The following is a 55,877-nucleotide window of genomic DNA, read 5'->3' on the forward strand; positions in this document are numbered from 1 at the left end:
GTACCTCACGCGCACGCGCGTAGCGTGCGGCTGTTGCACGGGCGCTCACACGTGCGCACACCCGCGCCTGCTAGCGGTTTTCTCCGGACAACCGCGAAAGATTTAGGCCGTCCCTTCGCATATCGCCTGCCAATGAGCAAGGGGCCGGAACTGATAATCACCGAAAAGGACAACGCCGCGAGGCGTATCGCGGACATCCTCAGCGGCGAGTCCGCCGACGCCGAGCGGATGAACGGCGTGAACGTCTACAAGTGGGGCGGCAAGCGCTGTATTGGCCTGTCGGGCCACGTCGTCGGCGTCGACTTCCCGCCGGAGTACAACGACTGGCGCGACGTCGAACCCGTCGAACTCATCGACGCACCTATCGACAAACATCCGACGCAGGAGAACATCGTCGCCGCACTGCGACGACTCGCCCGCCACGCCTCCAGAGTGACTATCGCCACCGACTACGACCGCGAGGGCGAACTCATCGGGAAGGAAGCGTACGAACTCGTCCGCGACGTGAACGAGGACGCGCCCATCGACCGCGTGCGCTTTTCGTCCATCACGCAAAACGAGGTGACCGAGGCGTTCGACAACCCCGAGGACCTCGATTTCGACCTTGCCGCCGCCGGCGAGGCCCGACAGATTATCGACCTCGTGTGGGGCGCGGCGTTGACGCGGTTTCTCTCGCTGTCGGCGCGACAACTCGGCAACGACTTCATCTCCGTCGGTCGGGTGCAGGGACCGACCCTGAAACTCATCGTCGACCGCGAACGCGAAATCGACGCGTTCGACCCCGAGGACTACTGGGAACTGTTCGCTGACCTCGAAAAAGACGACTCGGGAGAGAACTTCGAAGCGCAGTACTTCTACCCCGACGAGGACGGCAACGAGGCCGAACGCGTCTGGGACGAGGAGACGGCCAACGAGGTGTACGACACGCTTCAGACCGCGTCGTCGGCGACGGTGCAGTCGGTCCGGCGTCGCACGCGGACGGACAAGCCGCCCGCGCCGTTCAACACGACCCAGTTCATCCGCGCCGCAGGCAGCATCGGCTACTCCGCACAGCGCGCGATGAGCATCGCCGAGGACCTCTACACGGCGGGTTACATCACCTACCCGCGAACCGACAACACGGTCTACCCTGACGACTTGGACCCCGAGGAACTCGTCTCGGAGTTCGTCGGTACGAATCGTTTCGGCGACGACGCCGAATCACTGCTGGACCTCGACGAACTCGACCCGACGGAAGGTGACGAGGAGACGACCGACCACCCGCCGATTCACCCGACCGGCGAACTTCCCTCCTCCGCGGACATCTCCGAGGACGAGTACGAAGTGTACGAACTCGTCGTCCGGCGCTTTTTCGCCACCGTCGCCGAGGCGGCGAAGTGGGAACACCTCCGCGTCGTCGCCGACGTCGACCCCGACGGCGAACCACTCTCGCTGAAAGCCAACGGGAAGCGACTCGTCAAAGAGGGCTATCACGCCGTCTACCCGTACTTCAACAACACCGAGAGCTTCGTCCCCGACGTCGAGGAGGGCGAGGCACTCGACGTGACGGAGACGCGCTTCGAGGCTAAACAGACCCAACCGCCGCGACGGTACGGCCAGTCTCGGCTCATCGAGACGATGGAGCAGATGGGCATCGGGACGAAGGCGACCCGCCACGACGTGATTCAGAAGCTCTACGACAGAAACTACATCGAGAGCGACCCGCCGCGGCCGACCCGTCTCGCCCGCGCCGTCGTCAGCGCCTCGGAGGAGTTCGCCGACCGAATCGTGAGCGAGGAGATGACCGCGCAACTCGAATCGGACATGCTCGCCATCGCCGACGGCGAGAAGAACTTCGAGGACGTGACCGAGGAGTCCCGCGAGATGCTCGAAACCGTCTTCGAGGGGCTGATGGAGTCCGGCGACGAGTTGGGCAAACAGCTCCAAAAATCGTTGAAAGCCGACAAGACGCTCGGGCCGTGTCCGGAGTGCGGCGAGGACCTGCTCGTCAGAAAGAGTCGATACGGGTCGTACTTCGTCGGCTGTGACGGCTACCCCGACTGCGAGCACACCCTCCCGCTGCCGTCGACCGGCAAACCGCTCATCCTCGAAGACGAGTGCGAGGAACATGGCCTCCACCACGTGAAGATGCTGGCCGGGCGCAAGACGTTCGTCCACGGCTGTCCGCAGTGTAAAGCCGACGAAGCCGACGAACAGGACGACGAAGTAATCGGGGAGTGTCCCGAATGCGGTGAGGAACACGGTGGCGAGTTGGCAATCAAGCAACTCCGCTCGGGTTCCCGCCTCGTCGGTTGTACGCGCTATCCGGAGTGTGACTACTCACTGCCGCTGCCGCGCCGCGGCGAAATCGAAGTCACCGACGAGGAGTGTGAGGAGCACGGGCTTCCACACCTCGTGGTTCACAACGGCGACGAACCGTGGGAACTCGGCTGTCCCATCTGCAACTACCGCGAGTACCAAGCCCAGCAGGTCGGCGGCGACGAACTGCAGAGTATCTCCGGTATCGGCGAGAAAACCGCTGAAAAGCTGAAAGATGCCGGTATCGCGGACGTGCCGGGACTGAAAGACGCCGACCCCGACGATATCGCCGCGAGCGTCGAGGGCGTCGGTGCGGATACGGTTCGGGACTGGCAGGCGAAAGCTGATTAGGGTCTGACATTCCTTTAGAAAGAGTGATCAGATAGCAATATTTCTCTAAAGATATGTCCGCTGTCGGTAATGTCTTTCTAGCCCCTTGTAGTAATCAAAACGCCGCAAATCATCTTCAAGAGACCGTTGTCGGTGGTGTTCCCGCAGCGGTCTACAGACAATACACGAGCAAGGACTTCGGGGACTGCGTCTCTGTCTGGGGTGTTTCGCCCGGTGGTAAAAAGTACACAGATCAAATGGCCAGAGGAGATATTCTACTGTTCTACACCGGCGCAAAGCGATACACGTTGGCAGCACGCGTTATCGGAACCGAAGAAAATCGAGAGTTGGCGGCCGAACTTTGGACAGATTACCAAATTGGGCTTCGGGATGACGACGAACTCTGGCCGCACGTTATTTATCTCTCAGATATTGTGGCCGTCCAGATTGATAGCACTGAGGTACACCACGAGCATGCCGGACACAGTAGAGGACATCCTCAGAATTTCATGCGGCTCAACGATCGTGGTCTGAGAAACATCAGAGAGAAGTACGGGAGCGTCCGTTCGTTCCTCGGTTACGGAGTCAAAGACGTTCGTCCAGATACGTTCGAGAAAGCAGATAACGAACTGCACGAAAAAGTCAAACGAACCCCCGAACTCACCGAACCGGAACGGAAAGAGGAGACTACGACTCGGAAGGCACGATCTGCAGCCTTTCGCAGTGGTATAAAAGAGTTATACGAATACAAATGTGCAGTTTGTGGGGCTAACCGGATGACTCCAAGTGGTCGCCCTGAAGTGGAGGCCGCCCACATCTACCCTCGAAGCGAGAACGGGCAAGACGACTTCAGGAATGGGCTTGCCCTCTGCAAACTTCACCACTGGGCCTTTGACAATGGCTGGTTGGGTATTCGGGATGATCTTACGTTGTTAGTCAGACATCGACCTCAGGTAGCTGGATTTGCAGAATTCTCTTCGCTTGAGGGAACCAGACTCATACTCCCTCCCGATGACAGATACCACCCTGCTAAGATCTATCTCCGAGAACATCGTGCACTTCACGGCTTCAGCGCCGAACTATAGCCATTCGTTCCGCACGCTTTTTAACACATGCCGGGAGTAGACAGTCCAATGACTCTGCCGTGGGAATCGTGGGACCACATCCTCAAAATCGACCCCGACAAGGACCTCGTCGACGGTGAGACGTTCGCCGACGCCTGCGCGACCGGCACCGACGCCATCGAAATCGGCGGGACGCTCGACATCACGACCGAGAAGATGCAACGCGTCGTCGACGCCTGTGCGGAACACGACGTACCGCTGTATCAGGAACCGTCGAACCCCGGCGTCGTCGTCGACGACGACGCCCTCGACGGCTACCTCATCCCGACGGTGTTCAACGCCAGCGACTCCTTCTGGGTCACCGGCGCGCACAAAGAGTGGGTCCGCATCGAGAACGGCCTCGACTGGAGTCGCACGCACACCGAGGCGTACATCGTGCTCAACCCCGAGGCCTCCGTCGCACAGTTGACCGACGCCGACTGTGACCAGAGCGCCGACGACGTGTCGGCGTGGGCCGCCGTCGCCGAGAAGATGTTCGGACAGGACATCGTCTACATCGAGTACTCCGGAATGTACGGCGACACCGAGAAAGTCAAAGCCGCACAGGACGCCCTCGACGAGTCGACGCTGTTCTACGGCGGCGGCATCCGAAGCTACGACGCCGCCTACGAGATGGGCCAGTGCGCCGACGTCATCGTCGTTGGCGACTTGCTGCACGACGAGGGTGTCGACGCGGTCAGAGAGACCGTCGAAGGCGTCAAGGACGCCCACGCCGAGTAGTTTCGTTCTCTCCTCGCACTCTCCTCGTTTCTCCGTTCGCTGCACGGCGAGCAGTCGCGCTACAGGAGACGGGGTCGCACAGGACCCTGCGGCTACTCCTCGGTGACTTCGCTAAAGGGTGTGTACGGGCAGGTGTACTCGTTGCGGATGAGTTCCTCCTCGACGATTTCGAAGCCGAGCGAACTCAGGTCGCGGCCGATTCGGCTCAGGTCGTCGCTGTCTTCGCCGACGACGGTGATGTGGACGTTCTCGTCGCCGGTCATAATCTCGCGGACCGAGACGACGCCGTCGACGTCGCAGGCCTCCCGTGCGAGTTGTTCGCGCTTGGGAATCGGCGCAGTACAGAGGATGAGCGTGTACAACTGGTAGCCGGCGGCCTCGAAGTCGATGTCGAGGTGCGTTCCACGGACGATGTCACTGTCTTCGAGTCTGTGGATTCGGTTACGAACGGTGCTCGGAGAAACGCCCTTCATCTCGGCGATTTCGCGGGCGGACGTTCCGCGAGCGTCGCCCTGAAGCGCGTAGATAATGTAACGGTCGAGGTCGTCGAGTTCCCGCGACATACGCTGAAACGTGACCGACAGGTGCAAATGTGTTTTGTTCCGCCCACCGTCTCGAAGCGGCGGTGGTCGAAGTCGTGGTAGACCCCGCGGACCCCGTGCGGACCCCGCGGACCCAACGGATTCAGGGAGCCAAACTGGTCCGAACGTCTCTCGACTACATCGGTCGCCGACGGTCGTGAAACGGTCCCTCACCGTCGAACCGACCGTCACCATCGAACGTTCTACTGGCCTCACTTCGATTTCGGGGGTCCAAGAGCGACCGGCCGTCGTCCGACCCCGCCGCCGTCTCCGTCGACCATTCCGGCGGTACTCGGGCAACGACCTCGTCGACGCGGCGTCCGAGTGCGTCGGCTAACACCGACGATGCGCAGACCGTCTCGATTCCCGATGTCTCGAACACCTCGTGGTTTCGGGGGTCGTTGACGAGAACGACGACGGTTCTCACGCCGACCTGCGTTCGCAGCAGTTGTGCTACGAGGAGGTTGACGCTGTCTCGCGGTGACGCGGCGACGGCGAGCGTCACGTCTTCGCCGGCCGCCTCCCGAAGTGAGCGTGCGTCGGTCAGCGTCGCTTCGGTGGCACGAGTACCGCCGCTCCGTACGCGGATTACCGTCTCGGCGTCGTCGTCGACGTACCGAACGTCAACGCCGCGGTTCCGCAACTGCTGTGCGAGTAGGGTGCCGACGTGGCCGCCGCCGACGACGAGTGCTGTTGACATCTGTGTTCTCCCGGGGCCGTCTGTACCGTGCCCGACGACCGCGTACGTCCCTATAGTTCTCGTACTCGCATAAGCTGGCGGGTCTAATTCTCGAAACCGGAATAGTAGGAGATTTTTTACCCGAATCACGATATTGTGGTGCGGGGCCTCGCTGCCGAGACACATCACTTCTACCGGGTCGTACGGAGGCCGGAATCGTTCGTTTTTAACCTCCCGACGCGGAACGCGTAGACATGCAAAACCGAACGTACGCAGCAGACGCCGAACCCGGCGACACGGTGACGCTCGCCGGTTGGGTTCACGAAGTTCGTGACCTCGGCGGTATCGCATTCCTCATCCTGCGGGACACGACCGGCAAGATTCAGGTCAAGTTCGAGAAAGACGAGATGGACGAGGACCTCGTCGAGGCCGGACTGGGCGTCCACCGCGAGAGCGTCATCTCGGTGACCGGCGACGTCGGCGAGGAACCGCGTGCGCCCACGGGCGTCGAAGTCGTCCCCGAGAGCCTCGACGTCGTCGCCGAGGCGGACCCACAACTGCCGCTGGACCCCTCCGGCAAGGTCGACGCGGAACTCCCGACGCGTCTCGACAACCGGACGCTCGACCTCCGCAAAGACGAAGTAAAGGCTATCTTCGAGATACGTGCAGCGGTCCAGCGCGCCGTCCGCGAGAAGTTCCGTGACCTGCACGCGACCGAAATCAACACGCCGAAAATCGTCGCCACGGGAACCGAGGGCGGCACCGAACTGTTCCCCATCACGTACTTCGGTCAGGAAGCGTTCATGAACCAGTCGCCGCAGCTGTTCAAACAGCTCATGGTCGGCTCGGGTCTCGAGCGCGTCTTCGAGGTCGGTCCCATCTTCCGCGCCGAAGAACACAACACGCCGCGACACCTCAACGAGGCAACTTCCATCGACTTCGAGTCGGCGTTCGTCGACCACACGGAAGCGATGGATGTCTGTGAGGCCGTCGTCAAGGCCGCCTACGAGGCCGTTGAGGAGGACTGCCAGCAGCAACTCGAAGCGCTCGGACTCGAAGACGAGTTCGAGGCCCCCTCGGGCGAGTTCCCGCGTCTCACCTACGAGGAAGCCATCGAACGCATCAACGCGTCGGGCGAACTCGACGAGCATCTCGTCTGGGGCGACGACCTGCCGACCGAAGGCGAGAAAGCGCTCGGCGAGGACGTCGGCGAACATTACTTCATCACCGACTGGCCCAGCGAAATCAAGCCGTTCTACATCAAGGACCACGACGACGACGAGTCGCTGTCGACCGGGTTCGACATGATGCACCCGAACATGGAACTCGTCTCGGGCGGTCAGCGTGAACACCGCTACGAGCATCTCGTCGCCGGCTTCGAACAGCAGGGTCTCGACCCCGAGTCGTTCGACTACTACACGAAGATGTTCAAGTACGGCATGCCCCCGCACGCCGGCTTCGGCCTCGGCGGCGAGCGTCTCATCATGACGATGCTCGGCCTCGAAAACATCCGCGAAGCGGTGCTGTTCCCGCGAGATCGCCAGCGTCTGAGCCCCTAAGGCGAAGATCTGGGATTCAGCGAGACGAGCAGAGCGAGTCTCGCCGGACCGACAACGCCTGAGCCCGTAACACGAAGGCGTTTCGGAGGGCGGGAGCTCGTCACGAACGAACTGTACCCTCGATTTTTCCGCCGTTGGTAGCCGAGAACAGCTACCGAGGAGTCGCGTCGATATCGGTACCGGCGGACGAGTGGGACGGCCAAGCGACTTATTCGCGTCCACTCCTAAGCCCGAATCGATGCCGGAACTGAACGAGCACGTACTTCGAGAGGCCGGTGACCGCGGACGAACGCTGTTGGTTTCGGACCTCGTGCGACTTATCGAGCGCCACGAGTCGACGAATCGGCCCGGTGTCGACCCCGAACGCGTCGTGACGTACGCCGAGTCACTGGAGGCGGACGGGGCCCGTATCGACGCGGGGAGCGTTCGGGGAGCCATCGAGGAACGACAGACGGACTCGTCGTCGTGGATAGGCGAGGACGCGCTCTACGCCGTCGGCGACGGGCGAGTGAGCACGTACCCGAAACAGTGGCACGAGGCACTCGAAGGCGACGAAGACGTGCGACGCTACCTCGAAGTCATCCTCGACGACGTCGGCGACAGTGAGAACGCCTTCGACAGAGGTGGGCCGGGAACCGGCGTTCCGCGGAGCCTCCTGCTCGACGTCACTAGCGTTCTCGGCGACCTCACGCCCGAGGAGACGAAGGCGCAGATTCAGGCGCTACGGGGCGATGGCGTACTCGCCGAAGACGCCGACCAACATCCGGACGCCCGCGTCTCGTTCGTCTAAACGCGCTCTCTCTCTCTCGTCTCCGAAACGTCGAATCGACACGACGCGCTCGCCGAAGAACGGAACTGAACTCGAGAAACCGACGGACTGGACGCAAAACGTCGGTGCGTCCGGGAGTGATGCATGTCTGACTAGTCGACCGTCCGGCGAGTTAGGTTGCGGACGGCGTGGCAGACGCGCCGAACGTCACACGTCCTAACGAAGTTTGACTTCGTCGTCGGTGACCGCTTCGACGGCTTCCTCCTGGAGCGGGTACGTGTCCTCGTCCCTCTCACCCCAACCGAGCTTCGATTTGAGTTTCTCGGTGAGTCCGGGGTCCGGTTCGACGTACGCAGTCCCGTGTTCAACATCGGCAACGATGCCTACGGTCTCGCCGTCGTCGGCGACGACCTTCTTTCCCTCATCGTCTTCGGTGATGTTAGTTGCCATCGGTGGGTCCTCCGTCAGTCGTCTGCGACCCGTTGGTCGCGTCACCGACAACAACGTGGTTACGTAAAAAGCGGAGCGACCGTTTCTCGGCGTTCAAACCGCGCCGCCGGCGTGAAAGGGTGTGAGGAGCTGGTATACGGTGGTTTCACATTGCCTCAACGTAGCACACTACCAGACGGAAATACACCATTTACCGGCGTGAACGGGGTGAACGACGGCTGAGCGACAGTCGAATGAACACTACACGACGGTCGGCCGGGATTGTAACTGTTAAACCTGCGGCGTGGAGATGAGCGAGTATGGCTGGCGAGGCAGCAGCGTTCGTCCCCGGTCACGTCACCGGGTTCTTCAGCGCCCATCCCGACGACGACCCTCGGGTTGCGGGTTCGCGGGGAGCAGGGGTGACGCTCTCACACGGCGTCACCGTCCGCGTCCGACCGGCGGAGTCGACGACGGTGACACTCGAGGGTGAGACGATTCGAGTCGACCCGGTCGAACGAGTACTCGACGCACTCTCCGTGACCGCGACCGTCGACGCCGAAACGTCGTTGCCGCTGGGTGCGGGGTTCGGCGTCTCGGGCGCGATGGCGCTCGGAACTGCGCTCGCCGCGAACGACGCTTTCGAGCGTGCGCTCTCGGAAAACGAACTCGTCACCCTCGCCCACGGGGCGGAGGTACAGTCGGGGACGGGCCTCGGCGACGTGGTCGCGCAGGCCCACGGCGGTGTCCCAATTCGTCTCGAACCCGGTGCGCCCGGCGAAGGATTGCTCGACGGCATCCCCGCCCAAACCCGCGTCGAGTACGTCACGTTCGGCGAACTCTCGACCGAAGACGTGCTCTCGGGCGACACCGCACGGCTCTCGGAGGCCGGCACTCGTGCGCTGTCGAGTCTCGTCGAACGCCCGACGCTCGACCGGTTCATGCTCGCCTCCCGGCGGTTCGCCCGCGAGGCCGGACTGCTCACCGACCGCGTCGAAGAGGCGATACGCGAGGTGAACGCCGTCGACGGCGAGGCGTCGATGGCGATGCTCGGCGACTCGGTGTTCGCGCTCGGAACCGGTCTCTCGGAGGCAGGCTACGACCCGACAGTCTGTCAGAGCCACCCGGCAGGCGCACGACTGCTCGGCGACCAGACGCTGCCGCTGGAGTCCTGCGAACCGTCGCCGCCGGCGCCCGGCCGCGAGTAGCATCGATTTTTACCGCCCCCCGCCAATCGCCGGTATGACCGAGATTCCCGAGGACCACCCCCGATACGAGTCGCTGTTGACGCGACATCGAATCGAGGCGGGTGTCGACGCGGGCATCACCAGCAGACAGGGACTCATCGCACAGGGCCGCGGCGAGGCGTTCGACTACCTTCTCGGCGAGCGAACCATAGAGAGCGCCGACGCCGCCGAACGCGCCGCGGCGGCACAACTGCTGTTGGCCGAGCGCCCGGTACTCTCCGTCAACGGCAACGTTGCCGCGCTCTGTCCGGGCGAACTGGTCGAACTCGCCGACGTCGTCGACGCGGCGCTCGAAGTGAACCTGTTCAACCGGACCGACGAGCGGATGGAAGCCATCGCCGCCCACCTCCGCGAACACGGTGCGACCGAAGTGAAAGGACTCACCGCCGACGGCCGTATCCCAGGCCTCTCCCACGAGCGTGCGAAAGTCGACGCCGACGGTATCGGCGCCGCAGACGTGGTGCTCGTCCCGCTGGAAGACGGCGACAGGGCGGAGGCGCTGGCGGCGATGGGGAAAATCGAACTCGTCGTCGACCTCAACCCGATGTCGCGGTCGGCGCAGGCCGCGGACATCCCTATCATCGACAACATCATCCGGGCCGTGCCGAACGTCACCCGACACGCCCGGAAACTGCGAGGCGCTCCGCGCGAAGAACTCGACGCAATCGTCGCCGAGTTCGACGCGTCGGCGGCGTTGGACGACGCCGAGCGGGCGATTCGCAACGGTACGACGCAGGAGTAGCCACGGCGGCCCGTCTCTACCTTCGACGTGTGATAGAGGCAAACTGCTCGCTGGGTAGTTGCGCTTATCTACCCCCATCGCATACCGCGGTGCATGAATCGTCGAGTCATCGTCGCAGACGCGACTGGACGGCTCGGAATGGCAGTCGTCGACCGACTCTGTTCGGCGAAATCCGACGAGTTCGATGTCTCCGTATTTGGAGGACTGCTCGACGACGATGCGACCGACCTACGACGGAACGGCGCGACGCTCCTCAAGACGACGCTCTCGGATGCTGACGCGGTGAGCGACGCCGTATCCGATGCTGATGCTATCGTTTTCGCCGTCGAGACGGCAGACCCCGACGACGAGACGACGAAAGAACTCGCCGAGACGCTCCTGCAGGCCGCCGAGGAGAACGACTGCTCGCAGTTCGTGCTCGTGAGCGCTGCCGGTGTCGACGCCGGCGCGGGCGACGAGGTTCCGGAGTTCGCGGCCGTCCGGGCTATCGAAGAGGCAGTCCGCGAGGCGTCGCTTCCGTGGACCGTCGTCCATCCCGCCTACACGGTGCAGCGGTTCGAGGCGTTCCGTGAGGGTATCGAATCGGGGATGCTCACGCTTCCGCTCGAAGAGGATGGTTCGCTCCACGTCGTCGACGGCAACGACGTTGCACGAGTCGTCGCCGCCGTATTGGCGGACCCCGAGTCGTTCGAGCGAGAGACCGTCGAGTTCGCCGCAGGGGTGTACACGCTCGATGAACTCGCCGACGCGTTCGCCGACGTTCTGGGTCACGATATCACCGGGGTCCACGCACCGATGGACGTCGCCCGCGACGAGTTACCCGAAAGAGAAGTCGCCCGGGTCGAGTTCGCAAACGCCGGCGGCTACGCGGTGCAAGCGGACCTCGACGACCTCGAAACCCGATTCGGCTTCGAGTTCACCACACTGGAGTCGTATCTCCGCGCCGAGTGGGCAACGGAGACGGCGCAGTCGTCGCAGTCGATGGCCGACTGAACGAAACAGGCGTGGCTGAGCCGGCTGAGCGGATTGAGCGAGACTACGTGAGAATCGAAACCGAACTCGACGGTTAGTCGAAGCCACTGATGAGCGTCACGAGCCACTGCGCCGGGTCGCCGCGGCGACGAACTTCCACTCCTTCGACCCATTTCACCCACTGGAAACCGCGCCGGCCCGGCGCGACGAGTCGCAGCGGCGCACCGTGGCCGTGCGAGAGGGAATTGTCGCCGACGTGTGTCGCCAGCAACGCATCTCGGGCCTCCTCGACTGGAAGGCTCCAGCGGTAGCCGGTGACGGAGACGAACCGGACGTAGCGAGCGTCGTCGTCGACACCGGCGGCATCGAGCAGGTCGCCGACACGAACGCCGCGCCAGTTCTGGACCGTGTACCAACCGCTCGTGCAGTCCAACAGGGCTTCGAGTTCGGCGTCCGTCGTCAACTCGTCGTAGTCGAGTTCGAGCGGTGAGTTCACTCGGCCGCCGAGAGACAACGACCACGCCGCGGTGTCTATCGGGTCGGGGTCGTCGGCGACCCAACTCGTCACCGGAAACGACGACCCCTCGACGGGTTTCGACCCGGTGAACCGACGTTCGACGCCTGCGGTGTCCAAGACTCGATTCGTCGTCTCTTGGGCGCGAAACAGCACCGCGCCGCCGACGAGCAGCCCCGCGTACTGAAGCGCCGCCCGGCGCTCTTCGAAGTCGGCTCGTCGCGGGGGCCGAAAGTGCGTCCGGAGGTGGAGCAGCGTGAGCGGGACCAAGAGGAGGCCGAAGAAGACGTGCACGCTCAACAGGTTCCACAGCCATACGTCGGCGTCAGCGCCGAACACCCACGCGATGCCGGTTCCGAGCGCCGACAGCGTGACGACAGTCAACAGTATCGACACGCCTGTCGCGCGGTTCCAGAGATGTCGGTTCGTCACTCGGTGGCGGACACGATACAGCTTGAAGCCGACGAGGGCGACGAGCGTTAGTCCGGCGACGGCGTGCAGCCAGAACAGCCACGCGCCATCCGGCGTTCCCACAGTGAAACTCAGCAGACCGGAGGCCACCTCGAAACTGACGAGTACGAAGATAGACCAATCGACGAGCCGTGGCCGCGGCTCGATTCGGGAAACGAACCGCCGGACCGACTCACCGACTGTCACGGTCGTTCTAAGGAACGGGGCCTCAAGAGCGCGTCGTCGACGATACTCACCGGTGTCGGCGACTGCCGGCCGCTACCGGTTACTGGTTCGGTGATTCGCTCGTCGCCTCGTCGGCGTCGTCGTCGGCTTCGAGCGGCGACTCGCCTTCGGTGGCGTCCGACTCGGAGTCTGCCTCGGTATCGCTGTCTCCGGCGCTGTCGTCGCTTTCGGCCTCTACACTCTCCTTTTCGAGTGCTGCCTCGCCGGGTGTTCCGTCTTCGGAGTGTTCCGATTCGCCGTTCTCGGTCGCTGCCTCGACGACGTCGTCCTCGACGACTGTCTCTCCGGGTTCGGGTGGACGGTCACCTTCGTCGTCTTCGACGGCGTCGACCATCTCGTCGACATCCGACTCGTCGGCGCTCTCGGTTCCCATCACGTTCTCCTCGGCGACACCCGTGTCGGCGATATCCCGCTCGGTTTCGTCGTCTACGAGTTCGTCACCGCCGGTTCCACGCCGGGTCTTGATGACGTACGCGACGAGGGCGACGGCGACGGCGAACACGACCAGACGGAGCAGCGTCCCGGTGACGGACCGTCCGGACGACTCGTCCTCGGTACGCTTCGGTTCCGCCTCGGTCCCGTTCGCTCTCGAACGCAACTGTCCGACGCGTTCGTCTTCGGACAGTCGCCGGAGTACGCCGAGGACGACCAGCGACGCCGCGATTAGCTGTTTGCCGGTCCGTCGTTCACGACTCTGTTCGGTGTCTTGGCCCGCGAGCGTCCGGAGGAACCGTTCGACGTCGAACGACTCCGTGTCCTCGTTCGACGACACCGTCTCTCCGTCGCCGTCACCGAGCAGTGCCCGGGCCACGCGCTTTGCCTCGCGTATCGTCCCTTCTGTTTCGTCTGTCACGTGTGTTCTCCCCGTGTGGAGTCAACACGGAGCGTCGAAAAGTTTCGGGCGAACGTCAATTTGAAAAGAAAGTCACTGGAAGGCGACTGTTCGTGAGCTACTCGAACAGTGCTTTCGGTGGGCCGCCGCCGAGTCGCTCTCTGTCGTGCGATTCCGAGAAGTCGATATCGGGTCCAGTCGGGACCAGACGCTTGGGGTTGACGTCGCCGTGGCTTCGGTAGTAATGTTCGGAGATGTGTTCGAGGTTCACCGTGTCGGCGATTCCCGGCAACTGGTACAGTTCCTTCGTGTAGTTCCAGAGGTTCGGGTACTCGTGAATCGCTCGGCGGTTACATTTGAAGTGCGTGTGGTAGACGTGGTCGAAGCGGACGAGCGTCGCGAACATCGCCAAATCCGCCTCGGTGAGCACGTCGCCGGCGAGATAGCGCTGGTCGCCGAGGACGTTCTCGTAGTGGTCGAGTGCGTCGAACAGTTCGCCGACGGCCTCGTCGTACGCCGCCTGAGTGTCAGCGAACCCGGCGCGGTAGACGCCGTTGTTGATGGGTTCGTAGATGTCGTCGATGAGGCGGTCCACATCGTCCTGATACCCCTTCGGATAGAGGTCCACGTCGTGTTCGGCAAGACGGCCGAACTCCGTGTCGAGCATCCGCATAATCTCCTCGGACTCGTTGTTGACGATGGTTTCTTTCTTTTTGTCCCAGAGCACAGGGACCGTCACGCGACCGGTGTAGTCGTCGGCGGCGCGGACGTAGATATCGCGGAGGTACGGTTCGTCGTACAGTGGGTCCGGCAGGCGTTCGGAGAACTCCCAGCCGTCGTCGATGCGAACGGGTTCGGTCAGCGAAAGCGAGATAGCGTGTTCGAGACCCAGAAGCGAGCGGGTCATCGCCGCGCGGTGCGCCCACGGGCAAGCCCGGCAGATGTAGAGGTGGTATCGGCCGGCCTCGACGGGGAACGTCGCGTCTTCGTCGTCCTCGATTCGGTCGCGGAACGACGTCTCCTGTCGGTCGAACTCTCCATCGTCGTTTGTCGCTTCGTACGCATCGGTTGTCCACTCGCCGTCGACGAGCATGTTCATCGACTGTCGCCTCCGGCCGTCGCTGGTCGAATCATTCGTACCGTCGCTAAGGCTGGACCGAGCAAAAGCGTTCGCCGCACACGTTCTGCGGCGCTCGCGAGTGGGCCGTCCGCAGTGAACAGTACGCTCGGATTACAGACTGGTATGCCGAGCCATAACATCGAACAGTGCCCACGGCTGCACATAACAAAGGCGGTAGTCCGCTTTGCCGGACGCAATGCCCGACCCTGGTTCGCAGCGAAAGTACGTGCCACTGCTGGTACTGTTAGTCGTCGCGCTGGGCGCGATTGCTATCGGTTCCGGGTTCGCATCCCAGTTCGACGCGGGGTCGCTCGCTCCCGCGAACGACTCGGCGGACGAATCCAGCAGTGACTTCGCCGAAACCGGCGTCGTGACCACAGCACAGAACGAGACGACACCGAACGCCACGAATTCGTCAAATTCGACGGCGTCGTCGACGACACCGACGGGGACGACGACCGAAACGTCAACCGACGGGGCCGATAACGAAAGCACCGAGACCGACGAACAGAGTAGCGATACGTCGGACAACAGCGCCGGTGGGTCCAACGAGAACAACGCCGGAAGTAGCTCGAACAGTAACTCGAACTCCAACTCGAACTCCAATTCAAACTCCAACTCGAACGGGAACAACGGCGGCGGTGGCGGTGGCGGTGGCGCGGGCGACGCGACTACCACGACGAGTTCCCCGACTACGACCGACGCGCCGTCTACGACCGAATCGCCGACTACGACGGAGACCACGTCGACAGCGACAACGACGGCGACGAGTACGCCGACCGAGACGAGTTCGCCCGTCGAAACCGCGACACAGACGCCGACGTCGACCAGCACGCCGACGGAGGTCCTCCCGATAGAGGATATGTCTCCGGACTGTGGTGCACTCGTCGTCACGAACCCCAACGAGTTCGCGGTCGTGTACAGCTATGACATTCCGTCGGCGGGTATCGAGGGGAACATCGAGCTTGGTCCCGGCACATCCGAGACGCTCGTCTTCGACTTGCCTGATGACGGTGTCTACTACGTCGTCACCTCGGCATCGAGAGCCGACACCGGCGAATCGGTGCCAGTCGAAGACGAGTCTACGTCCTCGATTTCCGAGAGCGTCACTGGGTGTGAGTCGCCGACGACGACTGAAGCACCGACGACAACCGAGGCACCACCGACGACCACCTCTGCTCCAACCACCACGTCGGCCCCGACCACCACGGAAGCACCAACCACGACATCGGCTCCAACGACGACGGAAGCGCCGACTACTACGTCAGCGCCAACGACGACGGAAGCTCCGACCACCACATCGGCACCGACAACGACCACAGAGCCGACGACGACCGAGGCACCGACGACCGAGGCACCGACGACCACCTCGGCCCCAACAGAGACTTCCGCGCCGATAGTAACGTCGACACAGACGCCGACCGAGACGACGACGGCGGTCGAAACGACGGCAACGCCGGCTGAGACGACGACCGATGCACCTGTGACGACGAGTGCGCCGACCACGACATCGGCATCGACCGAGACGAGCACGACCGAAGCCGTCACCGAGACTGAGACGACGACCGAAACCCCGGCGACCACCGCGGTGACGTCGACCGAACCGACCACCGTCGAAGACGACAGTACACAAACGGCTGTTGCCGAAACGACGTCGGATACCGCGACGGAGACGGTCGCTTCTACCGAGACGAGCGACCCCACAGAAACCGCCGACCCCATAGAGACGACTGTCGCCGAGACGACCACTGCGAGCGAGGAGACGCCGCTGAGCACGATTTCGGCGACGACATTCCCGAACAATGGGTTCGGGGCCGCGCTGGCTTGTCTGCTCGCGCTGGCCGGATTCTCGGTGCGTCGTCGCCAGCAGTGACGCCTGACGACTGATACTTTCTTTGTCCCCCGGTCGGTGGTGAGCGCATGGACACTCGTCGCGCGCTCTTGGTCGACGCATTCACCACCGAACCGCTCACGGGCAACGCTGCCGGCGTCGTGCCCGACGCGTCCGGTCTCTCGGACGAACAGATGCAGGCGGTCGCCCGCGAACTCTCCGTGAGCGAAACCGCATTTCTCCACCCTTCGGAGAGTGCCGACCGTCGCATTCGGTACTTCACGCCGACACAGGAGGTCGACCTCTGCGGACACGCGACGATTGCGGCGCACGCACACCTCTTCGAAGATGACGTCCTCGACGCCGGGTCGCACACGCTCGAAACGAACGTGGGCGACCTCGACATCGAACTGACCGACGACGGCGTCGTCTGGATGACGCAGGCCGAACCGACGGTCCACCCGGTCGACGTCGACTACGACCGGGCGAGTAACGCACTTGGCGTCCCCGTCGATTCCCTCCGTGCCGTTGCAGACGACCTCCCAGCGGCCGTCGCTTCCACCGGCCTCCCGTTTCTCGTGCTTGGTGTCGACTTCCTCGACGCCGTCGGCGGCGCGACACCCGATATGAGCGCCGTCGCCGAATTGGCCGAGGAGCACGACGCCGCTGGCGTCTACCTGTTCACCTTCGACACCCTCACCGCCGAGGCGACGCTACACGCGCGGATGTTCGCACCCGGTGCGGGCGTTCCTGAAGACCCCGTCACCGGAACGGCGAGCGGCGCGTGTGGGGCGTATCTGCGACACGTCGGCGCGTTCGACACGCTTCCCGACGAGATGCAGTTCGAGCAGGGTGAGTTCCTCGACAGACCGGGTCGCGTCCGCGTCCGCGTCGGCGACTCGGTTCGCGTCGGCGGGCGCGCAGTCACAGCGCTGGATGGCTCTCTGGTCGTTCCGGAACTCGACAGCGACGAGATACTCGAAGTGTAAGAAGGATTCAGCGGTCCGATTCGGCGCCGACTTCGGGCTCGGACCACACGATAGCCGACGAACACCAGTGACAGAACTCCAGTTCCGTGTCCAACGGGTAGCCACAGACCGGACAGGCGTGGTCCGCGCTGGCGGACGCCGCCGGTTTGAGTGCGATTCGGCAGGCGTCGTAGACGCTGAGACCGAGCAGGAACAGAAGCGGCGGATACACGTTCGAGGGGTCGATGCTCATCGAACCGAGCGTCGTCATCGGGTCCGTCGTCATCGCGGACGCCGACAGCGTCGCCGGGTTCAGTGCCAGCAGGAGGGCGATGCCGCTCCCGAGAACGAACAGAAACCAACTGACGCCGCGTCGCCATCGACGGAGATACAGGTGGGCGACACCGGCAATCCCGACGGTGGCGAACATCGTCCCGAGAACGGCGGCGACGAGTGCACGCCGGGGTGTGTCGGTCATGTCCCCAACGTCCAGAGCCACACGACATAAGTTAGTGGGTTTTTGTTGAATTTCTTCTCAAGAGTAAATATAGTATATATGATATTTGGGTGGCCATAGCGACCACTCCCAACGGTCGGGGTACAGGGTTTACAGGAGTTCGACGAGTTCTGCGAGCGTCCGCAAGTCGTACTGACCGGGGGCCGTCGCGTCCTCGGATTTCGGCGGTGCGTAGCCGATTTTCGACCCGTACACCGGCGCGACGGCACGGGTGTGCCGCCCCGGTTCGCCCATCGCCATCGTCGCTACCCGGTGACCGGCCGTCGTCGCCTCGTGAGTCACGGAGAGCAAATCGAGGCTGTCGGAGTGGTCCGTCGCCGTCACGGCCAACTTACCGACGTCACCGGCCTCACAGGCCGCCGACAGCAGACTCCGGAGGTTTCCCATCGTCGGCGTCTTTCGGAAGTTGTGGACCGACGCGACGACGGTGAGGCCGCGTTCTCTGGCCGCAGTCCGGAGCGAGACGGCGCTCGGAACCTTCGGTCCGTGCGGACTCAGTGCGGCGAGTTCCACGTCGACGGCGACGACGGCGTCGTGGTCGAACGTCGCTTCGAGCGTCGTCAGTCGCCCGTCGTCTTCGGCTTCGCCGCCCTCCCAGTCGGCGCGGTTCGTCACCAGCACCGGGAGGTCACCGTCGTAGTCGTCGAGCGATTCGAGCGGGTCTTCGGCGAGGTCCAACCGAAACTCGACGATGTCGGCGTGGTCCCGAACCACGGGCATCGTCGTCACCTCCAAGTCGCCCGTACTGGCCGCCAACGCGAACGAGTCGAACTCCATGCGCTCACACGGGTCGCCGAGAAGCAAAAATGGACCCGTTGCTCGGACAGTCGGGCACGCGCAATCTCCGAACTCAGTTCTCGTAGGGAACGTGCGACGCGCGGTAGCGACGGACGTCGTCGGCGTCGGCCTGCTCGACGGAGCAGACGGTGTAGAACTGGATACGGCGCTCCTGTTTCGTGACGACCGAGAACTCGTAGTTCGTGGCTTGGTGGGCCACTTCGGCGTCGGTTTCGGCGACGAACGTCTCGTGGCGGCCGATTCGCGCTCGGACTCGTCGTCCGGACTGCTCATCGATTCCGTCCACGCGAGCGTCGAACGCGTCGAGTACCGTCTCGTCGAGTTCGTAGCCAACCGAGTCACGGCCGGCGAGCATCGCCGCTACCGTCGTCGTCCCCGTCCCCAAAAACGGGTCCAAGACGGTGTCGCCGTACACTGAGTACATCCGAATCAGTCGCAACGGGAGTTCGAGCGGGAACGCCGCCGAACGCTCCCGTCTGTCGCTGGGTGCGGCGAGCGTCTGGTCGGTGCCGGTGAGCGTCCAGAGGTCCGAGAACCACTCGTTTCGCTCCTCCCAGAAGAACGCGCTCTCGTATCGTCGGTCGTCACCCGCCTCGAACTGGCGTGGGCCGCCCTTGCGGAACACGAGGATGTACTCGTGTTCGAGCGTCACGTACGCGTTCGGCGGCAGCGTGCCCGACCCCATGAACTTCGTCAGTCGGTTCGTCGGCTTCCGCCACAGCACGTCCGGCAGCGGCCTGAGTCCGCGCTCTCGGAACGCCGACACGATTCGGGCGTGATTCGGAAACTGCTGGAACTCGTCACCGACAGAGCGCGTCGCGTCACCGACGTTGATACAGACGACGCCGCCCGGCGCGAGAACGCGAGCGACTTCGTCCCAGACCGCGTCGAGTTGTGCGTGCATACGCTCGAAAGCCGTGTCGCCGTCGCCGGTGTCGAGTGCGTCGGCAACCTTCGGGTCGCGCGACGAGAAGAGGTCGTCCCACAGCGAAATCATCGGATACGGGGGCGAGGTGACGACGAGTTCGACGGACTCCGACTCGACGTCGTCCATCGCGGCGGCATCGGCGAGTCGATGGACGTGTTCTGTCTGCACAGCTTACTTGTGATTTGGTTGTTATGTAGACCTTTGGGTCGCTCGCAGGCGGTGAACCTCTTCGCGCATCTGAGCGCGGTGACGCAATCGGGTTGAACGAACGCACGAGGCGAACCCGACCGGTGAACTCATAGGAATTCGCTACGCTTTCGGACTCGTGTCTCGCTCGATGCGCTCGACGTTCGACCTCTCGACGCTCCGCGTCGACGTCAGAGGAAGCCTCGCGCTCATCGGGAAGATAACCAAGTATCTCTCGGTGCCACTTGCGATTCCGTTGGTGTTCGCGCTATACGAGGGCGTCGACGTGCTTCCGTTCGCCGTCACGCTGGTGCTCGTCGTCGTCGTGGGTGCGCCGCTGGAGCGAATCAGCCCCGACACCGACCCGGGTCCACGAGAAGGCTATCTCATCGTCGCGCTGACGTGGCTCATCCTCCCTGTCGTCGGCGCGATTCCGTTCGTCCTCGCGGGTAACGGCGTCATCGCCGACCCGGTGAACGCGCTGTTCGAGAGCATGAGCGGGACGACGACGACGGGCGCGACGGTCATCGTCGACTTCGACGTCCACTCGCGGCCCATCATGCTGTGGCGGTCGCTCATCCAGTGGATTGGTGGTCTCTCCATCCTCGTCATCGCCGTCGCCGTGCTCTCGGAACTGTCGGTCGGCGGTGCACAACTGATGGAGACGGAGACGGCGACGACGAGTATTCGGAAACTGACGCCCCGAATCGAGGGAACCGCGCGCCTGCTCGGAACGCTGTACCTCGGACTGACCGCGACGGTCGTCGTCGGCCTGTTCGCGCTCAATGTTGTCGGCCTCGCGCCCGAGATGACGCTGTTCGATGCGGTGAACCACGCCTTCACCGGTATCTCTACCAGCGGGTTCTCACCGCGCGCCGACAGCATCGCGGCGTTCTCACCGGTCGCTCAGTGGGCCGTTATCCCGGTGATGTTCGTCGGCGCGACGAACTTCGTCATCATCTACCGCGTCATCCGTGGCCGATACGACGCACCGCTCAGAAGCGAGGAGTTCCGCGTCTACGTCGGCCTCGTCGCCTTCCTCTCGCTACTTCTCGCGGCTCTGCTCGCCGTCGACCCCCAACAACAGTACTCGATAGAGGAGATGCTTCGGCACGCCACGTTCCAAGTGGTCTCCATTCTGACGACGACAGGCTACGCGAGCGCGAACTTCGACCTCTGGTCACCGTCGGCGAAGAACGTGCTCTTTCTCTGTATGTTCTTCGGCGGGATGGTCGGCAGCACGACCTGCTCTATCAAAGTCCTCCGATGGCTCATCATCGTGAAATCCCTCCGTCGGGATATTTTCACGGCCGTTCACCCGAGTGCGGTCCGACCGGTTCGTCTCGACGGCGGTATCGTCAGCGAGGACAGCATCCGGCAGATGTACGCGTACACGATGTTGAACCTCGTCATCTTCGCCTGTGCGACGGTGTTTATCATCGCCGACGCCGCCCGCGTCGGCCTGGCACTCACCGAACTGGAAGCCCTTGGTGCGAGTGCGGCGACGTTTCTCAACATCGGTCCCGGATTCGGCCTCGCGGGGCCGTTCGGCAGCTACGTCGAGTTTCCGGCGACGACGAAGATGGTCATGGTCGTGTTGATGTGGGTCGGCCGTATCGAAGTGATTCCCGTCCTCGTCCTCCTGACGCGGACGTACTGGCGCGACTAAGAGAGAAAACCCGTCTTACGCGACGCCGATGCCGTCTTCGGCTTCGAGCAGTTCGTGGTAGCGGTTGCGGATGGTGACTTCGCTGATGTCGGCCACCTCGGAGACCGCGGCCTGCGTCGTCTTCTCGTTCGTGAGCAGTGCCGCGGCGTAGACGGCGGCGGCCGCGAGGCCCACCGGCGACTTACCCGAGTGGACGCCTTTCTCCTTGGCGTTCTTGAGCAGCTGTCGGGCGCGGTGTTCGGCTTCCTCGGAGAGTCCGAGCGACGAGGCGAACCGGGGGACGTACTGCTCGGGGTCGGCGGGTTTCACTTCGAGTTTGAGTTCACGGACGACGTAGCGGTACGTTCGGGCGACCTCGCTCTTTTCGATACGCGAGACGTCGGCGATTTCGTCGAGGCTGCGGGGAACGCCGGCCATCCGCGCGGCGGCGTAAACGCAGGCGGTGGCGACACCCTCGATGGAGCGACCGGGGAGCAGGTCCTCGCTCAGCGCGCGGCGGTAGATGACCGACGCCGTCTCGCGGACGTTTTTCGGGAGACCGAGTGCGGAGGCCATGCGGTCGATTTCGCCGAGCGCCTGCTTCAGGTTGCGCTCCTTGGAGTCGCGGGTGCGGAAGCGCTCGTTCCACTTGCGGAGACGCTGCATCTTCTGGCGCTGACGCGACCCGAGCGAGTTGCCGTAGGCGTCCTTGTTTCGCCAGTCGATGTTCGTCGACAGTCCCTTGTCGTGCATCGTGTTCGTCGTTGGTGCGCCGACGCGGGATTTCTGGTCTTTCTCGCGGGCGTCGAACGCGCGCCACTCGGGGCCGCGGTCGACGGAGTCCTCGCTGACGACGAGGCCGCAGTCTTCACACAGCGTCTCGCCGTGTTCGGTGTCGGTGACGACGTGCCCGCCGCACTCGGGGCACGCGACCGACTCGTCGCTCTCGGGTTTCTCTTTCTCCTGTTCGTCCGTTCGTCGGGTGTACATCCGTTCGCTCATGGTGTGAGACGGCTACTGCTCCGGGGGTCGAGACGGGCCAAAGAACGTGGGCCGAGCGTCCAGAGCGGTCCTTACCCGTTGCAGGATAGTGTCTTATATAAGTGGTTTGGTGTTGGGCGCGATTCGTGCCGACTCGCCGCTCAGACAGCCATTTGTAAATGAATATCACAACATTAAAATACTACAGATTGCGCCACAGATTTCAGTTCGCAGCACTCACTGCAAGCGATGACCCGACCCGACGCCGACGGCAAGCGCGTGGTGTCGCTCGCTCCAAGTGCGACGGCGACGCTCGACGCGATGGGTGCAAGCGACGGCCTCGTTGGGGCGACGCTGCACTGCGACACCGATGTTCCCGCCGTCGGCGGTTGGCTCAATCCCGACTACGACCACCTCGCGGAACTGGACCCCGAGTTGGTCTGTACGAGCGACGCGCTTCAGCGAGAGGTTCGAGACGAACTTCGAAGTCGCGGCTACCGCGTTCACCACGTCGAACCCGCGACGCTTTCGGACGTACTCGACTCGTTCGCCGAAATCGGCGAGGCTGTCGGCCGTCCGGATGCCGGCGAGGCGCTTCGCGCTGGTGCCGAGGCCCGCCTCGACGCTGTTGCCGACTGTGTCGCTGACCGCGCCGCCGACGAACTCCGACCCGTCGTCTACTGTGAGGAGTGGTCCGACCCGCCGATGGCCGCCGGCAACTGGGTGCCTGACGCCGTCGTCGCCGCCGGAGGGCGATATCCGTTCGTCGAATCGGGCGAACGCTCCCACGAGGTCGACAGGGAAACCGTCGTGTCGGCGGACCCCGACCACGCGATACTCCACGTCTGCGGGCGTGGTGACCGTGTTGACCCCAGCGTTGTCACCGACCGTGATTGGGCAATCGACCCCGAAGTCCACGTCGTCGACGACTCGCTTTTGAACCAACCGAGTCCGCGACTCGTCGACGGCATCGAGACGCTGGCCGACCTGTTACACTGACTCCGAAGGCGACCCGGTGAGAGTGTCGTCGATTCCGATACATCGATAACGGTTCGTCGGGAGTCGGTGGTATGCGAATCGTTGTCGGGAGCGCAAACCCGGTGAAGAAAGCCGCAGTCGAGGCCGTCGTCGGGGACGCGACAGTCGACGCAATCGCCGTCCCCTCTGGCGTCCCCGAGCAACCGCGAGGGCACGCTGAAACCATCGCCGGCGCGCAGACGCGAGCGTGGGAGGCGTTCGACACTGGCGGAGACGAGTCGGCAGTGTACGACTACGGCGTTGGGTTGGAGGGTGGCGTCGCGTCGTTCGACGGCGCAGACGACCTGTATCTGGTGATGTGGGCAGCGGTCACTGACGGTGTCCGTGTCGGACGCGGAGCAGGACCGAGCGTTCGCCTCCCGTCGAGAGTCGCCGTGCGAATCCGCAACGGCGAGGAACTCGGGCCGGTGATGGACGACGTGCTCGGAACGGACGACATCGCCAAGAAAGAGGGTGCGGCGGGTGCGTTGACCGGCGGCCGAATCGACCGTGAGACGGCGCTTTCGACGGCCGTCGCGGGGGCGTTCGGTCCGTTCGTCTCCGAGTTGTACTGACTGGGTCTTTTTCAGTCGGATTCGACCGGTTCGGCTTGTTCGCGTGCGTTGGCGCTCTCCTCGACCGCTTTCGTGAGCGAGACGTTCAGTGACAGCATCGACGCGACGCCGCCGAGGACGGTGACGATGTTCTTCACCGCGTGGTCGAGAATCGCCGCACCGACGGCGACGGGCGCCGAGATGGGACTGAGCGCGACGACGAGGATGGTGAACGCCCCTTCGTAGAGGCCGATACCACCCGGCGACAGCGGAAGCACTTTGGCGAGGTTGCCGACGCTGACCGCGAAGAAACTCACGGCCACGAGCGTCACGAGTGACATCTCGCCGCTCGCACCGAGGGCGACGAGGACGAGAATCGCGGTGACGACGTCGAGCACCCAGATTGCGAGGCTGCTGACACCCACACGGGCGAACGCGTCGCGGCGACCCGCCGTCCGCTGCAGGTCGACGACGAACTGCTCGACGATGCCGGCGACGTGGTCGGCGTACGAGTCCGAGGAGAACCGACCGAGCGCACTCCGGATGAAGTTACGGTCCGAACGTGCGCTGGCGACGATTGCTACCACGGCGAGTATCGCTGCGACGCCGACCCCGGCGGCGACGAACGCTGCTGTACGACCCGCTTGGCGCTCGCTTGCACCGACCTGCCCGGCACCGCTGCCGAGCAGTCCGTCGACGAGTGCGCTCGTGTTGCCGGTGGCGACCAGTCCCAACAGTACCGTTCCGGCGAGAACGGTAATCGTGAGTAAGTCGAACACCCGCTCGGCTGCGAGCGACGCGAATCCGGACGGATACGGGATGTTCCGTCGGGCTTTCACCACGTACGCGCGGACGGCGTCACCGGCGCGTGCGGGAAAGACCAGGTTCCCCGTCTGACTGATGAAGATAGCACCGGTCAGGAATCCGGTCTTCTCGCGGAAGCCGAGTTCCGCGAGGATGTCGCGGTAGCGGAGACCGCGAATCGGCCACGAAACGAGATACACGACGGCCGCCAGTAGTACGAGCGCCGGGTCCGCCGCACCCATGACGTCGAGTACCTCCTGCGGGTCGAGATACACCGTCATGAGCATCAGCGCAACGAGCGTCAGTGCGACACCCGCCGCCATCGTCACCCGACGGTCGATTCGCGGACGAACCGAAAGCTCCCACCAAGTGCGGCCGATTTGGCTACCCATCCCGAAGATGTCGCGGACGAGGTCGACTTTCGTGTCGCCTTTCGGCTCCCAGTCGACGGAGAACTCCGCGACTCGAAGGCCCTTGCGCTGGGCGCGAACCAGCAGTTCGGTGTCCCAGAACCAGTGGTTGTCCTTGATTTCGTCTTTGAGTTGGTAGAACGCCTCGCGGCTCATCGCCTTGAAGCCGCACTGGTGGTCACGGAGTTTCGACCGAAGGAACAGTCGAACCATTCCGTTGTATCCGCGGCTCGGAATACCCCGTTTGAACGGGCGGTCCGCGACGTTCTCGGGCATCCACCGCGACCCGGTCGCGACGTCGTACTCCTCGCTACGAACGCGCTTGACGAGTTCTTCGAGGTGGCGCATGTCGGTGGCGAGGTCGGTGTCGAAGTAGACGAGGGTCTCACCGTTGGCGGCCTCGAAAGCTCGTTCCAACGCGCCCCCACGCCCGAGTCGCTCGTCGGAGTGGAAGTGACGGACTCGGCTGTCTTCGGCGGCCAACTGGTCGGCAATCTCTGGTGTGCGGTCGTCGCACCCGTCCTCCGCGACGATGACCTCGACGGCATCGCTGGGGAGAAACGCTGCAAGTGTCTCAAGCGTGGTCCGCACCGTCCCCTCTATCGTATGTTCCTCGTTGTACGCAGGAAGGACGACGCTGACCTCGACCGGGCGGTCCATTGTCCATCTATGCAGCGAGAGTGGCTAAGAAGCTTCTGACTCTCAGGATACGTGGAATTGTAAACCGAGAGTTCATTCACGATACCCTACTCGCTGTATCGGCCGAAATCGACCGATTTCGGGGCCGTAATGGGAGATTACCGCGGATTTTTGGCCGTAAATACAGCCTTACGTGACCATAGTTTGGGGCATACAGTCACGAAATATTTACTATTAGGCCATCGTACCAGGCCACGCTCAGACCCACCAGTTACGCTCCCTTTACGACTGTAAATCGCAAGACTGCAGCGTGTTAACCTCACGTACCAAATGCCATATTAGTGCCAGTCACCACGCCTGAGATATGAGCGTTACCACGGCCACCGAGCTCAGTGACAAGCAGCAACGGATACTCCGGTACCTCCGGACGAACGCCACCACGCAGACGTACTTCAAATCGCGGCTCATCGCCGACGAACTGGGTCTGAGCGCCAAAGAAGTCGGTGCGAACATGACGGCCATCCTCAACGGTGATTTCGACGTGACGGTCGAAAAGTGGGGCTACTCGTCGGGCACGACGTGGAAAGTCAGCACGTAACGAGTTCACTCCGCTGACATCGGTCCTCCTCCCTCCGGGCACTCGCACGCGACACTCCGGGCAGAGTGTTTTCCTGCGGATATCCTACACGACCACGAGCAGCGATGACTCTGAAAGCAGGCGTTACGCACAGTGGCAAACGAGTGCCACATCCAACAGGGGTCGTTACGCGTCGTAGCCGACGAGTTCGTCCGCGTTGCTCGCAAACGCGATGGTTTCGGCCCCGAAGGAGTCCGCGTAGCGGACCAGTAACATGATGAGCGTCTCGGGCCGTTCGACGGCGAGACTCTGCTCGGTTGCGAGGAGTCCTGCCTCTTCTAACTGCTTTCTGTACGAACTCACCGTCGCCGTCGAGACGTCTGCGGCCTCGGCGAGTTGGACACCGGTCGCGTCGGGGTCGCAAAGCAGTTCGAGCAGCATCTTCCGCGGGGTGTCGCGGCGGAGATACCCGAGTGCGACCTGTTCGAACTCCGAGAACCGTTGTGCCGGGAAGAAACGTCGGTAGTCGCCGTCTCGACGCGAGAGGACGACACCTTCCGAGAGCAGTTTGTCGAGATGGTGCTGCGTCTCGCCGGTGCCGAGACGGAGGTCGTCGCGGACTTTCGAGAAGTGTGCACCGGGGGTCGTCGAGAGGTAGCCGACGATGGCGTCGCGGACGTCGCTGCGCGACTCGCCGTCAGTGTCGTCGAGACGAGCGAACGGAACCGCCGCACCGAGGGCGGCGAACCGGCGGAGCGTCGCTCGTTTCTCTTCGTCTACCCGGTCGGACATCTACCCCAGTTCGGGGAGTGGAGGACAAAAACGCTTCGTTTACTGGAGTTCTCGGTCGAACTCCATCTCTTCTTCGTCCGTTTCGGCCGCGTTCTCGGCGTCGGCGTCTCCGTCTCCATCGGTGGCGGCGCGGCCGTCGTTCGAGGAGCGGTCGCTCTCTTCGATAACCTCGTCGGGGTCTTTGATGTCGGCCTCGTCTTCGGCGTTGGCCTCCTGAATCACTTCGTCGGCGCTCTTGATGTCGCCGGCGTCACCGGCTTTCACGGCTTGTGCCTCCTGTTCGAGCTGTTGGACGTCCATCTCGGCGGCCTGGTCGATTTGGCCGAGAATTTCCTCGATGTCGTCGAGACCCAGCATCTCACGGGTTTCCTCGTCGAAGTCCAAGCTGTCGAGACCCGCCTGCTCCTGCACGTCGCTGCCGGTCAGCTGCTTGCCGTAGCGACCGACGAGCGAGGTGAGCTCCTGCGGGAGGATGAACGTCGTCGACTCGCTGGAACCGATGTCGGCGAGCGTCTCCATGCCTTTGTCGATGACGGCGCGTTCACCCATCGACTCGGCGGATTTCGCGCGAAGAACGGTGGAGATGGCGTCACCCTGGGCTTCGAGAATCTGGCTCTGCTTTTCACCTTGCGCACGGATGATGTTCGACTGTTTCTCACCCTCGGCGCTCTCGACGGCACTGCGCCGTTCACCTTGGGCTTCGAGAATCATTGCACGGCGACGACGCTCGGCGGAGGTCTGCTGCTCCATCGCCTGCTGGACGTCGGCGCTCGGGTTCACTTCACGGACTTCGACCGATTCGACGCGAATCCCCCACTCGTCGGTGGGTTCGTCGAGTTCCTTTCTGATTCGGGCGTTGATTTCCTGACGCTTGTTGAGCGTGTCGTCGAGTTCCATGTCGCCGAGCACGGCGCGGAGCGTCGTCTGCGCGAGGTTCGAGACGGCGGTCTTGTAATCTTCGACCTCGAGGAAGGCCTTCTTCGCGTCCATCACCTTGATGTAGACGACGGCGTCGGCGGTCACGGGCGAGTTGTCGCGCGTGATGGCTTCCTGCCGGGGAACGTCCAACGTCTGCGTACGCATATCGAAGCGGTACGTCCGCGAGACGAACGGTGGGATGAAGTTGATACCCGGTTCGAGCAGTTTGCGGTACTCGCCGAACACCGTCAGCGCACGCTTCTCGTACGCTTGCACGATTTCGACGGACTGGAACACTACGAGGACTGCCAGCAACAGGAATAGCACACCTACGAAGAGGATGGGTATTCCCAGGCCGGTCTGTAACAGGACGGGGTCCATAACTGGCTCTTTGTATGTTTGATTGATAAGGTTTTCCTCAACTTCGCCGGTCTGTCCGTCGAATCGGGGTCGCAGCCGTCTCGGGTTCTCGGGGACTTCTCTCCTGCGGGACCCCCCGCCCCGTCAGACTCGTTCGGTTTCCTCTTCGAACTCGGGTTCGTTCCCCTGTTCGCGTTCACGCTCGATGACCTCGTCGGCGGCCGCTTCCCGTTCTCGCCGGCCTTTCGCCAACTCGCGGTCGATTTCGTCTTCGACGACGTCGAACGACTCGACCATCACGACGTTGCCGCCGCCGGGGTCGACGACCATCACTTCGGTTCCCTCGGGAATCTCGCCGTGGTACGACCGGGCGGCGTAGTACGGGTTGAAGCCGCCGCCGGCGATTTTTATCTGTCCCTCGGACTTCGAGACTCGTTCGGTGACGACGCCGGTCATCCCTTTCAGGGAGTCCGAGTCGGAGGTCTGCGCCGTTCCTTTCCCGCCGTAGAAGTCGAACTCACGGTAGACGTAGAAGGAGAGCGCGCCGAAGACGAGAACGAGCAGTCCCAAGAGGAGTGGACTCGCCAGTGCCGGAACGAAGAGGCCGACGAGACCGGCCGCCAGCAGCGCGATGCCGACGATGATGAAGTTCGCACCGGGAGCCAGCGCTTCCAGAATCGAGAGGGCGAGACCGGACACCACGAGCAACAGCGGGAGGGCGTCGGGGCCGATGTCCAGTTGTAAGAGTACGTGCGCGAGACGCGGGCGTGCCATAGCTGACCTAAGTACGTTGGATGATTAACGCTTCGGCTCTGGATTACAGTACCGTGAAGATGAACACGAGCGTCCCGAGGACGCCGACGAGCACGAAGAAACTGTTCTCCAGTGACGGCGACTCCGGTTCCAGCGGTGGGAGTTCACGTCGTTCCGGGCGTGGTTCCGCCGTCGCGTCGGTTTCTTCGGAATCTTCGGCGTCCTCGCCGACTTCGTCGACACCGAAGCGCCACTCGGACTCCTCGGTGGTGTCGTCGGCGTCGGCTGTCTCACCGTCGTCTCGCCCCCCGGTGTGAGAATCGCGCATACAAGACGTAGGAAGCGGTCGCTGAAATGTCTGCCGCCGGCCGAACGCGACGGCTCGACTACCGATACTGAACAGTGTCGGCTATCGTTTCGCTTCGTGGCGGATGACGTTGCCGTCGTAAACGATGCCTCGCTCGGCGTCGAGCGTGACGAGCGTGCCGTCGTCGACTTCCTCGGGCAGCGATGCACCACTTATCATCGGGATGTCGATTTCGCGGGCGACGAGCGCCGGGTAGCCGGTCATCCCTTCGCGTGCGTCGACGATACCGCCGAGTCGGTTCACGTCGCCGGTGAACTCGCCGTCGAACTCGGTGTCGAGCGCCAGCAGCGCCCCGTCGGGAATCTCCGAGAGGTCGCCGTCCGTCGAGCGGACGACGGGGCCGGCGACGCGCCCGCCGACGACGCTCCGACCGGTCGTGATGGCCTCGGCGGCGACGTGGACTTTGAGCATGTTCGTCGTGTTCGTCTCCTCGAGTTCGGTCATCATCCCCGAGAGGACGACGAGCGTGTCACCGCTCTCTGCGACACCTGCCTCCAACGCCGCGTTGACGCCGCCTTGCATCACTTCTTCGGCGCTTTCGCGGTAGTCGGTGTACTGGGCGTCGACGCCCCACGACAGCGACAGTTGTCGGCGGACGCGGTCGTTCGGCGTCGTGGCGATGACCGGCACGCCGGGGCGGAACTTCGCGGTTTTGCGGGCCGTGTACCCGGATTCGGAGGCGGCGACGATGGCCGCCGCGCCGATGTCGCGGGCGAGATACCGCGCCGAGCGAGCGAGCGCTTCGGTGCGCGACTCCTCCGTGGCCATCGGAACGCGCTGTTCTTGGCTCTCCTCGTACTCCTCGCTGCCTTCGACTTCGCGGACGATGCGGTCCATCGTCTCGACGACGCGAACCGGGTGGTCGCCGATGGCCGTCTCGCCCGAGAGCATCACGGCGTCGGTGCCGTCGAGGACGGCGTTGGCCACGTCGGAGGCTTCCGCGCGGGTCGGCCGCCGAGCGTGGACCATCGAATCGAGCATCTCCGTTGCCGTGATGACGGGGACGCCCGCGGTCTGACACTTGCGGATGATGCGCTTCTGTATCATCGGCACGTCTTCGAGCGGACACTCGACGCCGAGGTCACCACGGGCGACCATCACGCCGTAGGCGGCGTCGATGATGCCGTCGAGGTTGTCGACTGCGCCCGCGCGTTCGATTTTGGCGATGACGGGAATGTCGCCGCCGGCCTCCTCGATAGCGTCGCTGATGGCGTACACGTCGGAGGCGTCGCGGACGAAACTCGCGGCGACGAAGTCGGCGTCCTTGTCGGCGGCGAGTTGGATGTCTTGGTAGTCGCGGTCGGTGATGAGGTCGATGTCGAGGTCGACGCCCGGGACGTTCACACCCTTCCGACCGCCGAGTTCGCCGCCGGAGTCGATGTGAGCGACGACGCCGTCGTCGACGACGCGTTCGACCGTCGCTTCGATGCGGCCGTCGTCCAAGAGGATGGTGTCGCCCGGTTCGGCGGCGTCGATAGGAAGCGAGAGACCAACTTTCTCGGGTGTCGCGGTGTCGCCTTCGAAGAAGTGTACCTCGGAGTCGGTTTCCAACGTAATCGGGTCGTCCAGTGGGGCGGTGCGAACTTCGGGTCCTTGCAGGTCGACCATCGCCGCGAGCGGGTCTGCGGTCGCTTCGTCGACGGCTTGAATGCGGTCGACGACCGTCGCCCGGTGGTCCGTCGTTCCGTGACTCGCGTTTAGACGCGCGACGGACATGCCCGCGTCGGCGAGTCCCCGAATCGTTCCTCGGTCGTCCGACGCCGGACCCAGCGTGCAGACGATTTTGGCGTTTCTCATACGGTGCGATACACCCGTGTGGCTAAAAATACCGACGATGAACTCGTCGCCGAGTGAACGATTGTGAAGAATCGTCGACCGCGTTCTCGCCGGGTCGACCCCAAGCTTTTCGTCCCAAACTGAGCTATAAACCCCGCGCCGTCGTACGGTTAGGTGCATGGAGCACATCACCGAGGAGTTGGTGGGACGTGCGGTCGTCACACCCGACGGTGCCGAAGTCGGCAAAGTGACTGCGGTCGAAGACGACAAAGCCATCGTCGACGCCGAAACCGGTGTCGCCGCGGAGATGGCCGACTCCGTCGCGCCCGGCGACGACCGCCTCGCCATCGAAGCAAACCAGATTGCGGCCGTTACGGACGACAACGTCCAACTGGTCGAGGAGTTCCGGAAAGAGAGCTAACCGAGTCGGCCGGTCACACATATTTATTGTCAGTGTCCGAAAACTATCGGACGATGTCCGAACACGCCTCGCTTCCGATTCCCTCCGGTAACCGTATCGAACGAGCGCTCGCGCTTGCACTGCTCTCGCTTGTGAGTTTGTACGCCATCGGCAGCATCGTCCCCGTTTCGACGCTCGACACGATTGGCGTCGTCGCCGTCCACCTCGCCGTCGTGGTCGGATGCCTCCTGACAGCTACCGTTTTGTTCCGAACTGCTACCGGACGACTCGCTGGCCGCTCGTCCGCTAAGCGTCTGCGCCAGTTCGCCACCGGCGCGGCTACTGTCGTATTCGGTTCGTTCACCGTAGCGTTCGTCCTCTCGGAGTTTTCCGCCCCGAGTGTGGTCGTCAGGTCACTGCTCGCTATCACACTCGGCGCACTGCTCGTACTCGCCGGTGTAGTCGCTCGGCGCGGATAATCGACGCATCGAGAGAAGACGGGTCGCTGTTGCGATTACCGCACTTTCGTGCCCGGTTCCGAATCGCCGTGGGTCGTCAGGATGTCGGCCTGTTCGCCCGCGGCCAGCAACATCCCGTTGGATTCGACGCCGAACAGTTCGGCTTTTTCGAGGTTGGCGACGACGACGACGCGCTTTCCAGCTAACTCGTCGAGGTCGTGTAGCTGTTTGATACCCGCGACGATTTGGCGGACTTCGTGGCCGATATCCACTTCGACTTTCGCCAGTTTGTCCGCGCCCTCGACGCCTTCTGCGGAGACGATTTCGCCGACGCGAAGGTCGAGCGCTTGGAACTCGTCGAAGCTGATTCTATCCTCCGAGATGGGTTCGAGGTCGCTCACGTCCGACTGAGCGGTCGCTTCCTTCTCGTCGCTTTCGGTTTCTTCGTCTCCGTCGTCCGCCGTCGCTTCCGCGACGCGTTCGTCGAGTTTCTCGTTCAGTTCCTCGACGCGGTCGTCTTCGATTTTCTCGAACAGTTCGGTCGGTTCGTCGAACGACGCCGGCGGCGCGTCGAGCGCCGCGTGAATTTCTACATCGTGGACCGAGCCTTCCTCACCGAGAGCGTCCCAGAGCCGTTCGGCTTTGCCGGGTGCGACCGGTTCGAAGAGCACGGCGACGGCTTTGGCGATTTGGACGCAGTCGCGGATGACCTGCGCTGCCTTCTCGGGTTCTTCGTCGGTGAGTTTCCACGGTTCGTTGCGCTGGATGTACTCGTTGCCGAAGCGCGCGAGTTCGACGGTTGCGAGGCCCGCTTTCCGGATGGAGTAGTCGTTGACGGCCTCGCCGAAGTCCCGAATCGCACCTTCGATTCGGCTCTGGACCTCCTCGGAGACGTCCGCTTCGGGCGTTCCCTCGTAGTTTCGATACGCAAAGAGGAGCGACCGGTAGAGGAAGTTGCCGACGGTGCCGACGAGTTCGCCGTTGACGCGCTCTTGGAACTTCGACCACGAGAAGTCGACGTCCTGTTGGAACCCGCCGTTGGTGGCGAGATAGTATCGGAGCAGGTCGGGGTCGAAGCCCTCGGCGAGATACTCGTCGGCCCAAACTGCTCTGTTGCGGGAGGTAGAGAAGCCTTTGCCGCCGAGCGTGACGAATCCGCTCGCCATGACGGCGCGCGGTTCCTCGTAGTCGACGCCGCGGAGCATCGCGGGCCAGAAGACGGTGTGGTGCTGGATGATGTCGCGGCCGATGACGTGGACGATGTCGCCGTTGTCCTGCCACACTTCCTCCCAGTCGTACTCGTCTGCACCGACGCGCTCTGTGTACTGCTTCGTCGAGGAGACGTACTCGATAGGGGCGTCGACCCAGACGTAGAGCACCAACTCTTCGGTTCCGTCGCCTTCCTCGCTGGGGTAGTCGATACCCCAGTCCATGTCGCGGGTGATACACCAGTCCTGCAGTTCGCCCTCTATCCACTCTCTGGGCTGGTTCTGCGCGTTCGAGGTGCCTTCGAGACGGTCGATGAACTCTTGGAGATACTCTTGGAACTCCGAGACGCGGAAGAACTTGTGCGTCCGCTCGCGGTACTCGGCGGGGTTACCCGTGATGGTGCTGACGGGGTCGACGATTTCGCCGGGTTCGAGGTGGCGCTGACAGCCCTCGTCGCACTCGTCGCCGCGGGCTTTCGCTCCGCAGTAGGGGCACTCGCCTTCGACGTAGCGGTCCGGGAGGTACTGGTCCTCGTCGGGGGCGTACGCGACCATGATGGTCTTCTCGTAGACGTGGCCGTTCTCGTCGAGGGTGCGGACGAACTCCGTCGTCAACTCGGTGTTCGTCTCGTCGTGGGTGTGACCGTAGTTGTCGAACTCGACGTTGAACTTCGGGAACGTCTCCTCGTAGGTCTCGTGCCAGTCGAGAGCGAACTCTTCGGGGGTGACGCCCTCCTTCTCGGCGTTGACGGCGACGGGGGTGCCGTGCATGTCCGACCCGCTGACGAACGCGGTCTCTTGGCCCAGTTTTTCGAGGGCGCGCGAGTAAACGTCGCCGCCGACGTACGTTCTGAGGTGGCCGACGTGCAGGTCGCCGTTTGCGTACGGCAACCCACAGGTCACCACCGCTGGTCGGTCCGTGGGGAACTGCTCGTGACTCATCTTGTCTGTGGTATCGTGAATGCGGGCCTAAAGCCCGCTGGTTCGTGGTAATCGACTCCGGTACACTCCTTTTCGGGCGACGCAAGGTGTGGCGTCGCTCGTCGGAGCGAATCGAGAATCCGAGTTTCGCAGTGAACGCCCGTCGAGTCGCGTTACCGACCGACGGTCGAACTGACAGGTCCACCCGGCGCTACAAGGGGCGCATGCGCATCGTGGAACTGTCACTGGTGTAAGCGCCAGCGACGTGAGCCTGTCGGGTCACAGTGGGTAGAAAGCGTCGAATCCGTTTAGTTCTCTCGCTCACAGCAGCGTGGCGGCCCCGTGGAAGAACGCCAGCGTCACGAGCAGTCGACCCGCGCTGCCGACGAACGTCGCGCCCGCGAACTTCAGGTAATCTTCCTCCAGTATCGAGAAGGCGTATATCGACAGCGTGTCCGGGAAAAAGGGGACACAGAGCGCGATGGCGAGGCCACCGTACCCCCACTTGCGAGCGATGTTCATCGTCTGCTTCTCGGACCACGCGACGATGTCGACCGGCGAGCGCCGAAGCCATCGCATGACGATACCCGAATCTTTCGCCTCTTGGCCGATGTGGAACGCGAAGACGCTCCCGAGAGCCTTCCCGGTAGCGCTGACGAGAATGATGACCGTCATCCGTCCGGCGTAATCGAGGCCGAGGTTCAGCGGTGCGGCGAGAACCACTTCGCTGACACCCGGGAGCGCGAACGCGATGAGAAACGAGTAGACGAAGATGATGACGAGGCCGAGCCATCCGGTGGCGTGTTCGACGGCGCGCTCCATCCACGAGAAATCCAGCCAAGCGGCGAGAGCGAGGTCGAACGCGGGGAGCAGCGCAGTCACATCTGCATCTGGAAAGTGCGGCGTTGTAAACCTTCAGGTTCGGCTGTACAACAGTTCTTCGTGTAGAAATTCACTAATTAGAGAACGAATCCACGTCGGCGACGAACTGACGGAGCATCTCGCGGGTCACGTGCGGCATGCAGACGACTCGGAGTTCGCCCGTCGCGGTCCGCGAGATTCGCCAGCCAGCGTCGCGGAGTGCGTCGAACAGCGAGTCGGGTATCGACGCGGCGACGAGCGGGAGTTCGGGGTCGACCACGTCGAACTCACGCGCTCGAAGTTCGTCGGCCAACCACTCGGCGTCGGCCATGGATTCCTCGAACTGCTCGCGGTAGCCGTCGGGCCACAGCGTCTCCAGTGCGGCGGCAGCACCGGCGACGCCCGCGCCGCTTCGGGTGCCGGTGAGCGTCGCTTGCGACGTGGATTCGAGATATGGCGTATCGACGGCGAGCGCATCGAGCGTCGCGCGTTCTCTGGCGAGAAACCCGCCCGCGGGAACCACGGCTTGGCCCATCTTGTGCGGGTCGATGGTCATCGTGTCCACGTCGGCGTGGGCGAAGTTCCACGCGTGGTCGGTGAACGGAAGCGCAAACCCGCCCCACGCGGCGTCGACGTGGACGAACGTCCGGCCGTCGCCGGGAGTGTCGTCGGCGAGGGCGGCGAGTTCCGGAATCGGGTCGACGCGGCCGTACTCCGTCGACCCGGCGACGCCGACGACCAGAATCGTCTCCGCGTCGAGACTGGCGCGGACGGCGTCGAGGTCCGCACGATACTCCTCGTCGACGGGGACGGTTCGCAGTTCGACGCCGAGTACGTCGGCGGCTTTCTGGAAACTGAAATGGACGCTTTCGGGGGCGACGACGTTCGGCGTCTCGGGAGCGTCGGGCCACTCGTCGCGGGCGCGGTTTCTGGTCGCGCGGACCGCTTGGATGTTGGCTTCCGTGCCGCCGCTTGCGACGTAGCCGTGCGCCTCCGGAAGCCCGGTCAACTCGCCGAGGGCGTCGACTGCTCGGTTCTCTAACTCGGCGACCGACTGGTACGTCGCGGGGTCACCGGGATTCGTGGCGAGAAAACGCACCGCCGCCTCGCGTGCGGCAGGATGGGGTTCCGTACACATCGAGGAGAGGACTCGGTCGAACTCCTGCGGGACGGCGCGCTGCATACGCCGAACGTAATCTTTCACTCCGTTTATCCATTCCGTTCTGTCGGCGCTGCGGAAGCGACTCCCAGTCAGAAGCCGACGAGTTGGATGTACGCGATGCCGAACAGCGTCGTGTTGTAGGCGGCGTGAATCAGTATCGGCACGGCCAGATTCCCCGTGCGCTCGTAGGCGATGCCGAGTATCGACCCCGTGACGAAGATGACGCCCGTCGTGGCGACGATAGCGAGCGGGTTTCCGAGGTAGTTGAAGACGTGCGGCGAGGCGAAGATGAGGCTGGCGAGGACGATAGTCGCCACCGGGCCGAAAGCGGTTCGGAGTCGGCCCTGAATCGCGCCGCGGAACAGCAGTTCCTCGGCGGGGGCGACGAGGAAGATGGAGAGAACGGCGAGGGCGAGAAGCACCGTCGGGTCGTTCTGTGCGACTTGGCCGATGACGCTCTCGACCGGTTCGATGTTCGTCAGCGTCAGTGCGTACGAGAGCACCGACGCGAGAACGACGGCGACGACTGTCGCTCCGGCGGCGAACGTCAGTTCGCCTCGGTCGGGCCGTCGAATCGGCAGCGAGTTGAGGCGCAGGCGTGCGTAGAGCGCGCCGACTCCAGCGAACAGCAACTGCTGGGGAATCGTTGCGAGGACGAGAACGAACGTCGAGGTGACGCCGAACCCGAGGAAGAACAGCGGGATAATTGCCACGGCACTGGCGATGAGTCCGCCGACGAAGCCGGCCACGAGGAGGCCGAGGGCGACGAGGAGCGCGATAACGCGGTGGAACGTCGACGAACCGCCGGGTCCGTCCGAAGCGGCGGATTCCGGGGTCGGTGTGGGTGTGGAGGACATATGTTACTCACCGTGAGATTAGCGCTGGTGAATATAAAACAGTAGTGAGGGGTGCGAACGGTTCGCGCCCCGTAAACCGCCTTACCGGACGGAGTCGAGCATCAGTTTCTGCTCGACACGCTTGACCTCGTGTTGAACGTCGCGCACCGCGTCGATGTTCGCGCTGATGGAGGTGATTCCCTTGTTGACGAGGAACTGGACCATCTGCGGTTTCGACCCGGCTTGGCCGCAGATACTCGTCTTCACGCCGAGTTCGCGGCACGTCTCGATGGTCGAACCGATGAGTTCCAACACTGCTGGGTGGAGTTCGTCGAATCGGTCGGCGACGTTCTCGTTGTTTCGGTCCACCGCCAGCGTGTACTGGGTGAGGTCGTTGGTCCCGAAGGAGGCGAAGTCGATGCCCGCCTCGGCGAGTTCACGAACCGACAGTGCGCTTGCGGGCGTCTCTATCATCACACCCCACGTCCGTTTCTCGGGGTCGATGCCCGCCTCGCGCATCAGTTGTACCGCGCGGTAGACGTCCTCGGCGTCGTTGACGAGCGGCAACATCAGTTCGACGTTGTCGTAGCCCATCTCCCAGAGGCGGCGGAACGCCTCCAGTTCGTGCGCGAACGCCTCGGGCGTGTCGAGACTGCGGCGGATGCCCCGGTAGCCGAGCATCGGGTTGTGTTCGTTCGGTTCGCCGTCGCCACCCTCCAACTGGCGGAACTCGTCGGTCGGTGCGTCGAGCGTCCGTACGCGGACCGCGCGCGGGTAGAACTCGTCGGCGACGCCCCGAATCCCTTCGACCAGTTCGTCGACGTACGCCTTCTCGCCGTTGTCCGCGATGTACTTCTGCGGCGTTTTGCCGAGCGACAACACCATGTGTTCGATGCGGAGCAAGCCGACGCCGTCGGCCCCCGTCGCCGCGGCGCGTTCTGCGGCCTCGGGGATGGAGACGTTGACTTTCACCTCCGTCGCGGTCATCGGTTTGACCGGCGTCTTCGGGCGAACCTCCTCGACGGGTTCGTGTTGCTCTTCCTTTTTGGCCTTCTGGCCCTCCTGAATCGTCCCTTTGTCGCCGTCGATGGTGATGACCTGACCGTCCGATAGTTCTCGGGTCGCGCTGCCGGTGCCGACGACGGCCGGGACGCCGAGTTCCCGGGAGACGATGGCGGCGTGACTCGTCATCCCGCCCTCGTCGGTGACGATGCCGGCGGCGCGCTTCATCGCGGGAACCATGTCGGGCATCGTCATCTCGGTGACGATGATGTCGCCCTCCGACACTTTGTCGAGTTGGTCGAGTTTGGTGACGATGCGCGCCTCGCCGGAGACGATGCCCGGACTCGCGCCCAGTCCGTGCAGGAGCGTGTCGCCGTCCGACGACGACTGTTTCTGCCCGCTGTTGCCGTTCGACGAGAGCGTCGTCGCGTCGACGCCGTCGCCATCGGTAGCGACTTCGACGCCGTCGGAGCCGGAAATCGTCGTGATTGGCCGCGACTGCAGCATGTACACCTCGCCGTCGTAGATGGCCCACTCCACGTCCTGCGGCGTCTCGTAGTGGTCTTCGACCTCACAGCCGAGTTCGACGAGGCGCTCGATTTCGTCGTCCGAGAGCACGCGCTCGGTGCGTTTCTCGTCGGGCACGTCCACGGTAGAGGTCTCGCCGGTCTCGGAATCCTTTATCATCATCAGCTTCTTGTCCGCGAGCGTCTCTTCCTGAACACTTGCGGAGTCGCGGTCGACGACGTAGTTGTCCGGCGACACCGACCCCGAGACGACCGCTTCGCCGAGACCCCACGCCGCCTCGATGATGATGCGCGGTTCGCCCGTCGAGGGGTGGGAGGTGAACATCACGCCGCTTTTCTCGGCGTCGACCATCTGCTGGACGACGACAGCGATGTCGACTTTGTCGTGCGAGAAGCCCTGTCGCGTCCGGTAGTAGATGGCGCGCTGGGAGAACAGCGACGCCCAACACTCCTTGACGCGTTCGACAAGTTTCTCGGCTTGGACGTTGAGGAACGTCTCCTGCTGGCCGGCGAACGACGCGTCGGGGAGGTCTTCGGCCGTCGCCGACGAGCGCACCGCGACGAACGCCTCCCCGTCGCCGACGGAGCGGTACGCCTCCAGAATCTCCTCGCGGACTTCCTCGGGGAGTTCCGTCTCCGTGATGAGTTCGTGTGCGCGCTCGTGGGCCGCTGCGAGCGCTTTCGAGTCTTCGGGGTCGATATCCATCGCCTCGAAGAGTTCTTCGTCGATGCCTGCCTCCTCGATGAACGTCCGATAGGTGTCGGCGGTCACGACGAATCCCGGCGGGACAGGAAGCCCCGCGGCCGTGAGTTCGCCCAGCGAGGCCCCTTTACCACCGACTGTGTCGATGTCGGCGGCGCGTACGTCATCCAGCCAAAGTACAGCCATTGCGTACTCGGTTCGTCCACAGGATTCCTAAAGAAGCTTGCGTATGGAACAGCGGTGAAAATTACTGACTCGGATGCGAGTGAGATTTCGCACGAAGAGACCAATTTCGCCCGCTTCGAGCGTTCTCGGGGTTGTCTCCGGACGTTTCAACGAACGAATGGGTTCAAACAACCTCTTTGTGCCCGGAGGTGTTCTCGTGGCTCGTGATACGCCTCGCCACACCCGACGACGCCGAAGCCGTTCAGCGTCTCTACGCGCCCTACGTCCGCGACACCGCTATCAGTTTCGAGCGCACGCCACCGACGCACGCGGAGATGCGAACCCGAATGACGACGACGCTCGACTCGCTTCCGTGGTTGGTGTACGAGAAAGAGGGACGTATCCTCGGCTACGCGTACGCCGGAGCGCATCGCGAACGCGAGGCCTACCAGTGGTCCGTCGACCTCTCGGTGTACGTCGCTGCCGACGCGCACCGACGCGGTATCGCGCGCGGTCTGTACACGGCGCTGTTCGGGATTCTCGACGCGCAAGGGTACGTCAACCTCTACGCGGGGACGACGATTCCGAACCCCCGAAGCGTCGGCTTCCATCGAGCGATGGGTTTCGAATCGGTGGGCGTCTACGAGAACGTCGGCTACAAACACGGCGAGTGGCACGACGTGCAGTGGTTCTCCCGTACGCTCCGCTCGCATCCCGAAAACCCCGACCCGCCCGTGCCGCTCGCGGCGGTGCGTGAGACGCCCGCGTTCGAGCGAGCGCTCGACGCCGGAAACGAAGAAATCGACGACTGAGAAGGAAACGGAGAGCGAGTCGTTTCTGTCCCTACTTCTCGATGATGCTCTCTTCGACGGCCTCGCCGAAGTGCCGCGCCACCTGCTCGTAGTACAAAAGCAGTTCGTCGCCCGCTTCGAGGTCGGTGACGGCTTTTCGGCCTTCGCTCGTCGGGACTTTGATGGTCTCTGCGTTCTGCAACAGCGTCTCGACGTGGTCGCCGCCGGCGTCGACTTCGACGCGGAACATCGGTCGCTTCTCTATCTTGACGCGGCCGACGATAACTTCGCGCGTGCGGCCGTCGGTGTCGACGACCTGCACCTCGTCGCCGCTTTTCAACTCGGAGAGATATTTCGTGCCGCCGTCGGGCGTGCGGACGTACGCGTGGACCGCACCGGCGTTGACCCGGAACGGCCGGGAGGCGACGTACGGTGATTCGGCCGTCTCGGCGTGGACGAAGAACAACCCGCGGGACATCGACCCGACGAGCATCCCCTCGTCGTGTTCGAGCAGGCTGCCGGTGTCGACGCAGACCCGGTCTGCCATCCCGACGCGTTCGACGGAGAGCACTTCCGCCCACTGGAGGTCGAGTTGTTCACGTTCGGTCGCGTCGCGGACTTCGACGGTTTGGCGAATCTCGTCGGGGTTGTCCGAGTCGAGAAGGACGCCGTCGGCACCGTGTTCGAGCGTCTCGAACGCCGCACGGGCCTCTTCGGCGGAGGTGACGCCCGCGACCAACTCGGTCTCTTCGCCGATGCGCGCGATGAGATTTTCGAGGGGAATTATCTGCCAGTCCTCGCCGACAACGAGGGTGTGGTCGGCGTCGCGGGCGGCCTCCTCGGCGAACGACTCGTACTCTTTTCCCATGATGCGGACGTACGCGCCCTGTGCGCGGCCGTCGCTGTGTCGGAGCGTCGTGAGGTCCGCCGACCCCGAGAAGTCCGAGGGCAGGTCGACGGTGCCGTCGCCTTCGCCGTCCTTACCGACGATGTAGGCGTCGGCCTCGGCAGTCTCTTTCTCGGCGTCTTCGGCGTCGGTGACGTGGACGTCGGCGTCGTCGCGGAACGCCGCTACCTTCACGTCGCCGAGTTGACGGACGCGGGCCACGTCGGACTCGTCGACGAGCACCCAGTCGACGCCCGCTTCGAGTCCCGTCGTGATGCGCTGCTTTCGAACCTCCCAGTCGCCGACCGTGTCGTCGGCCTTCAACCAGACGCTCCGTGTCATTGTCCGACTCTCTCGGGGGCGCGGCTTGAACGTGGCGGATGCGTCAGGTGTCGTCGGCAAGCCGAAGCACTGACCCAGTTAGCAGACCTGCCAACCGCCGTCGACCTGCAGCAGTTCGCCGGTGATGTAGCTCGCTCCCTCGGTCGCCAAGAACGCCGCCGCGTCGGCGATGTCTTCCGGTTCGCCCGGTCGGCCGAGCGGAATCGGCTTCAGAAACCCGTCGTTCTCGGCGTCCTCGTACATCTCCTCGGTGAGCCCCTCGACGAACTCCGTGGCGATTTGGCCGGGAGCGACGGCGTTGACCCGAATCCCGTGTTCGGCTAGTTCGAGCGCCGCGCCGCGGGTAATCATCCTGACCGCCCCTTTCGTGGAGTCGTACTGGACTTGGTCGAACTGGGCCTCGTTCGAGGAGATAGAGGCCGTGTTGACGATACAGCCCGGTTCGCCCCTGTCGAGCATGTCGTTTGCCGCCGCTTGAACGCCGAAGAAGACGCCGTCGACGTTGACGCGGTGGACTTGCCGGAACTCCTCGGGCGAGAGGTCGAGCATGTCGCCTTCGAGAAACAGCCCGGCGTTGTTCACCATCACGTCGACGCCGCCGTACTCGCGGGCCGCTTCGACGACGGACTCTACTTGGCTTCGGTCGGTCACGTCCGTCTCGACGTACTCGGCGTCGCTGCCCATCTCGCGGATGAGTTCGTGCGTCGGCGTCTCCTCGTCTACGTCTTTCGGGTCCTCGCGCACGTCGGCGACGATGACCGTCGCACCCGACTCGCCGAAGCGCGTCGCCATCGCCCGGCCGATACCCGAAGACCCGCCCGTCACGATGACCGTCTCGCCGTCGAAGTCGAAACTCGTCGTTGCCATACGCTCCGTTCGCGCGACGGCGACAAAAAGTTCGGTTTGACGGTTAGTCGTTCTCGATTCGGTCTGCTGCTCAGGCTTCGATGCCGAGTCCGGCGTGTTCGAGTGCGTCCTCGGTCGACTGGTCGTCGTGGAGAACGGCCGAGACGGCGCGCGTGATTGCCTCGGGGTCGTCGTGCTGGAAGATGGAGCGACCCATCGAGACGCCGGCCGCGCCGGCGTCCATCGCGCCGCGGACCATCTCGACAGTGTCGCGGTCGGTTCCTCGGCTTCCGCCGGCGATGACGACCGGCAGACGCGTCGATTCGACGACGTGCTCGAACGTCTCGGCATTGCCGCTGTAACCCGTTTTGACGACGTGTGCACCCGCTTCCTCGGCGAGACGGACTGCGTGACCGAGCGCTTCGGGGTCGCTGCCGTCGACGTCGGGGCCGCGGGCGTACGCCATCGCCAGAACGGGGACGCCGAGTCGTTCTGCCTCGTCGGTGACGCGCGCGAGGTCCTCGAGTTGCTTTGGTTCGTAGTTGCTGCCGACGTTGAGATGCAGAGAGACGGCGTCGGCACCGACGCGAACCGCTTCTTCGACGGTTCCGGTCATTCGTTTGTCGTTGCTGTCGGGGCCGAGAACGGTGGAGGCGTTGAGGTGGACGATGTACCCTCGTCCGTTTTTGTGCGGGTGGACGCGTGGGGCGAGTCCTTTCTGTGTGAGGACGGCGTCGGCCCCGCCGCGTGTCACCGCCGAGATGGTCGATTCGATGTTTTTGAGGCCTTTTACCGCCCCGAGTGTGATGCCGTGGTCCATCGGAACGACGAGGTATCGCCCCTCCGTGGAGATGCGGTCGAGTCGTGCGTGTATTCCTGTGTTCATGAGTATGTGAATCTGTACCAGTGTACGGTTATGTGCGTTCCGGATGCGGTGTGCGTTGCGCGAACCCCTTCTCCGCACCCTCGCTCAGTTCGCGCGCCTTCTGTTCGAGACGGTCGGCGACTGCTTCGGCTGAATCGCCGTTCTCGTGACCCTCCGCCACGATGTCGACCAGCGCGCTACCGACGATGATGCCGTCCGCGCCGCCGGCGACGATTCGCTCGGCGTGTTCGCCGGTCTTGATGCCGAAGCCGACTGCCTTCGGGACGTCCCAGTCGCTGAGTCGCCCGAGGCTCTCGTCGGTCTGCGTCGAGACGTCACTTCGTGCCCCAGTGACGCCGAGGCGCGCTTGGACGTAGACGTAGCCCGAGACCTGTTCCATGATTCGCTCCAAGCGCTGGCCTTCCGTCGTCGGCGCGACGATGAAGACGAGGTCGAGGTCGAACTCGTCGCACGCCTCTCGAAGCGGGTCGGCCTCCTCGGCGGGCAGGTCGGGGACGACGAAGCCGTCGAGGCCGACTTCGGCGGCTTTCTCGACGAACGCGCGCGGACGCTCTGCTCTCTCGCCGCCGTAGCGGTAGATGAGGTTGTAGTACGTCATGCAGACCAACGGGACGTCGACGTCGAGTTCTTCGACGAACTCGAAGAAACGCGTCGGCGTCATGCCGCCTTCGAGTGCCCGCACGACGGCGTTCTGAATCGTCGGCCCTTCCGCGATTGGCTCCGAGAACGGCAGACCCAGTTCGATTACGTCCGCGCCGCCGCGTTCGAGCGCTTCGACGTACTCGATGGACGACTCGTAATCGGGGTCGCCGACGGCGAGGTACGGGATGAACGCCGGACCGTCCGCGAACGCCTCGGGGATTCGGCTCATCGGAGCCCTCCCGAGAACATCGACATGTCCGGTGCGTTCTCGATACCTCGCTTTTCGGTCTCCTCGATAACTGACTCCAAATCTTTGTCACCGCGGCCGGAGACGTTCACGAGGACAGTGTCGCCGAGGTCCTCGTGGTTGTTCTCTAAGTAGGCGAACGCGTGTGCCGTCTCCAGCGCCGGGATGACGCCCTCCATTCGCGAGAGGCGGTGGAACGCTTCGAGCGCCGCGTCGTCGTCGACGTTCACCGGCGTGGCTCGGTTCTCGTCGACCAAGTAGGCGAGTTCGGGACCCACGCCCGCGTAGTCCAGACCCGAGGAGACGCTGTGCGACTCCATGATTTGGCCATCGTAATCCTGCAGCAGTTTGGTGCGTGCGCCGTGGAGGACACCCTCGCCACCAGTCGACAAGGAAGCCGAGTTGGGCGCGACGCCTTTCTCCTCGTCGACGGAGAGCGACGACCCGCCCGCCTCGACAGCGTACAAGTCGACCCCGTCGTCGTCGACGAACTCGGCGAACGCGCCCATCGTGTTCGACCCGCCGCCTGCGCAGGCAAGCACCGAATCGGGGAGCGTTCCCGCTTGCTCTCGCATCTGCTCACGTGCTTCCTCCGAGATGACCGATTGGAAGTCACGGACCATCGCCGGGAACGGATGCGGGCCGACGACGGAGCCGATGACGTAGTGGGTGTCTTCGACGTTCGTCGCCCAGTCGCGCATCGTCTCCGAGATGGCCTCTTTGAGGGTTCCGCGGCCCACCGTCACGGGGTTGACCTCCGCGCCGTTTATTTTCATCCGGAAGACGTTCGGGCGCTGGCGGTTGATGTCGCGTTCGCCCATGTACACCTCGCAGTCGAAGTCGAGGTGCGCGCAGGCCATCGCCGTCGCGGTGCCGTGTTGGCCCGCACCGGTCTCGGCGATGATGCGCTCTTTGCCCATGTACTTCGCCAACAGGACCTGTCCGAGCGCGTTGTTGAGTTTGTGCGCGCCGCCGTGGAGCAAGTCCTCGCGCTTCATGTACACGTCGCGGTCGTAGCGCTCCGACAACCGCTCGGCGTACTGTGTCGGCGTCGGTCGGCCACCGAAGTCTCGGAGTCGCTGGCGGAACTCGTCCATGAAGCCGTCCTCGTTGTTCAGGACGTACCGCTCGTAGGCGTCCTCCAGTTCCTCGATGGCGGGCATCAACGCCTCGGGGACGTACTGTCCGCCGTACCGGCCGAACTTCCCGTCGCTCGTGCTCATAGTTACTCGTTGGTCTCCGCGTTGACGAACTTCTCGGTATTCATTTGCACGTCTCCGTCCATGATGGCCGACCCGACGAGAAGGCCGTCGGCACCCGCATCGCGCATCCGCCGGGCGTCTTTGGGCGTCGTCACGCCGCTCTCGGCGATGAGCGTCACGTCCTCGGGGACCGCAGGCGCGACGGACTCGAAGGTGGCGAGGTCGACTTCCAGTTTCGCCAAGTCACGGTTGTTGACGCCGATTATCGAGGCTCCCGCCTCGATTGCCTCGCTCAGTTCCTCACCGTCGTGAACTTCAACGAGTGCCTGAAAATCGCGGGCTTCGGCCGCCTCCAAGAGTCCGGACAGGTCGTCGACGAAGCGGGCGATGAGCAGTATCACGTCGGATTCGACGACGTCCAACTGGTCCTCGCGGACGACGAAGTCCTTGCGAAGCACGGGCACGTCGACGGCCTCTCGAATCTTTCTGAGATTCTCCGCCGACCCGCCGAAATGGTCGGGTTCGGTGAGCACCGACAGCGCCGCCGCGCCGCCGTCGACCATCTGTCGGGCGAGTTCGACCGGGTCGTCCTCGCGCGTCCCCTCGGTGGTTGGACTCGTCGGTTTTACCTCGGCGATGACGGGGATTCGTCCCTCGCTCTCGGCGGCGGCGAACGCGTGCGGCAACGACCGCGCGTCGACCGAGAGTCGTTCGCTCCCGCCGTCTCTGTCGCGCGCGGCGGCGAGAATCGAGCGTACCGCCGGGGCGACGTCCGCTGTGTCGTTCATCGATGTACACTAATGCACTAATCTGTTCATAAGGTTTGTGACTGCGGCTCGTAGTTCGAGGCAGTTTCGAGGAGCGTCGCCCGAACCGCGAACGTTGAAGCGGATGCCGACACTCACCTTTTCCATGGAAGACGCAGGAATCTACGCGCGCGAGTCGCCGACGCTCGACACCGTCGTCCAACTCGGCGTCGTCGGCAGTCGCGTCATCAACGTCTCGTTCCCCGACTCGGTACCCGAGGACGCCGAATCCGACCATCCCATCTTGGACCGAATCTTCGCGTATCTCGGCGGCGCGGAGGACCACTTCGACGACGCACCCGTCGCGCTGACCGTCCCGACCGACCAGCGGGGCGTGCTCGAAGCGACCCGAAACGTCCCACACGGCGAGACGATTTCGGTCGAACGACTGGCACGGTTGGCCGGACTCGACGCCGACGACGAGGAGGACGTTCGACTGGTCGAGAAGGCGCTTCGAGAGAATCCGGTTCCGCTCTTGATTCCCGACCACCGGATTCAGGCGACGGGTGCGACTCCCGAGGACGTGGCGGCGGCGTTGCGGCGGGTCGAGCAGGGGTAGATCAGTTACTTCAACTTCAACAGGTCAGACTTGTCGTCCCATAGTATCTTCACGTAGGCACCAAAGCCGACCAGAAGCGACAGCAATACGAGCGTATCGAACCCTCTCACCGCCGATATCGACAGCTCGAAGAACTCCACGAGCGTCGTGACAGCGAACGTGACGAATCCGGCGGTGGCGACGACGGCGGCGGGACGACGGTACTCGCTTGTCGACCAGATACCGGCCCCGATGAGAAGACACATCAGCGCGATCGCTGGGTCCCAGAGTCCCGCCAGTGCCGCGGTATCAGTCATCTCTCCGTAGTAGCTCAGTATAAACAGTAGAAGCGCAATTACGGCCAACGTACGTCTCACGTTAGAGTGGAGGGCACTTTTTGAGACGGTAGACATCTGATGTACGTTTTATCTGTCGGAGTATAATAACCTTCGTCGACTCGTAGCGTGGGCTCGCACTCACTCTCCACCACCGAACGACTCCAATTTTAAGTACGCGCCGACGCCGACCACGACGGCCAACAGCGTAACCGCGTCGACGACAGCAGCGACACCCCTGATTTGAGAGAGGCCGACGAACTCGAACAGCCAAATCGCCGCCGCGACGAACAGTGCCACCGAACCGACGACGCGCAGCGTCGACCCGTCGCCGCGGCCCTCCCACAGCCGGACGCCCCAGATGAAAAACAGCGTCGCGTACACGAGCGTCCACAGCGACGAGAGCGCCGCGTTCCGGGTCGCGGTGCCGTACATCGCCGCGACGGCGACGGCGACGACACCGACGGCGAGAACGACGCGAACGCTTCGCGGGAGCGACTGAAGTGCGGCCATCTGTCCGCCGCTTTCGACTCCGCGACCCTAACTCGTTCGTTCCCGGCCGGTCCACTCCCAGCCGAACCCTTCGTGGACGACGAACTCCAGCGCGTTCACGAGGTAGTGGGCGACGACGACCACGAGGAGGCTCTCGGTGAGGACGAACGCCGCCGCGAGAACGAAGCCGATTGCACCGGTGACGAGAATGCCGACCGGCCCCTGCGCCCCGTGGCCGAGGCCGAACGCAATCGACGAGAACACGGCGAGAAGCCACGGCGAGATATCGAATCCGGCGGCGAGGACGCCGATAAGCGCGCCGCGAAACAGGAGTTCCTCGAATCCGGCGATGATGGGGAGCACGACCAAGAGGAGTATCGCCCAGCCACCGATAGAGTCGGGTGCGAGCGCCTCTCGGAGCGCTTCACCACCACCCAAATCGAACCGCTCACCGGCCATCGCCGCACCCTCGTTGAGCACGTAGAGACCGACGCCGAACGCGATACCGAGACCGACTGCGGTGAGGTCCGTCGTCGCCGCGGTGACACCGAACGCCGAGGCGGGAATCTCCGCCACCCACGCTCCGGCGAGCAACAACCCGGCGAACAACCCTTGCGAGAGCGCGACGTTCGCCAGCAGCGCCCCCGTCGAGAGGTCGGCTGCCGCCCCGAGGTCGGTGTCCGAATCGGCCGTGTCGTCATCGTCGCTCTGTCGGGCGGGCGCTGGGCCGTACTGTACTCGACCCGGAAACTCCACGTCTTCGAGACGCTTCGGTCGCTCGGCGGCAGGCGTCGTCTCTCGTCCGGTCACGGGTGGTGTCTCTGCGTCGTCGTGGTCGGTACTGGAGTCGAACGGCACGCCGGCGGTGGTAGAATCAGTCGCACTGGCGGTGTTCGGAGCGGTGTCGACATCGGCGACGGTGCCAGCGGCCGACGCGTCGACACTCGCCGTTTCGGCCTCGGAGTCGGCTTCGTCGCCGTTCTCGTCGCTATCGCTGGCGATGTCGTCGACGGCACTGCCGTCGCTCACGACACCTTGCGACGCACGAGCCAACAAAAGTAAAAGCGCGAGGACGACGCCCGCGAATCCCGCGAACGTCGACCAATCAGCCATCTACGTTACTGCGGACTGGGGTTCGAGGGGCTGGGGGAGCCTTGCTTCTCGAATGCCGACCCGGTGATGCTCTTGAGGCGGTCGACGAGCGAATCCTTCTCGGGTTCGCCTTCGAGCGCCACGTCGAGCACTTCGCTGATGTGGCTGACGGGGATGATTTCTATCATCTCCTCGTACTCGTCTTCTATCATCACGTCCTGTTCGTTCGCTCTCGGGATGATGACACGGTCCATCCCCGCCTTGGCGGCGGCCTCGATTTTGTGCGTGACCCCGCCGACTGGGAGCACGTCACCGCGGACCGACAGCGAACCGGTCATCGCCAGCGACTGGTCGACGCCGACGTCTTCCAGCGCGCTGATGACGGCGGCTGCGACGGTGATGGAGGCGGAGTCGCCGTCGACGCCGCCCTGTCCGGCCTGCACGAACTGGATGTGGATGTCCTTCTCGGAGATGTTCTCGTCGGAGAACTTCTTGATGATAGCCGAGACGTTGTCGACGGCCTCTTGGGCCATCTCTTTGAGCTGACCGGTGGCGATGACCGTACCGGGGCCCTGCGAAGGCGTCACTTCGGCCATCACGGGAAGGACGATACCGGAGTCCTCACCCATGACCGCGAGTCCGTTGACGCGGCCGACGACGTAGCCCTCGTTGACCGAGAGTTCGTAGTCTTTGCGCCGCTGGATGAAGTCGTCCGCGAGCTGCTGTTCGATGCTGCGGGAGCGACCTTTCGCTTGGAGCACGTGTTCGCGCGTGGTGAACTCGGCGTCCTCGGCGCGGGCCATGTCGCCCGCGACGCGGACCAAGCCCCCAAGGTTACGCAGTTCGAGGGTGAGGTGGCCTTTCCGGCCCGCGCGGCGACGGGCTTCGAGGATGATTTCCTCGATGGCAGCCTCGTTGAACGAGGGGAGGCGACCGTCTTTGGCGACCTCTTGGGCGACGAAGCGCGCGTACTTGCGGCGCATCGCCGGCGTGTCCTCGATGGTGTCGTCCATGTACACCTCGTACCCGTACCCTTTGATACGGGAACGGAGCGCGGGGTGCATGTTCTCCATCGCGTCGAGGTTCCCCGCCGCGACCATCACGAAGTCCGTCGGGACCGGTTCCGTCTGGACCATCGCACCCGAGGAGCGCTCGGACTGGCCGGTGATGGAGAACTCCCGCTCCTGAATCGCCGTCATCAGATGCTGCTGGGAGCGGATGTCGAGCGTGTTGATTTCGTCGACGAACAACACGCCTTTGTTCGCTTTGTGAATCGCGCCGGCTTCGACGCGGTCGTGACTCGGCGTCTCCATCCCACCGGACTGGAACGGGTCGTGGCGGACGTCGCCGAGCAGTGCACCGGCGTGTGCGCCGGTGGCGTCCTCGAACGGGGCCGTCGACGTGTCGGCGTTGTTCACGAGGAGGTTCGGAATCATCGCGTCGCTGCCGCGGGAACCGTAGCGGAAGGCGAGGAAGATGATACCCGCTGCGAGAATACCCAGAAGCACTTGCTGGGCGATGATGAGCGAGTAGCCCACGACCACCGCGATGATAATCCACATGAGGAACGAGCGCATCTGGTTGCGCTTTCTGGCTTCCTCCTTGTGGGCCTCGACTATCTGTTCACCTTTCCCGGCGGGGACGGTCCGAACCTTCGGTTCGTTGCCGTCGTCGGGGTTGTGGTAGACGAGAACGTCCTGAAGTTCCTCTTTCGGGAGGAGTTCACTCATCGCCTTCGCCAGCATCGACTTCCCGGTGCCCGGAGAGCCGATCATCATGACGTGGCGACGCTGTTTGGCCGCTTTCAGGATGACGTCGCGAGCGTGCTCCTGTCCGATGACCTGGTCGACGAGGCGGTCGGGAACCTCGATATCTTCGGTGGTCTCGATTTTGAGGCCGCCGAGGAGGTCGTCCTCGTCGACGTCGTCGGCTACCTCCGCAGACACCTCGACGTCGCTTCCGAGGTCGTCGATGGTCCGCTCGTCGGTCCCGTCGTCGACGGGGTCGGTGACGTCCTTCTCGGACGTCGGCGCGGACTCGTCTGCCCCCTGTTCCGGGAGGCTGTCGTCTTTATCCATGTCGTTGCTCATAGAACTGTGTCGCTACCTGTCCGGAGGGTCGCTCGCCTGATATACTTTCTCCCCGAGCATCCGTCGCTCTTCGAACCAGTCTGCCAGCTTATAGGCTTCTCGCGGCCGTTTTCGGCACTTCGGACGACTCGCCGTGTTTATAAATACTGCGACGGTACTGTTCAGTCATGCGGGGGTTCTACATCGGGCGGTTCCAACCGTACCACAACGGCCACCACCACATGGTCGAAGAGATTGCGACCGAAGTCGACGAACTCGTTCTCGGTATCGGGAGCGCAGGCGACTCACACACGCCGCGCAACCCGTTCACCGCGGGCGAACGCGTCATGATGCTGACGAAGTCGCTGTCGGAGTTCGACCTCACGACCTACGTCGTCCCCATCGAGGACCTCGACCGTAACTCCGTCTGGGTGAGCCACGTCCAGAGCATGTCGCCGAGTTTCGACGTCGCGTACTCGAACAACCCGCTCGTCGTCCAACTGTTCAACGAGGCGGGCGTCGAAGTCCGTCAGTCGCCGATGTTCCGGCGCGAAGTGCTCGAAGGAACCGAACTCCGAGAACGGATGATTCAGGACGAAAACTGGCGACATCTCGTCCCGGAGGCAGTCGTCAACGTCGTCGAGGAGATGGACGGCATCGAACGCATCCAGCGCGTCAGCGACTCCGACGCCAACGGCGACGGCAACTCCGACCCCGCCTGAGATGATTACGCTGGCCTCCGACTTCGGCACGCCGTACCCCGCGGCGATGAAAGGCGTCATCCTCGCGCGCAGCGACGCCCGACTGGTCGACGTCGCCCACGACTTTCCCCGACAGGACGTTCGCACGGCGGCCTTTTGGCTCCGCGAAGTGCTCCCGTACTTTCCTCCCGCGGTCCATCTCGCCGTCGTCGACCCCGGCGTCGGCACCGACCGCGCTGCCCTCGTCGTCCGCGCGGGCGAACACGCACTCGTCGGTCCCGACAATGGCCTGTTGCTCCCGGTCGCCCGCCGACTCGCCGGAGAGAATGGAGAAATGAGGGTGTTCGACTACGCCTACGAGGACCCCGACTCCGCGACGTTCCACGGCCGGGACGTGTTCGCACCCGCCACGGCCGAAGTTCACGACGTCGGCGTCGACGCCGTAGAGACGCTCGACGCCGTCTCACCGGCCGCCGAGTTCGTCGACTACGAGTTCCCCAAACCAGAACTCCGCGACGACGACGCCACCGGCGAGGTGCTCGTCGTCGACGACTTCGGCAACGCCATCACGAACCTCCCCGGTGCCCTCCTCGACGGCCGCGACGAGGGGGCTGTAAACGACGAACGCGTCCCCGTCGGTGGGTCGTTCGCCGCCGTCGATACGGGTGAGCGACTCCTCACCGTCGGCAGTCACGGCCACGTCGAACTCGCGGTCAACCGGGGCCGCGGCGACGACGCGTTCGACGTCGGCGTCGGTGACGAGATTCGCCTGCGATTCGATGGTTGACGCCTTCTCGGTGATGAACCTCGTCGGCCTCGTCGCCTTCGCCGTCGTCGGCGCGCTGAAAGCCGCCGACGCGGACCTCGACCTCTTCGGCGTGGCGGTTCTCGGTATCCTCACCGCCCTCGGCGGCGGCACGATGCGTGACGTACTCGTCGGCCGGACGCCCGCGTCGCTGCAGTCGGTCGCCGACGTGAGTGTCGCGTTCGTCGGCGTCGGCCTCGCCGTCGCGCTCTCGTCGCTCGTCTCGGGTCGACTGCGCGACCACCCGGCGATACAACTGCCCGACGCTATCGGATTAGCCGCGTTCGCCGCGACGGGCGCACTTGTCGGTGCTGAGGCAGGGCTGTCGCCGTACGGCGTCGTCGTGCTCGCGACGCTCACCGCCGTCGGGGGCGGGAGTCTCGCGGACCTGTTGCTGACGAGAGTGCCCGTCGTCCTCCGCGAGGACTTCTACGCGACGCCCGCGTTGCTCGGTGGTGTCGTGTTCTGGGCGCTCGTGAGGGGTGGTCTCTCAGCCGACTTTGCCGCCGTCGCGTGTGCGGTGTTCGTCCTCGTCGTCCGACTCGTGGCGCTTCGACGGGACTGGTCGTTGCCGCGGGTGTGACGTTCCGCACCTCTCGAATCGCTTCTGGTTGTCTCACTCTACGGGTCACTCCACGCAGTGGTCTTATACTGAGAGTCGTGTGCGCGTGCTAAGACTGTGTAGACCGTCTGTACCGAACGGTCCTCAGCTCAACGCCGACAAAAAATCGATGGGTCGAAAGTCGAAAACGCGTGTTACTCGGCGGCGATGACGTCGTCGATACGGACAATCATCGTCGCGGCTTCGGTGGCGGACTCGATGGCCTCGCGCTTGACCGCTGCGGGGTCGAGAATGCCGGCTTCGACGGGGTCGCCGATTTCGCCGGCGCGGCCCGTCGAGATGATGCCTGCGCGGCCGTCCTTCTCGTGGGCGGCGCGGAGGTCGACCAGCGCGTCGATGGAGTCCATTCCCGTGTTCTCCGCGAGCGTGCGCGGGAGACTGTCGACGGCGTCGGCGAAGGCGGTGACCGCGAGCTGTTTGCGGCCTTCGATACCCGCCGACTCCGAGCGGATGTAGTCGGAGATGGCGATTTCGGTCGCACCAGCGCCGGGGACGACGCCGCCTTTGTCGAGCGCTGCGATGACTACGTCGATAGCGTCGTTCATCGCGCGTTCGAGTTCGTCGACGACGTGTTCGGTTCCGCCGCGGAGGAACAGCGTGACGGATTTCGACGCTTTGCCGCCCTCGATGAAGGTGAGTTCGTCGTCACCGTACTTTTTCACTTGGACGCTGTCGACGTGACCGAAGTCGGACTCGTCGAGGTCCGAGAGCGAGCCGAGACGCTTCGCACCGCTCGCGCGAGCGAGTGCGCGGGCGTCGGATTTCTTCACGCTCTTGAACGCGAGGATGCCCGCGTCGGCGAGGTAGCCGGCGACGCGGTCGTCGATGGCTTTCGTGCAGAACACGACGTCGACGCCGGCGTCCTTGAGAGTTTTCGCGTAGCCGCGGAGTTCGGTGTCTTCGGCCTCGATGGCGGCGTTGAGTTGGTCGACGTTGGTGATGTTGTACTCGGTGTCGGCCTCGGCTTTGCGCACGTCGAGTTTCATGTCCAGAACGACGGTCGTGGCGTCCTCGACGCTCCGGGGCATGTTGTCGCTGACGGGTTCCTTGTCGATGACGACGCCCTCGACGAGTTCGGTCGCGCTGGAACTCGCGCCGGTCTTCGTGTGGACGTGGATATCGTCGCGGTCGATGCGTTCGCCCTCGGCGACTTGTCGGACCGCTTTGACGACCTGTTTCGCCAGCACGTCGGCGGTCACGTCGCCGGTTCCTTTGCCGGTCATCGAGGATTCGGCGACCTGTTCGAGGATGTCGTCTTCGAGGTCGATGTCGAGGACCTGCGCGTCGATGGCCTCCTGAGCGAGGCGGGCGGCCTCGTGGTAGCCCTCGACGATGACCGTCGGGTGGAGGTCGGATTCGAGGAGGTCTTCGGCCTGCGCGAGGAGTTCGCCGGTCAGAACGGCGGCCGTCGTGGTGCCGTCACCGACTTCGTCCTCTTGGGTCTGCGATACCTCGACAATCATCTGTGCGGCGGGGTGTTCGATATCCATCTCTTTGAGGATGGTCGCGCCGTCGTTGGTGATGACGACCTCACCCGAGGAGTCGACGAGCATCTTGTCCATCCCGCGGGGGCCGAGTGTCGTTCGGACCGCGTTGGCGACGGCTTTGCCCGCTCGAATGTTCGAGTCCTGGGCGGCCTGTCCGCGGGTCCGTTCGCTGCCTTCTGCGAGAATAAACATCGGTTGCTGCATGCGTGATGCCATGGTGAATGAACCTCAGCGGTCCATGGTTTGCAGTTCTATATATAGTTTTCGTAGAATCGTTCGAAAATCACCCGCAGAGACGCCGCTCTGTCAGTTATTCTCTCGCAGAAAGTTGTTGGGGACTCAGTTCGTCGAGTTCTCGACGCAGACAGTCCCATCGCCCTCGATGAGGACGGTTCGGCCCGCATAGGGGAACGAGAACGACCACGGAGTCACTCCGTCGAAGAGGTCCTCCAGCGCGTCCGGGTCGATGCCGGTCTCGTACAGCGGCGGGAGGTCGTTCATATCGGCGTTTTTCGCGGCCGCGACGGCTTCGACGACGGCGACGGTTACCCATTCGTCGCTCGTCGGGTCGTATGAGAAATACTGTACTCTGGTGCCGTCCTGTAACACGGGCTTGCTTGTCGGCTTGGTATCTGACGTTTCGTGAGACATTATGTCGTCGGTGTTCGCAGTCGATTCGTCGCTAATTCCACAGTGTTCGATTTGGGGAGTTGCCTCTCCTCACCACACACACAGCGCGGGTCCCCCGCGCGTCGTAAGCAGTCTACAGCACCGACGACTATAGTACTTCGCCGCCGAGCGCTCGCAACGCTCATAACCCCGTGGGAAAACCGGACGCACGATGCTGGAACTGGAACACGGGTTTCGCGTCGTCGACGTCCACACGCGCCTCGACCCGGACGCCGAGGACGTCGCAACCCACGGCCGGGCGCTCTCGCCGGAGCGACTCGAACGCGAGATGCATCAGGCGGGTGTCGTCCACGCTGTCGTCGCCCCCAGCGGTCACGAACGCGACGAGAGCTACCTCCGGTCGAACAACGCCGTCGCCCGACTCAGCGTCGACCGCCCGTTCTCGGCGTTCGCCCGCCTCGACGGTCCGCGCGACCCGTCGCCAACGACGGGCGCGCGACTCCGGAACCTCACCGCATCTCGCACGGAGCACCACACCTCACCGGGCGACGTCGAACGGTACGCCTACGACGACCGATTCCACGGCTTCGTCCTCGACCCCGCGGCCGACGGACTCCCGGACGAAGACATACTGGACATGCTCGACAACGTCGGCCTTCCCGTCGTCGTCCAGGGGTCGCCGGCGTTTCCGCCTTCGACGGCCGCCGAGACGGTTCTCGGGAGGTCGTTTCCGGTCGTTCTGACGAGTTTCGGCGGCTTTCCGCTCGACGACGACCGGA

The 55,877-nt window shown here is 63.7% G+C and carries 57 protein-coding genes (1 of these 57 running past the window's edge); 22 read left to right on the top strand and 35 right to left on the bottom strand.

Annotated elements, in window-relative coordinates; genetic code table 11:
- Nucleotides 1–132: 132 nt before the first annotated feature.
- Genes AUR64_RS05690 through AUR64_RS05700 form a run of 3 tightly spaced genes read left to right on the top strand, consistent with a single transcriptional unit; the run spans nt 133 to nt 4,472 of the window.
- Nucleotides 133–2,649 carry a DNA topoisomerase I gene (locus tag AUR64_RS05690; protein WP_058580992.1) on the top strand — a complete coding sequence of 839 codons (2,517 nt, stop codon included), beginning with the start codon at nt 133–135 and terminating at the stop codon, nt 2,647–2,649.
- Nucleotides 2,650–2,702: 53 nt separating this feature from the next.
- Complete coding sequence (locus tag AUR64_RS19995) at nt 2,703–3,713, top strand: HNH endonuclease (RefSeq protein ID WP_082230627.1); 1,011 nt, start codon at nt 2,703–2,705, stop codon at nt 3,711–3,713.
- Between the two features lie 48 nt (nt 3,714–3,761).
- On the top strand, nt 3,762–4,472 hold the full coding sequence (locus tag AUR64_RS05700) for a phosphoglycerol geranylgeranyltransferase (protein WP_058580994.1): 711 nt from the start codon (nt 3,762–3,764) through the stop codon (nt 4,470–4,472).
- Nucleotides 4,473–4,564: 92 nt separating this feature from the next.
- Here the strand turns inward: AUR64_RS05700 and AUR64_RS05705 are convergent, their stop codons facing one another.
- Nucleotides 4,565–5,035: an Lrp/AsnC family transcriptional regulator gene (locus AUR64_RS05705; RefSeq protein WP_058580995.1), complete on the bottom strand. Its 471-nt coding sequence runs from the start codon at nt 5,033–5,035 to the stop codon at nt 4,565–4,567.
- Between the two features lie 154 nt (nt 5,036–5,189).
- Nucleotides 5,190–5,753: an NAD-binding protein gene (locus AUR64_RS05710; RefSeq protein ID WP_058580996.1), complete on the bottom strand. Its 564-nt coding sequence runs from the start codon at nt 5,751–5,753 to the stop codon at nt 5,190–5,192.
- A 233-nt stretch (nt 5,754–5,986) separates the two neighbouring features.
- On the opposite strand from AUR64_RS05710, the gene aspS reads away from it, so the two are divergent.
- Together aspS and AUR64_RS05720 are read left to right on the top strand one after the other, a co-directional pair.
- The gene (gene aspS / locus AUR64_RS05715; RefSeq protein WP_058580997.1) at nt 5,987–7,291 is read left to right on the top strand and encodes an aspartate--tRNA(Asn) ligase; all 1,305 of its coding nucleotides are present in this window, start codon (nt 5,987–5,989) and stop codon (nt 7,289–7,291) included.
- A gap of 238 nt (nt 7,292–7,529) precedes the next feature.
- On the top strand, nt 7,530–8,081 hold the full coding sequence (locus AUR64_RS05720; RefSeq protein WP_058580998.1) for a hypothetical protein: 552 nt from the start codon (nt 7,530–7,532) through the stop codon (nt 8,079–8,081).
- 195 nt (nt 8,082–8,276) lie between these two features.
- Here AUR64_RS05720 and AUR64_RS05725 read toward each other — a convergent pair whose 3' ends face one another.
- A complete protein-coding gene (locus AUR64_RS05725) occupies nt 8,277–8,510 on the bottom strand; it encodes a hypothetical protein (RefSeq protein ID WP_058580999.1) in 234 nt (77 codons plus the stop codon).
- Nucleotides 8,511–8,809: 299 nt separating this feature from the next.
- On the opposite strand from AUR64_RS05725, the gene AUR64_RS05730 reads away from it, so the two are divergent.
- The 3 genes from AUR64_RS05730 to AUR64_RS05740 all read left to right on the top strand — a co-directional run bounded on the left by AUR64_RS05730 (nt 8,810) and on the right by AUR64_RS05740 (nt 11,471).
- Nucleotides 8,810–9,697 carry a pantoate kinase gene (locus AUR64_RS05730; protein WP_058581000.1) on the top strand — a complete coding sequence of 296 codons (888 nt, stop codon included), beginning with the start codon at nt 8,810–8,812 and terminating at the stop codon, nt 9,695–9,697.
- A 34-nt stretch (nt 9,698–9,731) separates the two neighbouring features.
- Nucleotides 9,732–10,478, top strand: coding sequence for a 4-phosphopantoate--beta-alanine ligase (locus AUR64_RS05735; protein ID WP_058581001.1), 747 nt, complete (start codon nt 9,732–9,734; stop codon nt 10,476–10,478).
- Between the two features lie 93 nt (nt 10,479–10,571).
- Nucleotides 10,572–11,471, top strand: a complete 900-nt coding sequence (locus AUR64_RS05740; RefSeq protein ID WP_058581002.1) for an NmrA family NAD(P)-binding protein — start codon at nt 10,572–10,574, stop codon at nt 11,469–11,471.
- Between the two features lie 73 nt (nt 11,472–11,544).
- On the opposite strand, the gene AUR64_RS05745 is transcribed toward AUR64_RS05740, so the two are convergent.
- The 5 genes from AUR64_RS05745 to AUR64_RS20430 form a co-directional block, all read right to left on the bottom strand.
- Nucleotides 11,545–12,621 (bottom strand): molybdopterin-dependent oxidoreductase, encoded by a 1,077-nt coding sequence (locus tag AUR64_RS05745; RefSeq protein ID WP_058581003.1) that lies wholly within the window; start codon nt 12,619–12,621, stop codon nt 11,545–11,547.
- A 79-nt stretch (nt 12,622–12,700) separates the two neighbouring features.
- Nucleotides 12,701–13,513, bottom strand: a complete 813-nt coding sequence (locus tag AUR64_RS05750; RefSeq protein ID WP_058581004.1) for a hypothetical protein — start codon at nt 13,511–13,513, stop codon at nt 12,701–12,703.
- Between the two features lie 97 nt (nt 13,514–13,610).
- On the bottom strand, nt 13,611–14,591 hold the full coding sequence (locus AUR64_RS05755) for a glutathione S-transferase family protein (protein ID WP_058581005.1): 981 nt from the start codon (nt 14,589–14,591) through the stop codon (nt 13,611–13,613).
- Nucleotides 14,592–14,723: 132 nt separating this feature from the next.
- The gene (locus tag AUR64_RS20425) at nt 14,724–15,446 is read right to left on the bottom strand and encodes a hypothetical protein (RefSeq protein ID WP_058581006.1); all 723 of its coding nucleotides are present in this window, start codon (nt 15,444–15,446) and stop codon (nt 14,724–14,726) included.
- A 186-nt stretch (nt 15,447–15,632) separates the two neighbouring features.
- Nucleotides 15,633–16,223, bottom strand: coding sequence for a hypothetical protein (locus AUR64_RS20430; RefSeq protein WP_058581007.1), 591 nt, complete (start codon nt 16,221–16,223; stop codon nt 15,633–15,635).
- Here AUR64_RS20430 and AUR64_RS20735 point away from each other — a divergent pair.
- Both AUR64_RS20735 and AUR64_RS05775 read left to right on the top strand, forming a co-directional pair.
- Nucleotides 16,201–16,485 (top strand): hypothetical protein, encoded by a 285-nt coding sequence (locus AUR64_RS20735; RefSeq protein WP_058581008.1) that lies wholly within the window; start codon nt 16,201–16,203, stop codon nt 16,483–16,485. The genes AUR64_RS20430 and AUR64_RS20735 overlap by 23 nt on opposite strands.
- Before the next feature lie 47 nt (nt 16,486–16,532).
- Nucleotides 16,533–17,432, top strand: a complete 900-nt coding sequence (locus AUR64_RS05775; RefSeq protein WP_058581009.1) for a PhzF family phenazine biosynthesis protein — start codon at nt 16,533–16,535, stop codon at nt 17,430–17,432.
- A gap of 7 nt (nt 17,433–17,439) precedes the next feature.
- On the opposite strand, the gene AUR64_RS05780 is transcribed toward AUR64_RS05775, so the two are convergent.
- The 3 genes from AUR64_RS05780 to AUR64_RS05790 form a co-directional block, all read right to left on the bottom strand.
- On the bottom strand, nt 17,440–17,889 hold the full coding sequence (locus AUR64_RS05780; RefSeq protein ID WP_058581010.1) for a zinc ribbon domain-containing protein: 450 nt from the start codon (nt 17,887–17,889) through the stop codon (nt 17,440–17,442).
- Between the two features lie 129 nt (nt 17,890–18,018).
- Complete coding sequence (locus AUR64_RS05785; protein ID WP_058581011.1) at nt 18,019–18,705, bottom strand: type I 3-dehydroquinate dehydratase; 687 nt, start codon at nt 18,703–18,705, stop codon at nt 18,019–18,021.
- 73 nt (nt 18,706–18,778) lie between these two features.
- On the bottom strand, nt 18,779–19,822 hold the full coding sequence (locus tag AUR64_RS05790) for a DNA-methyltransferase (protein WP_058581012.1): 1,044 nt from the start codon (nt 19,820–19,822) through the stop codon (nt 18,779–18,781).
- Between the two features lie 169 nt (nt 19,823–19,991).
- Here AUR64_RS05790 and AUR64_RS05795 point away from each other — a divergent pair, with 169 nt between their 5' ends.
- Entirely contained in the window at nt 19,992–21,509 is a 1,518-nt protein-coding gene (locus AUR64_RS05795; protein ID WP_058581013.1) for a TrkH family potassium uptake protein, read from the top strand.
- Nucleotides 21,510–21,524: 15 nt separating this feature from the next.
- Here AUR64_RS05795 and AUR64_RS05800 read toward each other — a convergent pair whose 3' ends face one another.
- Nucleotides 21,525–22,490 carry a transcription initiation factor IIB gene (locus AUR64_RS05800; RefSeq protein WP_058581014.1) on the bottom strand — a complete coding sequence of 322 codons (966 nt, stop codon included), beginning with the start codon at nt 22,488–22,490 and terminating at the stop codon, nt 21,525–21,527.
- Between the two features lie 228 nt (nt 22,491–22,718).
- Here AUR64_RS05800 and AUR64_RS05805 point away from each other — a divergent pair, with 228 nt between their 5' ends.
- Together AUR64_RS05805 and AUR64_RS05810 are read left to right on the top strand one after the other, a co-directional pair.
- A complete protein-coding gene (locus AUR64_RS05805) occupies nt 22,719–23,468 on the top strand; it encodes a helical backbone metal receptor (RefSeq protein ID WP_058581015.1) in 750 nt (249 codons plus the stop codon).
- Between the two features lie 71 nt (nt 23,469–23,539).
- Nucleotides 23,540–24,061 carry a DUF84 family protein gene (locus tag AUR64_RS05810; RefSeq protein ID WP_058581016.1) on the top strand — a complete coding sequence of 174 codons (522 nt, stop codon included), beginning with the start codon at nt 23,540–23,542 and terminating at the stop codon, nt 24,059–24,061.
- 11 nt (nt 24,062–24,072) lie between these two features.
- On the opposite strand, the gene AUR64_RS05815 is transcribed toward AUR64_RS05810, so the two are convergent.
- Nucleotides 24,073–25,914, bottom strand: coding sequence for a flippase-like domain-containing protein (locus AUR64_RS05815; RefSeq protein ID WP_058581017.1), 1,842 nt, complete (start codon nt 25,912–25,914; stop codon nt 24,073–24,075).
- 343 nt (nt 25,915–26,257) lie between these two features.
- On the opposite strand from AUR64_RS05815, the gene AUR64_RS05820 reads away from it, so the two are divergent.
- Nucleotides 26,258–26,491, top strand: coding sequence for a DUF7123 family protein (locus tag AUR64_RS05820; RefSeq protein ID WP_058581018.1), 234 nt, complete (start codon nt 26,258–26,260; stop codon nt 26,489–26,491).
- Between the two features lie 165 nt (nt 26,492–26,656).
- Here the strand turns inward: AUR64_RS05820 and AUR64_RS05825 are convergent, their stop codons facing one another.
- The 5 genes from AUR64_RS05825 to pyk form a co-directional block, all read right to left on the bottom strand.
- Nucleotides 26,657–27,262: a winged helix-turn-helix transcriptional regulator gene (locus tag AUR64_RS05825; protein WP_058581019.1), complete on the bottom strand. Its 606-nt coding sequence runs from the start codon at nt 27,260–27,262 to the stop codon at nt 26,657–26,659.
- 39 nt (nt 27,263–27,301) lie between these two features.
- Nucleotides 27,302–28,561 carry an SPFH domain-containing protein gene (locus AUR64_RS05830; protein WP_058581020.1) on the bottom strand — a complete coding sequence of 420 codons (1,260 nt, stop codon included), beginning with the start codon at nt 28,559–28,561 and terminating at the stop codon, nt 27,302–27,304.
- A 123-nt stretch (nt 28,562–28,684) separates the two neighbouring features.
- Entirely contained in the window at nt 28,685–29,314 is a 630-nt protein-coding gene (locus tag AUR64_RS05835; RefSeq protein WP_058581021.1) for an NfeD family protein, read from the bottom strand.
- Between the two features lie 43 nt (nt 29,315–29,357).
- Complete coding sequence (locus AUR64_RS05840) at nt 29,358–29,621, bottom strand: DUF7312 domain-containing protein (RefSeq protein ID WP_071391223.1); 264 nt, start codon at nt 29,619–29,621, stop codon at nt 29,358–29,360.
- 81 nt (nt 29,622–29,702) lie between these two features.
- A complete protein-coding gene (gene pyk / locus AUR64_RS05845; protein WP_058581022.1) occupies nt 29,703–31,457 on the bottom strand; it encodes a pyruvate kinase in 1,755 nt (584 codons plus the stop codon).
- Nucleotides 31,458–31,614: 157 nt separating this feature from the next.
- On the opposite strand from pyk, the gene AUR64_RS05850 reads away from it, so the two are divergent.
- Both AUR64_RS05850 and AUR64_RS05855 read left to right on the top strand, forming a co-directional pair.
- Nucleotides 31,615–31,857: a PRC-barrel domain-containing protein gene (locus AUR64_RS05850; RefSeq protein ID WP_058581023.1), complete on the top strand. Its 243-nt coding sequence runs from the start codon at nt 31,615–31,617 to the stop codon at nt 31,855–31,857.
- A gap of 53 nt (nt 31,858–31,910) precedes the next feature.
- Nucleotides 31,911–32,315, top strand: a complete 405-nt coding sequence (locus tag AUR64_RS05855; RefSeq protein ID WP_058581024.1) for a hypothetical protein — start codon at nt 31,911–31,913, stop codon at nt 32,313–32,315.
- 35 nt (nt 32,316–32,350) lie between these two features.
- Here AUR64_RS05855 and metG read toward each other — a convergent pair whose 3' ends face one another.
- The 5 genes from metG to ppsA form a co-directional block, all read right to left on the bottom strand.
- Complete coding sequence (gene metG, locus AUR64_RS05860) at nt 32,351–34,444, bottom strand: methionine--tRNA ligase (protein ID WP_058581025.1); 2,094 nt, start codon at nt 34,442–34,444, stop codon at nt 32,351–32,353.
- A 300-nt stretch (nt 34,445–34,744) separates the two neighbouring features.
- On the bottom strand, nt 34,745–35,245 hold the full coding sequence (locus AUR64_RS05865; protein WP_082230689.1) for a YqaA family protein: 501 nt from the start codon (nt 35,243–35,245) through the stop codon (nt 34,745–34,747).
- A gap of 133 nt (nt 35,246–35,378) precedes the next feature.
- Entirely contained in the window at nt 35,379–36,467 is a 1,089-nt protein-coding gene (gene mfnA, locus AUR64_RS05870) for a tyrosine decarboxylase MfnA (RefSeq protein ID WP_058581027.1), read from the bottom strand.
- Between the two features lie 68 nt (nt 36,468–36,535).
- Nucleotides 36,536–37,303: a CPBP family intramembrane glutamic endopeptidase gene (locus AUR64_RS05875; protein WP_082230630.1), complete on the bottom strand. Its 768-nt coding sequence runs from the start codon at nt 37,301–37,303 to the stop codon at nt 36,536–36,538.
- A gap of 81 nt (nt 37,304–37,384) precedes the next feature.
- Nucleotides 37,385–39,700, bottom strand: coding sequence for a phosphoenolpyruvate synthase (gene ppsA / locus AUR64_RS05880; RefSeq protein WP_058581028.1), 2,316 nt, complete (start codon nt 39,698–39,700; stop codon nt 37,385–37,387).
- A gap of 203 nt (nt 39,701–39,903) precedes the next feature.
- Here ppsA and AUR64_RS05885 point away from each other — a divergent pair, with 203 nt between their 5' ends.
- Nucleotides 39,904–40,491, top strand: coding sequence for an arsinothricin resistance N-acetyltransferase ArsN1 family B (locus AUR64_RS05885; RefSeq protein ID WP_058581821.1), 588 nt, complete (start codon nt 39,904–39,906; stop codon nt 40,489–40,491).
- A gap of 31 nt (nt 40,492–40,522) precedes the next feature.
- Here the strand turns inward: AUR64_RS05885 and AUR64_RS05890 are convergent, their stop codons facing one another.
- From AUR64_RS05890 to trpC, 6 genes are all read right to left on the bottom strand, one after another.
- Nucleotides 40,523–41,698 carry a 3-dehydroquinate synthase II gene (locus tag AUR64_RS05890; protein ID WP_058581029.1) on the bottom strand — a complete coding sequence of 392 codons (1,176 nt, stop codon included), beginning with the start codon at nt 41,696–41,698 and terminating at the stop codon, nt 40,523–40,525.
- Nucleotides 41,699–41,776: 78 nt separating this feature from the next.
- Nucleotides 41,777–42,565: an SDR family NAD(P)-dependent oxidoreductase gene (locus AUR64_RS05895; protein ID WP_058581030.1), complete on the bottom strand. Its 789-nt coding sequence runs from the start codon at nt 42,563–42,565 to the stop codon at nt 41,777–41,779.
- Nucleotides 42,566–42,635: 70 nt separating this feature from the next.
- A complete protein-coding gene (locus AUR64_RS05900) occupies nt 42,636–43,430 on the bottom strand; it encodes a 2-amino-3,7-dideoxy-D-threo-hept-6-ulosonate synthase (protein ID WP_058581031.1) in 795 nt (264 codons plus the stop codon).
- 28 nt (nt 43,431–43,458) lie between these two features.
- Entirely contained in the window at nt 43,459–44,301 is an 843-nt protein-coding gene (gene trpA, locus AUR64_RS05905) for a tryptophan synthase subunit alpha (RefSeq protein ID WP_058581032.1), read from the bottom strand.
- Nucleotides 44,298–45,542 carry a tryptophan synthase subunit beta gene (gene trpB / locus AUR64_RS05910; protein WP_058581033.1) on the bottom strand — a complete coding sequence of 415 codons (1,245 nt, stop codon included), beginning with the start codon at nt 45,540–45,542 and terminating at the stop codon, nt 44,298–44,300. Before trpB ends, trpA begins: the two co-directional genes overlap by 4 nt.
- A 2-nt stretch (nt 45,543–45,544) precedes the next feature.
- Nucleotides 45,545–46,309 carry an indole-3-glycerol phosphate synthase gene (gene trpC, locus AUR64_RS05915; protein ID WP_058581034.1) on the bottom strand — a complete coding sequence of 255 codons (765 nt, stop codon included), beginning with the start codon at nt 46,307–46,309 and terminating at the stop codon, nt 45,545–45,547.
- Nucleotides 46,310–46,433: 124 nt separating this feature from the next.
- Between trpC and AUR64_RS05920 the strand changes: the two genes are divergently transcribed.
- Entirely contained in the window at nt 46,434–46,886 is a 453-nt protein-coding gene (locus AUR64_RS05920) for an MGMT family protein (RefSeq protein ID WP_058581035.1), read from the top strand.
- Between the two features lie 5 nt (nt 46,887–46,891).
- Here the strand turns inward: AUR64_RS05920 and AUR64_RS05925 are convergent, their stop codons facing one another.
- From AUR64_RS05925 to lonB, 4 genes are all read right to left on the bottom strand, one after another.
- Nucleotides 46,892–47,278 carry a hypothetical protein gene (locus tag AUR64_RS05925; protein WP_155120537.1) on the bottom strand — a complete coding sequence of 129 codons (387 nt, stop codon included), beginning with the start codon at nt 47,276–47,278 and terminating at the stop codon, nt 46,892–46,894.
- A gap of 63 nt (nt 47,279–47,341) precedes the next feature.
- Nucleotides 47,342–47,713 (bottom strand): hypothetical protein, encoded by a 372-nt coding sequence (locus tag AUR64_RS05930; RefSeq protein WP_058581037.1) that lies wholly within the window; start codon nt 47,711–47,713, stop codon nt 47,342–47,344.
- A gap of 27 nt (nt 47,714–47,740) precedes the next feature.
- Complete coding sequence (locus AUR64_RS05935; RefSeq protein ID WP_058581038.1) at nt 47,741–48,805, bottom strand: CPBP family glutamic-type intramembrane protease; 1,065 nt, start codon at nt 48,803–48,805, stop codon at nt 47,741–47,743.
- A gap of 5 nt (nt 48,806–48,810) precedes the next feature.
- Entirely contained in the window at nt 48,811–50,874 is a 2,064-nt protein-coding gene (gene lonB, locus AUR64_RS05940) for an ATP-dependent protease LonB (protein WP_058581039.1), read from the bottom strand.
- Between the two features lie 167 nt (nt 50,875–51,041).
- Between lonB and AUR64_RS05945 the strand changes: the two genes are divergently transcribed.
- The 3 genes from AUR64_RS05945 to AUR64_RS05955 are packed head-to-tail and all read left to right on the top strand — an operon-like array spanning nt 51,042 to nt 52,942.
- Nucleotides 51,042–51,575: a nicotinamide-nucleotide adenylyltransferase gene (locus AUR64_RS05945; RefSeq protein ID WP_058581040.1), complete on the top strand. Its 534-nt coding sequence runs from the start codon at nt 51,042–51,044 to the stop codon at nt 51,573–51,575.
- Nucleotide 51,576: 1 nt separating this feature from the next.
- Nucleotides 51,577–52,341, top strand: a complete 765-nt coding sequence (locus tag AUR64_RS05950) for an SAM hydrolase/SAM-dependent halogenase family protein (protein ID WP_058581041.1) — start codon at nt 51,577–51,579, stop codon at nt 52,339–52,341.
- Nucleotides 52,334–52,942, top strand: a complete 609-nt coding sequence (locus AUR64_RS05955; RefSeq protein WP_058581042.1) for a trimeric intracellular cation channel family protein — start codon at nt 52,334–52,336, stop codon at nt 52,940–52,942. Before AUR64_RS05950 ends, AUR64_RS05955 begins: the two co-directional genes overlap by 8 nt.
- Nucleotides 52,943–53,115: 173 nt before the next feature.
- On the opposite strand, the gene thsA is transcribed toward AUR64_RS05955, so the two are convergent.
- Both thsA and AUR64_RS05965 read right to left on the bottom strand, forming a co-directional pair.
- Entirely contained in the window at nt 53,116–54,672 is a 1,557-nt protein-coding gene (gene thsA / locus AUR64_RS05960; RefSeq protein ID WP_058581043.1) for a thermosome subunit alpha, read from the bottom strand.
- Nucleotides 54,673–54,807: 135 nt separating this feature from the next.
- The gene (locus AUR64_RS05965; protein WP_162265530.1) at nt 54,808–55,119 is read right to left on the bottom strand and encodes a HalOD1 output domain-containing protein; all 312 of its coding nucleotides are present in this window, start codon (nt 55,117–55,119) and stop codon (nt 54,808–54,810) included.
- A 190-nt stretch (nt 55,120–55,309) separates the two neighbouring features.
- Here AUR64_RS05965 and AUR64_RS05970 point away from each other — a divergent pair, with 190 nt between their 5' ends.
- Nucleotides 55,310–55,877, top strand: partial view of an amidohydrolase family protein gene (locus tag AUR64_RS05970; RefSeq protein WP_058581045.1) — the 5' portion only. The gene runs 260 nt beyond the window's last position; 568 of the gene's 828 nt are visible here — the first part of the coding sequence; it begins with the start codon at nt 55,310–55,312; the stop codon falls past the right edge of the window.

Origin of the sequence: Haloprofundus marisrubri (assembly GCF_001469955.1) — an archaeon.
GTDB lineage: Archaea > Halobacteriota > Halobacteria > Halobacteriales > Haloferacaceae > Haloprofundus > Haloprofundus marisrubri.

Bases quoted from the DNA above. Each gene is read 5' to 3' on its own strand.
- AUR64_RS05795 (WP_058581013.1), top strand. From the start codon at position 19,992: ATGCGCTCGACGTTCGACCTCTCGACGCTCCGCGTCGACGTCAGAGGA.
- AUR64_RS19995 (WP_082230627.1), top strand. From the start codon at position 2,703: ATGTCCGCTGTCGGTAATGTCTTTCTAGCCCCTTGTAGTAATCAAAAC.
- AUR64_RS05755 (WP_058581005.1), bottom strand. From the start codon at position 14,591: ATGAACATGCTCGTCGACGGCGAGTGGACAACCGATGCGTACGAAGCG.
- AUR64_RS05775 (WP_058581009.1), top strand. From the start codon at position 16,533: ATGGACACTCGTCGCGCGCTCTTGGTCGACGCATTCACCACCGAACCG.
- AUR64_RS05850 (WP_058581023.1), top strand. From the start codon at position 31,615: ATGGAGCACATCACCGAGGAGTTGGTGGGACGTGCGGTCGTCACACCC.
- AUR64_RS05820 (WP_058581018.1), top strand. From the start codon at position 26,258: ATGAGCGTTACCACGGCCACCGAGCTCAGTGACAAGCAGCAACGGATA.
- mfnA (WP_058581027.1), bottom strand. From the start codon at position 36,467: ATGCAGCGCGCCGTCCCGCAGGAGTTCGACCGAGTCCTCTCCTCGATG.
- trpB (WP_058581033.1), bottom strand. From the start codon at position 45,542: ATGAGCACGAGCGACGGGAAGTTCGGCCGGTACGGCGGACAGTACGTC.
- AUR64_RS05840 (WP_071391223.1), bottom strand. From the start codon at position 29,621: ATGCGCGATTCTCACACCGGGGGGCGAGACGACGGTGAGACAGCCGAC.
- AUR64_RS05825 (WP_058581019.1), bottom strand. From the start codon at position 27,262: ATGTCCGACCGGGTAGACGAAGAGAAACGAGCGACGCTCCGCCGGTTC.
- AUR64_RS05800 (WP_058581014.1), bottom strand. From the start codon at position 22,490: ATGAGCGAACGGATGTACACCCGACGAACGGACGAACAGGAGAAAGAG.
- AUR64_RS05780 (WP_058581010.1), bottom strand. From the start codon at position 17,889: ATGACCGACACACCCCGGCGTGCACTCGTCGCCGCCGTTCTCGGGACG.
- AUR64_RS05785 (WP_058581011.1), bottom strand. From the start codon at position 18,705: ATGGAGTTCGACTCGTTCGCGTTGGCGGCCAGTACGGGCGACTTGGAG.
- AUR64_RS05890 (WP_058581029.1), bottom strand. From the start codon at position 41,698: ATGACACGGAGCGTCTGGTTGAAGGCCGACGACACGGTCGGCGACTGG.
- AUR64_RS05740 (WP_058581002.1), top strand. From the start codon at position 10,572: ATGAATCGTCGAGTCATCGTCGCAGACGCGACTGGACGGCTCGGAATG.
- thsA (WP_058581043.1), bottom strand. From the start codon at position 54,672: ATGCAGCAACCGATGTTTATTCTCGCAGAAGGCAGCGAACGGACCCGC.
- AUR64_RS05710 (WP_058580996.1), bottom strand. From the start codon at position 5,753: ATGTCAACAGCACTCGTCGTCGGCGGCGGCCACGTCGGCACCCTACTC.
- AUR64_RS05865 (WP_082230689.1), bottom strand. From the start codon at position 35,245: ATGGAGCGCGCCGTCGAACACGCCACCGGATGGCTCGGCCTCGTCATC.
- AUR64_RS05900 (WP_058581031.1), bottom strand. From the start codon at position 43,430: ATGAACACAGGAATACACGCACGACTCGACCGCATCTCCACGGAGGGG.
- AUR64_RS05895 (WP_058581030.1), bottom strand. From the start codon at position 42,565: ATGGCAACGACGAGTTTCGACTTCGACGGCGAGACGGTCATCGTGACG.
- AUR64_RS05705 (WP_058580995.1), bottom strand. From the start codon at position 5,035: ATGTCGCGGGAACTCGACGACCTCGACCGTTACATTATCTACGCGCTT.
- AUR64_RS05945 (WP_058581040.1), top strand. From the start codon at position 51,042: ATGCGGGGGTTCTACATCGGGCGGTTCCAACCGTACCACAACGGCCAC.
- aspS (WP_058580997.1), top strand. From the start codon at position 5,987: ATGCAAAACCGAACGTACGCAGCAGACGCCGAACCCGGCGACACGGTG.
- trpC (WP_058581034.1), bottom strand. From the start codon at position 46,309: ATGAACGACACAGCGGACGTCGCCCCGGCGGTACGCTCGATTCTCGCC.
- AUR64_RS05720 (WP_058580998.1), top strand. From the start codon at position 7,530: ATGCCGGAACTGAACGAGCACGTACTTCGAGAGGCCGGTGACCGCGGA.
- metG (WP_058581025.1), bottom strand. From the start codon at position 34,444: ATGAGTCACGAGCAGTTCCCCACGGACCGACCAGCGGTGGTGACCTGT.
- AUR64_RS05855 (WP_058581024.1), top strand. From the start codon at position 31,911: ATGTCCGAACACGCCTCGCTTCCGATTCCCTCCGGTAACCGTATCGAA.
- AUR64_RS05805 (WP_058581015.1), top strand. From the start codon at position 22,719: ATGACCCGACCCGACGCCGACGGCAAGCGCGTGGTGTCGCTCGCTCCA.
- AUR64_RS05875 (WP_082230630.1), bottom strand. From the start codon at position 37,303: ATGTCCTCCACACCCACACCGACCCCGGAATCCGCCGCTTCGGACGGA.
- AUR64_RS05925 (WP_155120537.1), bottom strand. From the start codon at position 47,278: ATGTCTACCGTCTCAAAAAGTGCCCTCCACTCTAACGTGAGACGTACG.
- AUR64_RS05965 (WP_162265530.1), bottom strand. From the start codon at position 55,119: ATGTCTCACGAAACGTCAGATACCAAGCCGACAAGCAAGCCCGTGTTA.
- AUR64_RS05950 (WP_058581041.1), top strand. From the start codon at position 51,577: ATGATTACGCTGGCCTCCGACTTCGGCACGCCGTACCCCGCGGCGATG.
- AUR64_RS05955 (WP_058581042.1), top strand. From the start codon at position 52,334: ATGGTTGACGCCTTCTCGGTGATGAACCTCGTCGGCCTCGTCGCCTTC.
- AUR64_RS05835 (WP_058581021.1), bottom strand. From the start codon at position 29,314: ATGGCACGCCCGCGTCTCGCGCACGTACTCTTACAACTGGACATCGGC.
- AUR64_RS05700 (WP_058580994.1), top strand. From the start codon at position 3,762: ATGACTCTGCCGTGGGAATCGTGGGACCACATCCTCAAAATCGACCCC.
- AUR64_RS05815 (WP_058581017.1), bottom strand. From the start codon at position 25,914: ATGGACCGCCCGGTCGAGGTCAGCGTCGTCCTTCCTGCGTACAACGAG.
- AUR64_RS05920 (WP_058581035.1), top strand. From the start codon at position 46,434: ATGGAAGACGCAGGAATCTACGCGCGCGAGTCGCCGACGCTCGACACC.
- AUR64_RS05810 (WP_058581016.1), top strand. From the start codon at position 23,540: ATGCGAATCGTTGTCGGGAGCGCAAACCCGGTGAAGAAAGCCGCAGTC.
- AUR64_RS05735 (WP_058581001.1), top strand. From the start codon at position 9,732: ATGACCGAGATTCCCGAGGACCACCCCCGATACGAGTCGCTGTTGACG.
- AUR64_RS05730 (WP_058581000.1), top strand. From the start codon at position 8,810: ATGGCTGGCGAGGCAGCAGCGTTCGTCCCCGGTCACGTCACCGGGTTC.
- lonB (WP_058581039.1), bottom strand. From the start codon at position 50,874: ATGAGCAACGACATGGATAAAGACGACAGCCTCCCGGAACAGGGGGCA.
- trpA (WP_058581032.1), bottom strand. From the start codon at position 44,301: ATGAGCCGAATCCCCGAGGCGTTCGCGGACGGTCCGGCGTTCATCCCG.
- AUR64_RS05830 (WP_058581020.1), bottom strand. From the start codon at position 28,561: ATGGACCCCGTCCTGTTACAGACCGGCCTGGGAATACCCATCCTCTTC.
- AUR64_RS05935 (WP_058581038.1), bottom strand. From the start codon at position 48,805: ATGGCTGATTGGTCGACGTTCGCGGGATTCGCGGGCGTCGTCCTCGCG.
- AUR64_RS05930 (WP_058581037.1), bottom strand. From the start codon at position 47,713: ATGGCCGCACTTCAGTCGCTCCCGCGAAGCGTTCGCGTCGTTCTCGCC.
- ppsA (WP_058581028.1), bottom strand. From the start codon at position 39,700: ATGGCTGTACTTTGGCTGGATGACGTACGCGCCGCCGACATCGACACA.
- AUR64_RS05725 (WP_058580999.1), bottom strand. From the start codon at position 8,510: ATGGCAACTAACATCACCGAAGACGATGAGGGAAAGAAGGTCGTCGCC.
- AUR64_RS05690 (WP_058580992.1), top strand. From the start codon at position 133: ATGAGCAAGGGGCCGGAACTGATAATCACCGAAAAGGACAACGCCGCG.
- pyk (WP_058581022.1), bottom strand. From the start codon at position 31,457: ATGAGAAACGCCAAAATCGTCTGCACGCTGGGTCCGGCGTCGGACGAC.